Genomic DNA, 57,671 nt, shown 5'->3' on the forward strand with positions numbered 1-57,671 from the left:
CTCTTTATAAGACTGGTGCTACCGATAACGAAGTAAATGAAAAAGCCAAAGAGTTAAATTTATATGGTTGTGTATTCGTCCTTGATGAGTGCCACAACTTTTTTAAAGACAAAAAAGACGAAATTTTAGTTTGGTGGCTTACATATCATCGCCATTTATATCAAGATATTTATTTAATCACACAAGATTTAACGCTCGTAAATAATGAATACAAACGCATAGCCGAGAAATTTTATAGGGCTGTTGATAGCTCACGTAGGTTATTTTCAAAGAAATTTCGTTATGAAGTATATGCCAGCTTTAGGCTATATAAAAAAGATCAACTCGAGATTATTAATATTCCATTTCTTGAAGAAGTGTTTAATTTATATCATTCTGGCCAAAGCTCAAATAAAAAATCATTTGTTCGCTTCTATTTTCTTTTAGCTGTATTAGTTTTCATTTTTCTTTTACTTTATTTTTATTTTATTGTTATGTCAATGTTCGAAGTTGAAAAGCCTGTTGATGAAAATATCCCAACCGATGATAAAATTCACGTTCCAGCTTCTCAAACTCAATCCAGCTCTAGCCTATTTTATGACAACAAAAAGCCCAAAGATAATAATATTGAATTACCTGAAATTTACGTATATAACATTTCTTGCTTAAACAACAACTGCCATTTTGACGATGATTATCGCTTATATCCATTTTCATTAATCACTTACATATCTTCAACCCACAAGCCATTATATTTTTATTTCGAGCCAAAAACTAATGAGCTTGTTAAATACTATTACGTATTTGACAAGCCAGTTTTTGCAAATTTAATCCAAAAAAATAACAAAGGTGTTTCCGATGAAAAGTTTAATCAAATTCCTAATTCTTCCTTGTCTGCTATTAAATAGCCTTTTTTCTGCTGAAATTTATACTGATTTGCTAGATTTCGCACGTTTAACCAGCAAAGCTAATAATATAGCTATCGTAACCGATGAAAGCATACATCAAGGCGAATATTATTTTATATTTGAAGATGAAGTTAAGATCACTATTGCGATGTTTAGAAAAATGCTTGAAGCTAAAAATTTATACCTATATAAGAAAGATAACTTTTACTATGTAAGTTCTCAAAAATTGCCTGATTACGATCTTAGGCGTATTGATTTAAAAAATTATGTTGTAGATGATGTTAATAAAATTCTTAGCCAGTTTGATTTAAATGCTACCTATGCGGTTGCTTCAAATTCTGTTTTCTTTAGAGCCGATGATTATATTTTCGATCAAGTTAAAGACGCTATTGCTAAGGTAGATAAAAGCTTAGAGCAAGTAACATTTAAGCTTACAATTACCGAAACAAATTTAAAAGATATAAAAGATTTAGGCACAAATTTAAGTAGCTTGCTTAAGCCACTTAACCACGGCGATTTAGCCTATTACATAAATTTGATTACTTCCCCTTACATTACTAATTCAAACGTCATTAAAAACGATGATAGCGCATTTTTTGGCATACTAAATTTTCTTGATACAAACGGCATTACAAAAATTATATCTTCGCCAGTCTTGACGGCAAAAAATCATACTGAAGTTTATTTTAGTTCCGTTCAGAATATCCCTTATCTTGTTTCAAAAACTGATATATCAAACGTTAATTATCAAAAAACCGATAGCTATGAATATAAAGACATTGGTTTAAAGATAAATTTAAAACCTATTATTCTATCCGATCACATTGATTTTGACTTGCATCTAATCCTTGAAGATATTCTCTCTCAAAGTTCATCTTTAACGCCCATTGTTTCAAAGAAAGAGCTTAAAAGCTCATATTCTTTAAAGCGTGGCGACGTTCTTGTTCTTAGCGGCATCAACAAAAAAACTACTGCTAAGCAACGTAACGGCGTCCCTATCCTTAAAGATATTTGGCTTTTAAAGTATCTTTTTTCAGTAGAGCAAGACAGCGAAATAAACTCTGTTCTAACGCTCACAATTCAGATTATTTAATGTTTTAAGGGGTGTAGGGGATATCCCCTACAAAAGGCGAGTAGTAAGCTTTTTAGTTCGTCCAGCCTTTTCGAGCCGTGCAACAAACGAGCCAGCTGGACTATATAAGCCCCCCTTCGCCTAAGTGTGTTTTGGCGTAGCCAAAAAAGGCTGCCTTTGGGCGGACGTAGTCCGCCACAAAGCAGCCCTTGTCAAATTAATAAAAAACTTTCACCTTTAAGGAAAGCGACTATGCGAGCAGGGAATTTATATGGTGTTTCTCCCTATGATGTTGAGCTTTGTCAATCGAAGCTTGATAGTCAAAGGGAATATATGCGCTCTTTTTCTTTTGTCAATAGTTTAGGGCAGGTTAGAAATTTGCTTGATATTTCAATGTCAGCAAACTTTAGCCCTAAATATTACGCTGAAGTTTCTAATCGTGTTAATGTCTTTAGTTCATTTGCGATTGATAATTTTCAAGTGCCAGTATTTTTAACTATTACGTTAAATGGCTGTTTTAGGGGTGCTTTAAATGGTGATTACTCTAAATTTAAGCCTATTGATTATAAATATTTGCCTAGTGAAGTTAAATATAAGGCTAAAAATTTAGCCCCTTTGACTATCTCTGATTTGGTGGCCGTATTGAATTACCAATGGGTTTTGTTTCTTAAGCGTTATCATAAAGCATTTAAAAAAATAGATAGAAGTTATATAAGATGCTTTGAGCCACACAAAAAGGACGGCGTGCCACATGTTCACGCTTTATTTTATGTTCCAGCTTATACGTTGAATTTTATGAAAAGAATTTATATGAATATCTTTTATGCTCCGCAAAATTTAAAAACAAATGCCATTACAAGCGAGCAAGAGAAAAACGGCGAGCTTAACGGCTTTCAAACTTCAATAAATAATCCTAGTGGCTACGTTATGAAGTATATTCAAAAAACTTTCATAAATTTAAAAGAAACTCAGGATTTTGATGAGCTTTCTGCTTGGTATGTAAAGCATAAAGTAAGGCGATTTCTAAGCTCACGCACTAAAGTGCCTTTATGGGTTTATAGAAAGATAAATTTTATTAGTTCAATGCAGGATTTTTATCATTTAAACGATTTAACAAACGATCATAGAGTATTGATAGAGTGGAATAAAAAAGATGATTACATATATATAAATTTACCTTTTTACAAAGAAGAGATCATTTATTTAAATGGTAGGTTGGAGCATTATATAAGCGGTAGGCTAATGAATTTTTACGATAGGCTCATGGTCAATAACAGAGTTGATAAAGATGCAAGCGATGAAATAAAGAATTTTGGTAATACTCTAAAACAAAAGCAGGTTTTGAAAATTTGCGACGAGCTATTTAAAACCGAAAAAAGGGTTAGGCCAGTAAGTAAAATGCGAGATTATGAGCTAGTAAATTACTATCAAAGCTTGGGCGGTGATGTAAATGCCCAGCATTTAGCCTATGTTGAAAATATAATGCTCGATAGGGAGCTAGATAATTTCACACACTATCATAAAAAGCACGATCTTAATGCTCCTGATATTGATAGCTTTGTAGATAGATTTTTGATTTGTAATGAGTTTTAAAAATGTCTTTAAATGATCTTTTTGATAATTACATTAGCTATTACGAGCTTATCTTAAGTCCATCAACGCTAAGAAATGATATTGCTACCTACAACAAGCATTTTAAAAACTCTCTTGGCTTAAGAGATATAAAAGAGATAAATTTCATAGATATTCAAAAGTTTTGCAACGATCTAATAAAGCAAGAATACAAGATAAAGACAATTAAAAATATTGTTGCTAAACTTAAAGTTATCTTTAAATTAGGTATTAAGCTGGAGCTTATAAGTAAAAATCCTTGCGATTTTATAGAGCTTCCAAAATTTGACAATAAAAGATACTTTGATTATCCTATAGCTATTCAAAAACGCTTTATAAAAGCTATTTGTGAAAACACTGATGATAATTCTGATATATTCTTTTTCTTACTTCACGGCAGGCGTAAAAATGAAGTATTAAGCCTTAAATTTAGTGATATAAACTTTAAAACTAGAACATATACTATCCCCTTTAAGATCAATAAGGCTAAAAGAGATATGATATATAAGATGAGCGATGAGCTATATATTAGACTTTATAAAAGGTATATAGTAGCTAAAGAGCAAAAACGTCTAAATGATTATGTCTTTATTAATCCGATGACTGATGATAAATTTAAAGATTTACGTAAAAGTTGGGCTTCACTTCTTAAAAGAAATAATCTACCAAAGATAAGATTACACGATATAAGGCATTTAATAGGCACTTACTCAATTAATTATCTTAAAATTCCTATCGAGCAAGTATCTTTTACTTTGGGGCATACAAATATAATTACAACTCAAAAATACATAACTGCAAACATCAAAAAAACTCAAGAAACTATCGAAAATTTACTAAAATCAATTTCAGATTAAATTAAGCATTTTAAAAAGTGGCTCGTAGTGCCGATAAAATCGGTATTTGGTTGCGGAGGACGGATTTGAACCGCCGACCTTCGGGTTATGAGCCCGACGAGCTACCACTGCTCTACTCCGCGATAAGAGTTATTTGGGATTTTTAAAGGTGGATGGGGTAAGAGGATTCGAACCTCTGAATGACTGGACCAAAACCAGTTGCCTTACCGCTTGGCGATACCCCAATGTTTTTAAGAGTTGTAATTATATAGACTTTAATGCCATTTGTCAAGGTTTTTTGCAAAAAAAATTATTTTTATTGAAAATAAAATTTTCCAAACCAAAATTCAAAAGCAAAAAATGGTTTGGAAATGGTTTGTTTATTTTTGCTCTTTGTATTTTAAAACTTGAGCGTAAATTTCATCTTTTAGTTTTAATTTTTCTTTTTTCAAGGTATCAAGCTCAGAGGCTTGTGCAGCTTTGCTGTCTATTTTTTCATTTAGCTCGTCATGCTTTTTGCAAAGTGCGGCAAAATGAACATCTACTTTTTTCAACTCATTTATGAGATCAGTGTATTCGTGTAACATACGTAGCTCCTGTAAAAAATTTATAAATTCTAACAAGGCTTTGTAAATGTTTGGCTATCTAAATTTAGATCTATAAAAGCTTCTAGCATATAGTGGTTGAGTCAAATTTATATCACAAAATCAAATGCAAAAACTAAACGTATTTTAGTTCTTCTGGCTTGTGTTTGCTCTTTACTAGGCGTTTGGTTAGACGTATGCCATCAACTGTGCCGATGACTAAAAGCTTTGTGCCAGTGCCGATTAGAGTATCGCCATTTGGCATAGGGATAAATTTGTTATTTATGTCTCTAATGCCTACCACGTCAGCATTTGTGATATTTCTTAGGTGTGTCTCTTTTAGCCTTTTAAACCTGATCCAAGAGTAATCAGGCACAAGAATTTCTTCTATGTCGATAGGCGAGCTTTTTGTGTATAGAAATTGCTCGAGTAAATTTTCCATATCAGGTCTTACGCTCATGGCGCTTAGACGCTGTGCTACTAGGCGAGATGGGCTTACTACGTTATCAGCACCAAGTTTTTTTAGCCTTTGTGTGTCATCTTCGCTATCTGAGTTTGTGATGATGTGGTAAGGTTTTTTGCGGCCTATCTCTTTTTCATAAAGTCTAACAGATGCGATAAGCGCGATATTATCAGCGATGTTTGGACTAAGAGTGATTAGTCCTTTTGCGCTTGAAAGATGCGTTTTTAAAAAGGCGATTTGAGTGTGAGGCTGAGCTTTTATGAAGTATGGATACTTGTAAATTTGAGCTATTTCTGCGATATCTTCTCTGTCGTCGACCACTACAAATGGTATGTGATTTTCACGAAACTGAGCGCTAAGCTCGATCGTGTAGAGGTTGTGATAACAAATAACGAAGTGATTTTTTAGTCTTGCGATCTTGTAAAGCATGCGCCTTTCCTTTAAAATGTTAATTAACGTGCCTCTTTTTAGAACTTCTACAACGATACCGATTGATAGCGTAAAAATAATGAAGCCAACAAGGATAAATGTTATAGTAAAAATTCGCCCCTTTGGAGTTATAGGCGCAACTTCGGTAAAACCGACCGTCGTGAAGGTCATACCTGCTTGGTAAAAGGCATCTATGAGAGAGAAGTTATCTATAAAGATATAACCCAGTGTTCCAAAAAGTAACAGTAGTACGACTGAAATTAGTGGAAATCTAAAAGGTTTTAGTTGTTCGTAAAGCTCAGTATCTAGGCTTATTTCTGGTTTTGCGGAGTTTGACCAGTTGAGGAATTTTAAAAGTCTTGAGAGAAAAGACATAAATTCCTCTTCATTTTATCTCTTAGTTTGACTGTTTTTTCATAGTTCTTAGAGTAGAAGCAGCAACTTTTATTCTTCTTGTTGTGCCATCTTCTAGAGTAACACGGATAGTTCTAAGATTTGGTAAAAATCTTCTTTTAGTTTTATTGTTGGCGTGGCTCACGTTGTTGCCTACCATTGGTCCTTTGCCAGTTATCGCACATCTTTTTGACATTTTTTTTCCTTATAAACAAAAATTTCTGCTGATTTTATCTAAACAAAACCAAAGTATTGCTTAAAATGAACATTTATATTTATAAGTTTTGTTGATTTTTTATTTAATTAAGGCTAAAATAGCCCCAAAATAAAAAATCAGTAAAACAAAAATGATAACTAAAAATCAAATAGATGAAATTTCAAATTTTATCCATACAATACCCGATATTTTTTATGAGTGCCAAAAGCACTTGGATGAGGGCGACATCACTGCTGCTATGGAGCTTTTTAGTGGCAGTGAGACTTTTAAAGCGTACTTTGCAACTATTGTAAATTTAGGCGATTTTGGAGTTCAAAACCACACTAGAGATATCTATGCGATGGCTTATTCGCTAGGCATAGACAATCTAAAAATGATAATTTGTTCTTATTTTGTTTTTATCAAATCTCCAAAAAGATATAAAAATTTTGGTGTAAATTTATACTCGATGATGGAGTTTAATGCCAAATTTCTATCTGACTGGAGCAAACTTCTAAACTACCTTGGACTAAAAAATCAAAAAAATTTATTTCTAGCTGCCTACGCGCTCATTCTTCTTATATTTTGCGAGCTGATCTTTTTAAAGTATCCGCACTCGCTTAAACATATCGTTGGTTTTTCTGATATGAGCTTTGATAGGATCTTGCAGCGAAGGTTTGATATTTCGCTATTTGGAGTGCTTTTAAAGCTTGCAGGATGGGAGAGCGATAGGCTCACTAGAGAAGAGGTTTTGGTTTTAAAATACTTTAAAATTTTGCTCTCTTATGAGGCTAGCATTGCTAAATTTTTTGACTTTGGCATTGATAGGATCACCGATGTTAGCGTCCATGCTTCGGCTGATATGGTTGTAAATTTAAAAAAGGCTCTTAGAAAATGAAAGTAACTTTTGAGGGCTCTTTGGCCATTGTTAGACCATTTGGATTTTTGGAGGTTAATATCACCCCTTCAAGTATCAAAAAGGCCGATGTGGAGCAAATTTACGCAAGGCAGATAAGTGCTATTTTGCTTTCATTAAAAAATGTCACCTTTTTTAGCCCGCTTTGGCTAAATAGCACGTGCGAGCATCTCTCTGGCATAGCTAAGCAGATAGGCGCTGAGTTTGCAGTTTGTGACTATGACGATACTTTTTACGAGCTTGTGGCAAAGACTTCAAAAAATATTTTGAGATTTCCACTCTTTGAAAATGAAAAAGTTGCGACGCTATTTTTAAACGATACGCTAGTAGATAGTAGTGAAGCCATCGTGATTTATAACAAAAATGAGCAGTATAAAGACTACATCAACTCACTTTTGGAGCAAAAGTGCTACAAGTGTAAATTTGTAAAAAGCGTGGAAGAATTTAATGCCGCCAAGCAAGCTTACAAATACACCATCAGCACCCAAAATCACATCGTTTTAGGCAAAAAAGAGTTTAGCACCTTTGTAAGAGGCGATGTCGTCATTTACAAGACAGTAGGGCTCATAGATAGCTCTTTTGTGCAGAATTTTGACTATAAATTTCACGAAAGATTACAAAAGATAGGCTTTAAATTCTTTGTTTTTTGGTCTGATTCGGTCGGTGCTTTAAATACCATAGGTGCTAGTTTTTTGATAAAGCTATCTGAGCTGAGCCAAAAAAGTGGCGGTATATTGGCGATTTGCGGCTTAAATGAGAGCAACATCTCAGAGACACTTGCTTCAAATTTAAAAGCGGCAAAGATACTTTTATATAAAAAGATGGATGATTTTTTCAAAGATGACTCGACGCTTTATTTTAAAAAGCGCCTTATCGACATTGAGCCTACAAAGATGAATAAAAGCTTAGTTGAGTTTTTGCCACTTGTGATCTCAAGTGTCACAGACGTGCTCTCGCCTTTGATAGAGAGTGAAATTTTATGCCTTGATGCAAAGATTAGCAACTTTAACGTAGAGGGTGAAAATGACTATTTGCGGGCTTGCGTGCTCTTTTATGGCGACGTACAGATGAGAATTTTGCTCGGTGTTAAAAAGGACAAGCTTAGCAAAATTTGCTCTATTTTTTCAGATAATGGCGATCTGGAGTGTGGCTGTTTAAGCGGATTTTCTCAAATTTTTAGTATCATTGCAAGCAAAATTTTAGACATTTTCATCGAGAGAAATTTAAAGGTAAAGCTTAGCAACTTTAAATTTTACGAAAATGAGATGTTTTTTGACAGAGCAAGCAGTGGAATTTTTGCCACATTAAATGCAAAAGAGAGCCAAACTGGCATGATTTTTATAAGTAAATAAGGATTTAAAATGTACATTGCACCTAGTATTTTGTCGGCTGATTTCGGAAATTTGGCAGCTGAGATAAGAGCCATTTGCGAGGCTGGGTGCGATCTGGTGCATGTTGATGTTATGGATGGGCATTTTGTGCCAAATTTAACCATCGGACCAGTTGTGGTAAGTGCCGTTGCAAAGGCTGCTACAAAGCCACTTGACATACACCTAATGGTTGAAAATAACTCATTTTTTGCTGACCTTTTTTTGCCACTAAAGCCAAAATTTCTAACCTTTCACATCGAAGAAGAGAAGCATCCGATGAGGCTCATCGATCACATCAGAAAAAACGGCGTTAGCCCTGGCATCGTGCTAAATCCACACACGCCAGTTAGTGCGATCGAGCATATCATCGATGAAGTCGATATGGTGCTATTAATGAGCGTAAATCCTGGCTTTGGCGGTCAGAAATTTATGCCAGTTGTGCTTGAGAAAACAAGGGCGCTAAGAGAGCTAATAGAGCGCAAAAATGCCAAGTGCCTCATCGAAGTAGATGGCGGCGTAAACGGACTAAATGCGCCTGATCTTGAAGAGGCTGGGGCTGATATCTTGGTGGCTGGCAACTACATCTTCTCATCAAATTCATACGAACAAGCCATTCGCGCCATAAAGCTTGAGTTTTGAAACCAAAAAAACAGCGTTTAGAAAATAGCATTGAAATTTTAGCTAGGCAAAATTTAGGCTATCACGAGTTTATTTTAAGATTTAGCGATATTGAGGAAATTTCATCGCTCATCGACGTGCGTGACCTTGATATGTGGCGAACTCTTGGGCTTGATATCACTAGAAATGAAAGCAACGAGATCGAGCTTGGCACGAGATTTAGAGATATTAGCGAGCAGGAATTTTGCGTCGTGGATATCGAAACGACTGGCGGTACGACAAATGGTCAGATAATAGAAATTGGTGCTATAAAAATGAAAAATGGTGCTGAAATAGGGCGCTTTGAAAGCTTTATAGCAGCTTCTATGGTACCAGAAAATATCACAGAGCTAACTGGTATAAGAGCGAGCGATCTAGTCGGTGCGCCAAATTTGCTAAATGTGCTTGAGCGGTTTAAGATTTTTCTAGGAACTAGCGTTTTTATCGCGCACAACGTAAATTTTGACTACGGATTTATCTCTCATAGTCTAAATGAGATCGGCCTTGGCATACTGCTAAATAGAAAACTTTGTACCATCGATCTTAGCCGCCGCACCATCGCCTCGCAAAAATACGGCCTTGGCTCGCTAAAAGAGCTCCTTGGCATAAATAACACTCACCACAGAGCCCTAAATGACGCCATAGCAGCAGCTGAAATCTTTAAAGTCTGTCTCACACGCCTACCTTTTAGCATCCAAACGACAGAGGATCTCATAAGCTTTAGTAAAAATGCCCCAAGCGTAAAGCTAAAACCAGAGCCAGTTTTGAGGGCTTTGGAGTAGGGCAGTTTTAAATTTAAGCCACTTGGCTGGGAATTTAGAAATTTGATTTAGTTGAGGGCTTTTAAACGAGACTTTATGTCCTTGTGTAGTTTGCAATCATCGTGCTTTCAAAAACGCTGCAGTCTATCGCCCTGCAAGCGCTGATCTTTACAAAATTCCTAAAACAACGTTGCCATTGTAGATAAATTTCTCATGAATGCTAGTTTCTGTATGCACATAGCAAAAGCCGTCGCTACTGATGACACAGTTTGCTAGGCGGTTTTACTTTTGTAGCAAATTTGGAGCTTGTGCTAATGTGAAATTTTACTTTTACTAAAACTGCTGGCTAAATTTGGAGTTAAAGTTAGCTAGAAACTAAATTTAGTCTTTGGATTTATAGTTTATGATTTAAAGTAAAAATGGCTTCTAAACTTAAATTTAAAAGCCATTTGTTTTTAGCTCTCTTTTAAAAGCTTGCTTGCAAGCATATCAGCTTTTGCTTTGTCGGTGTCTTTTTTGACGGATTTATAAATTTTAGAGATGTAGTTTTCTAAAATTTCATGGCAAGAGATCACTTTTTCGCCATCTCGTCTAGCCACTTTTGTGTATTCGCCGTTATTTTGTAGCCCAAAAGCTAGGTCATTATCGCTTAGTTGAAGCTCCAAAATTTCAAGTAGTCTCTCTTGAAGTCTTGGCTCAAAGATAGGCGTCATAAGCTCCAAACGGCGCTCTAAATTTCGTGGCATCCAGTCAGCACTTGAGATGTAAATTTTTGGATCGGCGTGCTTGAAATATAAAATTCTAGCATGCTCTAGGTACTTGCCGATGATCGAGCGAACTCTGATATTTTCGCTTTTACCTTTTACGCCAGGCCTTAGTCCGCACACACCACGAACTATGAGATCGATCTTTACGCCTGCGTTTGAGGCACGGCTAAGCTCGTTTATCACGTCTTCGTCTATTAGGGCGTTCATCTTGGCGATAATCCTGCCCTCACTGCCTTTGCTAGCCTCCACTCTTATCTTTTCGACGATGCGCTCTTTTATCTGAAATGGCGACATGCTAAGGGCGTTTAGACGGCGGTTTTTGTTATATCCTGAAAGGATGTGAAAAAACGAGGTCGTGTCTTGGCTAAATTCCTCTTTGCTCGTAAATAGGCTCACGTCGGTGTAAATTTTAGCCGAGCTGCCGTTGTAGTTGCCAGTGCCAAAGTGCATGTAAAATTTAAGTTTATCACCGATCTGGCGGATCACTTGACTAACTTTTGCATGGACTTTAAAGCCTGTGATGCCATATATCACGTGCGCGCCAGCATCTTCTAGCGCCTTTGCCCAGTGAAGGTTATTTTCTTCATCAAACCTAGCTTTTAGCTCGACCATCACGGTTACTTGCTTGCCGTCACTTGCAGCGTCTATTAGGCTTTGAATGATAGGTGAGTTTTTATCTACCCTGTAAAGCGTCATGCGTATCGAGATCACCTTTGGATCTTTGCTAGCCTCTCTTATAAAGCTAACGACTGGATCAAAGCTCTCAAAAGGATGAACTAACAACACATCCTCTTTATCTATGGCGTCAAAAACTGAGATGCCGTTGCCAAATGGAGGCAGGGTTTTTGGGGCGTAGGGCGGGTTTGCTAGGTGGCTAAAGTTCTTGCTCCCAGCTATCTCCCAAAGAGAGCTAAGTGTGAGCGGGATGCTTGAAAAATAGATATCTTTGTGAAAAATTTTCATGTGAAAATTTAAAAACTCTAAGATATCAGCGTCTGCATCTTTATCTATTTGCATACGCACAAAAGCCCCTTTTCTACGAAGCTTTAGCCCTTGCTCAAGTATCATCATAAAGTCATCCGCCTCTTCTTCTTCGATGACGATATCAGCGTTTCTTGTCACTCTAAAAGCAGCCGAGCTAATAAGCTTATACCCTGGGAAAATTTCTTCTGCGTGGCGGTGCACGATCGTTTCTATTGGCACGAAAACATTGCTACTTGGCTGGGTAAATCTTGGCAAAACTCTTGAAATTCTTATCATGCCATATTTTAAAATTTCAGGATGCTCGATATCAGCAAGCTTAACGGCGAGCGAGAAGCTAAGGTTGTTTAGGTGAGGGAATGGATGGGTTGCATCAACAGCGATAGGCACGATGACTGGCAGGATGTTTGAGAAAAAGTATTCGTCGCATTTTTGCTTTAAACTATCGTCAAGCTCGTCATAGTTTTTGATAAAAAGACCCTCTTTGCTAAGCGCATCGACGGTGTTTTTGTAGTGAGCCTCGACTAAATTTTGCTCATCTTGCAGATACTTTCTGATCTCTCTTAGCTGATCAAGCGGGCTCATGCCGTCGCTGCTACTTGTCGTCACTCCAGCTGCAAAAAGCTGCTTTAGACCGGCCACTCTTATCATATAAAATTCATCAAGATTTGTCATATAAATGGCTATAAATTTTAGCTTTTCAAGTAAAGGTATATCCTTTTCACACTGAGCGAGCACCCTTGAGTTGAAGCGTAGCCAGCTTAATTCGCGGTTGATAAAAAGAGTTTCGTTTTCGCTCATCATTTTCTCCTTATAATTTTTGATTATTTTACGATATGTGCGGTTATAAAGTTCTTATTTTGTTAAAAATTTAGTTACAATAGTGCAAATTTTAAATGTAAAGGTTTCTTATGTCGGATTATATTATTTTAGTTGGCATTTTTATTGTGGCGGTTGTTGTCTTTGCGCTTATCAAAAAGGTCTCTTTTTAGCCTTTAAATTTCTCCCACCACAAGTAGGCAAAGATGAGCCCAAAGCCCTTGACCTTGCTCTCGTCAAAGGCAAATTTCATCATATCTTCTCGTTTTATAAAAACTAGCTCGATATCCTCGCCATCGACGCCACCGCCTGCATTTACCTTCATGCTCTCATCGATCTTTGCGTAAAACATCGTTTGCATGTTGCCGCCAAAGCCAAAAGCGCCATACGTCATCGTGATGCGCTCCATCTCTTTTAGCTCGTATCCGACCTCTTCGACTGCCTCTTCTCTAGCGGTCTGCTCTTCGCTTAGCCCCTTATCCATAAGTCCTGCGCAAAGCTCATAAGTAAAGCCTTGCTCGTTTGTTTTGATGCCTTCTTTTTCTTGCGAGTACCAAACGGCTGGGCGAAACTGCTTGACAAACAAAAATGCATCTTTTTGCTCGTGATATAAAAATATACTGACACTATTCATCACTTTGACGCAGTCCCAGTCCCTTTGCAAGCCATTTTGTTTAAATTTCATCTTAAATGGCTTTAGGTATTTTGACTCACCAAGAGGTAAAATTTCTAAATTTGTTATAGTAGTATCCATTTTGCAAGTCCTAAAAAGCTAAAAAATCCTATCGCGTCTGTAAAAGTTGTAAGAATGACCGCCGAGCCAACGGCAGGGTCTATATTAAAGCGCCTTAGCGTCAAAGGTATGATCGTGCCAAAAAAGCCAGCAAAGAATAAATTTGTAACCATACTAAGGCTAATAACCACGCCAAGCATGCCTTTGTCAAACCAAACAGCGGCGATGACGCCCATGATAGCGCCAAAGATGAGGCCATTTACGAGTGAGATCGTCACCTCTCGCTTTAAAACACTCTTTGCATCTTTAAATTCTATCTCGCCAAGCGCCAAACGACGAACCGTAACGGCAAGTGCTTGCGTGCCAGTGTTGCCACCCATTGAAGCAACTATTGGCATCAAAACGGCAAGTGCAACGTAAGCCGCGATCGTCTCATCAAAAAGTCCGATGATAGATGAGCTAAAAAGTGCTGTTAGTAAATTTACACCAAGCCAAACCGCACGGCCACGACCCGCTTTAAATAGCGTATCGTCCTCTTCTGACTCGTCATCAACGCCAGCTAGGTTATAAATTTGCTCTGTTGCGCTCTCTTGGATGTAGTCGTGGATATCATCATACGTGATACGACCTAGCAGTATGCCAGTGCTACTTGTAACTGCGATAACGTTTAGATCGTACTCTTGAAACATATCAGCGACATCTTGCATGAGATCCATATCGTTTGCCATGTGAGGCTTGTAGTGGTCGATCTGGGTTGATTCGATATTTTGTTTTAGCGTCTTTGTAAAGTCAAATAGAATGAGATCTTCAAGCGGGATAGCGTATTGCAAGACACTATTTTTATCGATGATGAAAAGCTGTGAGACGTTTTCTAGTTTGCCTTCTTGCTTCTCTTGTCTTAGTCTTGCGACTGCGCTGCCAAGCTTCTCTTCAAGATGAGCTGAAAATAGCTCTGTTTGCATGTGCGCACCAGCTCTATCTTCGTCATAGCTTCTAAGTCTTAAAATTTCGTTTTGATTTTCTTTATCTAGCTCGTTAAAAAGCTCTCTAGCCTTGTCCTCATCGATATCCTCGATATATTGAAGTAGGTCTGTCGCATCGTCACTCTCTAGCTCTTCAAGCGCTTCTACGATCTTTTCAGCTGGGAGCGTGTCGATCACGTCTTTTAGCATGTGATCAGGTAGTTCTATCGCCACATCACCCAAAATTTCAGGATCTAGCTTTTCAAGGTACTGAGCAAAAAGCTCTTCATCGTGTTTTTTAAGTGTTTTAAGATGCTGGGCTAGCTCGTAAGCAGAGAGCTCGCCGTCTTCTAAATTTTCATCTAAGTGCTGATCTATCAGCTCTTTTGCTTCTTCTAGTTCTTGGCTCAAGTTTTACCTTTAAAAATCTATTACGTTAGGGAAAAATTCCACCTTATGATACTCTTTGTCGTTGCTTAGAGCTTGTCTTATCAGCTCATCATTTCTATTTATGACTGCTTTAAATTTAGCCGACTCTTTCTTGTCTTCTATATTTTTTACGACCTTTATGGCGCTTTCTGGATTGATCGGCTTGCCACCTAGATAGAGGCCAAAGTGCAAGTGAGGGCCAGTGCTCATACCGCTTGTACCAACGTATGCTATTAGCGTGCCTTGTTTTACTCTAAGACCGCTTCTTATGCCCTTTGCAAAGCCATTTAGGTGGGCATAAAGTGTCTCGTAGCCGCCAGCGTGAGAGATGATGACGGTTCTGCCATAACCGCTCTTTTGACCGACAAATTTGACCGTGCCATCGCCTGCAGCCTTGATCGGTGTGCCTTTTGGAGCACCGTAATCAACTCCAAGGTGCGCTCTATATCTTTGAAGTATCGGATGCCATCTTTTTAGGGTGAAATTTGATGTGATCCTAGCGTTTGCAAGTGGGCGAACGAGCAAAAATTTATCATTTTTCTTGCCATTTTTATCATAAAATTTATCTTCAAATTTATACATCACGTAGCGTTTGTTTTTAGTCTCTATCATAGCTGCGTAAATTTCAGGCGTGCCAAAAGAGCGCCCCATGCGTAGTTTTTGGTTATAAACGATAGCGATCGTATCGCCTTTGTTTATCTTTTTAAAATCGATCCCGCTGCCGCTAAAAACCTCTTTAAAACCAAGCGCTAGCGTGCCAGAGCCAGTGTAGTCAAAGATATCTTCAGAGACCGATTTATCGACTTTTAGGGCTAAAACTTTATCTTCGCTTTGGTATAAGATCGGGATAAACTCAAGCTGAAATTTGCCCTTGTCATCTCTATAAATATGTATCTGAAGCTCGTCACTAACTGGGATGAGAGCTTGTTTAACCTCGCCGTTATCGTCTTTGTAAATTTGATATTTTGTGCCAGCGATGATCTCTTCTGTTAGCTCTTGATCTTCGCTTGCTAGGTTGTAGTAAAGTGAAAGTGGGATTTTATTTGTCTCAAGAAAATTTAAAAAGCTGCTGCCATTTGGCCAACTAAGCTCATCGACAGTTGGTTTTATGGCATATAAATTTATACATAATATTGCAAAAATCACAAATATACGAGGCATCGATATCCTTTTAAAAAGCTGGAGGGGATTTTAACTAAAACTTGCTTTAATTTTGCAAAAGATAAAGCATTTTAGGCTATAATCGCTCTAAAAATTTAAACTTAGGAGATATTTTTGAAACGTATAATCGTGATTTTATCGCTGTTTTTTGGCTTTGCTTTTGGGGCTGATTTTTCTTTAAACGAGTATAGAACTCCTCTTATTAGCGTCGAGAGTGACGGCACAGCAACGATAGTTGATAGTCCTGAAATTTTGATCGGATCAAGCGGCGTCGTGCTTCATAAATTTGACACTGATAGCTCTATCATCGCAAGAGTGAGCGTTGTCTCTAAAAATGCTGGCTTTGCGAAGGTTAGATTTGAGGTGTTTGACCTACTCGAGCAAAAGGCTCTTCCACTCCCTGGCATCGCACCTGCAAGTGGCGATATAGTCGTGCTAAACTACCTTTATAACCGCTCGCTAATCGTCGTGCCAAATAAAGAAATTTATGAAGAGGTTTTGGGCGCATTTCCTAATATGATATTTATCCATCCAGACCTTGTTGGAGCATACTTAAGCTACGAATACAAGCCAAATCCAAGCAGAGACGACTTTAGAAAGATGTGCGCTCAAAGTGCAGCTGGTCTTATCTTTGTAGCGATGGATGGCAGAAGCGTTTTTGCTGATTGCCAAAGCTTTAAGGTGCTAAAAGAGTTTAAAACTGGCGAAGTTGAGTATTACCAACTACCATTTTATACAAGAGTTAGCGACATAGATACTGTGTTTTGGAAGTTAAATAGCGAGCACATCAACAACTACGATGCTCACTACGAAAAACTTTTTGAAGAAGATAACTGATAAATGAGCCGTTTGTCCTTAAGCAAGAGCGATTTAAAGAGTGGTTTAAATTTGCTAGCTGCTCTTAAGGACAAAGAGCTCTTTCACTACGCAGCAAGCCTTAGTTTTCACACGATCTTATCGATCATACCTATACTTCTTATATCGTTTTCTATCTTTACAAAACTGCCTAGCTTTGAGGATTATTACGCCAAAATTCAAGACTTTGTCTTCTCAGCTCTTCTGCCAAGCAATCAAGAGATCATCTCAAACTATCTACAAAATTTCCTCCAAAATAGCGGAAATTTAGGCATAGTTGGCTTTGTGGCGATGATATTTACTTCGGCTATGTTTTTTAGTGATTATGAATACGTAGTCTTAAAAGTGACAAGAGCTAGCAAGGCTAGGGGATTTTGGTCGGCACTTAGCTCGTACTGGACGCTCATCACGCTTGCGCCACTCGGACTTGCTGGCAGTTTTTACCTCTCAAGCCTTGTGCAAGAGATGCTAAACTCGACTAAATTTACAAGCTGGATAAATTTCTTAAGCATAGTGCCATATCTCATCATTTGGGTGATATTTTGTGTCACATATCTCATCTCAGTAAATGACGAGATAAAATTTAAAAGCGCGTTTTTTAGCTCGTTTGCCGCCTCACTCGTTTGGTATCTTGGCAAGTCAGCCTTTGTCTATTACGTCCTTTACAACAAGACCTATTTAAGCGTCTATGGCTCATTTTCAGCCGTGCTTTTCTTCTTTGTCTGGATCTACATCTCGTGGATCATCTTTTTATATGGGCTTAAATTTTGCGCCTATCTCTCAAACAGCTCTAAATTTAAAGGATAAATTTATTGCCAGCTGGCTATTTTAAATTTACCAGCTAGCAGAGTATGTAATATTTTACGTGAAATTTTATGTATCTAGCGTTTAAATTCGCAAATTTCTATCTTGATATCAAGCTCTTTGCTAAATTTACTAACAGCCTTTTCAAGCTCGTCTTTATCAAAGCATATAAGATCAACATAAGAGTGCTTAGTGCCAGTAGCTGCGCCCATGCTCTCGCAAAAAGTACTACCTTCTAGCTCATCTTCTATCTTATTTTTACTATCAACGCCAAACTGCACGTCGCCGCCGTGATACAATACTAAAAAGCAGAAATTTATACCAAGCTCGTAGGCTTCATTATAGATATCGCTTTTGCCGTCATAGTACTCATTTAGTAGCGAGGTTAGGCTAGTATAGCCCATAAATACATCATCTCTTAGTGCATCTGAGCGGGGTTCAAGCTCATAAAAGCTAAACTGCTTTAGCGGTTCGCTTGATGCCTCTTTGCCAAATTTATCATCTATAAGATCGGCAAAGTCGGTAAGCGCGACACCTTTTTCTCTTGCTTCATCCACGATCTCAAAGTCGCCAAGCGTGTTTATCATTGCTGTCTCGCCAACAACGTTGTCGCAAAGTATAAAAGCTAGTGTGTAGGCTTTATTTTCATCTTCGCTTTTTAGCTTGCTTAAAGTCTCGTTGTATAGGCACATATCCACGCTTTTTTCTTCAAAATTTGCATAGACCATGACCTCGTTTGCATCAACACTCACGCCATACATCTGTATAGTTGCTACTTCGCGTGGTGCACGTGGTTTGCCAAGCGTGCAAGTAAGTTTTGCTTCAAGCTCTTTTGGCATGCGTGATTTGATAAATTTGAGCCAAAAAAGCCTATATTTCATCCCTTCTGGAGTGAGCACTAGATCGATCTTGTCATTAACAAGACCTATCATAAAGGTTGGATCGACTAAACATAAATTTAGTGCCTCTTCAGTCATTTTGCTCGCTGTTTCGTAGTTTTTATCCTCTAAATTACGCTTGATGACGTCTAAATTTTTACCAAGTTCGCTCCAAAATTTATCAACCCTGCTAGCAAAGCTAGAACTCTTTTTAGAAAACCACATTTTTATCCTTTTTGTTAAAATTTTCAATATTTCTTTGCGTATAAATTTTCATCGATGGAAACTCTAGCGCACTTAGTTTGTCATAACCAACTTCATTAAAAACACAGCCTGTGTCGATATCTGCGCTATTTTTATAAAATTTCACCTCTCTTACTGGCGTGTGGCCATAGACGTTAAAGATGCCACTAACTTGCATCTCGTCGCCTCTGCCTGAGAGCAGGTGCCTTTTAAACTCTTCGCTAGCATATTTGTCATTTCTTAGCTCCCACATATTGCCAACGGCTGAGTGAGAGACGACTAGATGCTCGCCATTTTGGGTTTTGTGCTCTTTAAATTCCAGATAAACTGGCCTGCTTTCTAAAAAATCCACATGCCTTTGCTTAAACTCTACGCTTTGTCCAAGATAAGATCTATATGTCGCTTCGCCGCCGTTTCCAAAAAACCAGCTCCTATCAAATGGCACTTTGTTGTTTAGAAATTCAAATTTATTGCTAAGCAGCCTTCGCTCGTGATTTCCCATTACCATTTTATAGTCATTTTGCATGATAAGCTCGACTACGTCGCAGCTAAAAAGCCCCCGATCTATCACGTCGCCAACAAAGCAAATCTGAGATTTTTCTTTGTTTGGAAACTGCTTGATAAGCTCTAAAAGAGTGTTAAAACAGCCGTGAACGTCGCCGATAATGTAAATTTGCTCGCTCAAATTTTCTCCTTTGTGCCAAATTTTAGTCTATTAAACTTAAAAATAAAGATTGTTAATTGCTGATAAATTTAGAAAGAAATTTTATTTATGAAATTTAAAGCAGTAGGGAGCCTAAGCCCCCTAAAATCATTGTGCGTAAAAGCCGCTAACTTTGCCTGTGAGGTCTATCATGATGTTTTTCATCTGAGTGTAGTGCTCAAGGATGATCTTGTGCGTCTCACGGCCGATACCTGAGTTTTTGTATCCGCCAAATGGGCTGCCTGCTGGGATTTGGTTGTAAGTGTTGATCCAGACCCTGCCAGTCTCCATAGACCTTGCAACGCGAAGTGCTTTTGTAATGTCTTGCGTGAAAATTCCGCCACCAAGGCCGTATTCGCTGTCATTTACCATTTTGATAAGCTCGGCTTCATCTTTAAATTTGATGACAACGCCAACTGGTCCAAAAATTTCTTCTTGAGCCACTCTCATATCATTTGTCACATCAACTAGCAGCGTTGGCTCGACAAATGCGCCCTTGTCGCAACCATTTGCGGTGTAGGCTTTGCCGCCGACTGCCACTTTTGCGCCTTCTTTTTTGCCGATCTCGACGTAGTTTAAAATTTGCTCAGCTTGTTTTTTATTGATTTGTGAGCCCATTTGAGTGCTAGGATCGAGCGGATCGCCAACTTTTATGGTGCTAAATTTCTTAACCGCAGCCTCTATAAATTTGTCATAAAAGCTCTCTTCTACGAAAATTCTCGATCCCGCGCAGCAAACTTGACCTTGGTTAAACAAAATGCCAAGCTGAAGGCCGTCAAGTGCCTTGTCTAAATTTGCGTCGCTAAAGAAGATATTTGCGCTCTTGCCACCAAGCTCCAGTGTGGCTGGGATGATACGGCGAGCCGCAGCTATGGCGATATCGCGGCCGATCTCGGTTGAGCCAGTAAATGCTAGCTTGTCAAGGCCTGGGTGGTTTTTGATCCACTCGCCGCTCTTGCTACCTCTGCCAGTTACTATATTTATCAAACCTTTTGGCAAAATTTTATCTATCAGCCTAAATAGCTCAAGCACGCTTAGGCTTGTCTCACTTGAAGGCTTAAACACGCTTGCGTCGCCTGCTGCGATCACTGGAGCTAGCTTCCAAGCTGCCATTAAAAATGGAAAATTCCAAGGCACGATCTGCCCCACGACGCCTATTGGCTCGCGCAAAACGATAGAGAGTTGTTTCTCGTCAAGCACATTAGCACTACCTTCTTCGCCCATGATAACGCCAGCAAAGTACCTAAAATGCTCGGCTGCAAAAGGGATATCGACATTTAGCGTCTCACGGATTGGCTTGCCGTTGTCCATGCTTTCAACTTTTGCGAGGTGCTCTTTGTGCTCATCGATGATATCAGCGATCTTGTTTAGCAGCTTTGCGCGCTCGCTAACTGTGGTGTGTTTAAATTTATTAAAAGCCTCACGTGCAGCGCGAACTGCGTCATTTACATCTTCTTCGGTAGCGTCAGCGATCTTTGTAAGGTGCTCGCCGTTTGCTGGATTTTTGGCATCAAGTGTAGCGCCATCTTTTGCGTCACGCCACTCACCATTTATGAAAAGCCCGTATTTTTCAAGTAGTTTCATACTTTTCTCCTTGATTAAGATTTTGTAAAAGGATTATAATATTAATAAAATTTATCAAAAATAAATTTTGGATATAAATTCTCTTTTTTAATAAATTTTATTATTTAAAGTAGGGTGATTTTAAATTTAACTCTGCCAAGAGAGCAAAAACGTAGTCTCGCCATCAAGTTCGCTTTGGCATTTTACGGAGATGTCATTTTTCTTGCAGCACTCTTTGACTAAATTTAGTCCTATGCCAAAGCCGCCTTGATCGTCGTTAAATCTCGTGTAGCGATCAAAAATTTTCATCTGCTGCTCTTTGCTTATGCCGCGTCCAGTGTTGCTTATGCTAAAGAAATTTGGCTCTAAAACGATGCTAACCTTTGAATTTGGCGCTGCGTATTTGGAGGCATTGCTAAGAAGGTTGTCTAAAATTTTACTCACATCCTCAAGGTCTGCGTTTATGAAGCTTGGCTTTAGGCTAGCCTCTATCTTAAGTCCGCGTTTGGCAAAAAATGGCGAGAAGTAGCTAAGTCTTTGCGTGGTTAGTAAATTTAGATCGATTAGCTCTTTTTTGCTTGGTTTATCTAGGTTAAAGCTTAGATGAACGAGCGCGTCATAGATGCTACCTAGGCTCTTTGCAGCAAGGCTGATGTTATTAAAGCGCTTTAAATTTCGCTCATTTAGGTTTTCAAGATCAGCCGTTTCTATGCTCATCGAGATGACGCTTAGGGGCGTGTTTATCTCGTGTGTTGAGTCTTTTATGAAGTGATTTAGCGTATCTATCTTTTCATAAAGTGGCTTTAGGCTCAGTTTTGCTAAGTAAAAGGCGATGAAAAGCAGTATAAAAAGGAAAAATATAGCATCCACAACGCATGAAATTACAAGGGATAAGATCTCTTTTTTGATGTCCTTGCCTACCAAAAATATCTCAGCGCTAGAAAGCTCATCTGTTATGTCGTTATCCATGCTTTGGATGTTTTCAAAGATCGTGACCTTGCCGTTTATCAAATTTATATTTTTTTCTTTATCTATATTTTCGCAGGCAAAGTCCTGATAAATTTTCGCTCCATTTTTTGAGATGATGCAGGCTTTTACCCCTTTTTCTTTTGTTAGGCTTGAAACCGAACTAAGACCATTTGTCCTTGCTTTCATATATATGCCCATCTTGATCTCTTTTAGGCTTTTTACCTCGTTTAAGATGAGTGCTTCTTTTTTATTTTGGTAGTCGTGTATAAAAAAATAGCTCAAAAATAGCACAGAGCTAACAAGATAGAGGGATAAAATTTTAAATAAAATTTGCGTCTTTTCAGACATAGATGTAGCCGTCTCCACGCTTGTTTAAAATGGCATCTTTGCCTAAAATTTGGCGTAAATTTTTGATATATACACGAAGGCTAAGCTCACTTGGCTCCTCGTCAAATTTCCAAATTTTATTAAAAATTTCATCTTTGGTTAAAATTTTGCCCTTGTTTTGCAAAAATAGGGCGAGCAGGTCGCTCTCTTTGCTCGAGATATTTACATTTTCGCCGTTTTTACTTAGAGTTTTGCTCTGTGGGTGAAAGCAAAGATCATCTAAAATTTTGATATCTTCGCCGTTTTGGTGTGAGAAATTTCTTTTTATGAGAGCTTGCATGCGGATAAGTAGCTCTTTTAGCTTAAATGGCTTTTTTAGATAGTCATCGCAGCCGCTTTTGTAGCCTTTTTCAAGGTCGTCTATGGTGTTTAGCGAGGTGGTAAATATGCTAGGTGTTGTGACGCCAAGCTCACGTAGCGATGAAAGTAGGGAGAAGCCGTCGCCTTGCGGGAGTTTGACGTCTAGTATAAGTAGGTCAAAATTTCGCTCGTATGCAAGATCTAGTGCGTCTTTGGCATTGTTTGTAGTGGTGACATCGTAACCATTTTCGCCCAGATACTCGCTTATTAGATCAAGTAAGGTTTCATCATCTTCAACGAGCAAAATTCTAACCATTAAGCACCTTTACATGCCTTTTTTCATTTCGTCTTTTTTCATGCCCATGTCGTCTTTTTTCATTTCGTCTTTCATGCCCATGTCGTCTTTTTTCATACCCATGTCATCTTTTTTCATTTCATCTTTCATACCCATGTCTTCTTTTTTCATCTCATCTTTTTTTATCATGGGTTTTTTAGCCATGTCATCTTTCATCATCTGCTCTTTCTTCATCATCTCGTCTTTACCCATGTCGTCTTTTTTCATCATTTCAGTAGCATTTGCAAGACCACCAAGCATAAACATAGCACCAAGTGCAACTAAGATTAACTTTTTCATAACGTCTCCTTTAAATGAAATATGATGAAATACTAGCCTCTTAGTGTGAAATAAGTGTGAATTTATGCAAATACAAAATAGATAACTGGAAGCGTGATAAATGAAAATAGCACGCCTATGGCGACTGACGAGATGGCTAATGAGCTATCAAGTCCAGCTTTTATGACCATTGCGCTTGCTAGGGCTGATGTTGGCATCGCACATTGAAAGAGACCAACGACCCAAGTTTTGCTCATCTGGATACCTGAGACTTTTAATATTATGAAAAATACGATAGCTGGCAAGATCATCTTGCACAAAAGCACGACGCTAACGCCTTTATATGAGCTTGTGATACTGCTAAAGTTAAGACCAACGCCGATCGCAAAAAGTGCGACTGGAGTGACGCTACCTTCAAACATCCTAAGTGGCGCAAAGATAAAATCTGGAAGTGGGACTTCTTTTAAGATAAGACCCATGATAAGCGCTATAAATGGTGGAAATTTTAAAATTTTCATTGTATTTTGAAACAATGAGACCTTCTCAGGCGCGGCAAAAGATAGGATGAGTGGTCCAAGGATCGAAAGTGGGATACCAGTGGCTATTTGATCGTAAAAGATGACCTCATTTACCATCTCGTCGCCAAAGAAGCCCTGAATGACAGGCATACCGACAAATAGGGTGTTACCAAAAAGGCTTAGCATGACCATACTGACGGTTGTTATTTTGGTAAATTTAAAAACCTTACCTATGACAAATGCCAAAGCAGCGCTAATGGCGGTTGAGGCAAAGCCGATTAAGATCGTGTTTATAAGCGAGGCATCGACATTTACGTGGTAAATTTTATCAAAGATTAGCGCAGGCATTGCAAAACAAAGGACAAAATCCACAAATGGGATCGAGTGCTTTTGCTCAACAATGCCGGCTTTTTTAGCAAAAAAACCAGTTGCGATTATGAAAAATATTGCAAAAAGTGGTGTGAAATTCATAGCAGTCTCTTTTAAGTTTGGAATTTACAGAAAATTGATTATATGCCCCAAAAGATTAAATTACAATAAACTTTTTTGGATTTTACTCTTAAATTTAAACCCTAGCATCAACCTTTTTGTAAAATTTATCTCTCTCATCTATCTTTTCTTTATTTTTTAGATCGTTTTCAAGGTAGCTGATATTATAAATTTCTCTTACAGATATGCTTTTGCCACTATTTAGGCTGATTAAAAATTTACTTTCAAATTTATTTGATAGGTTGATGATAGCGATCGCTCCAGCATCTTTTAGGCTTGTGATCTTGCCATTTTGCATGACGCCGATATCTTTGAAATTTAGGCTATTTAGCTGTGCATTATCCATCTTTTTCGCCTCTAAATTTACGCTAGTTTTTAGCTCGCTTGGCGTATTTAGTTTGCCAGTGTCATTGTAAAGATCATTTACGTCTAGTTCTCTGCCGCTATCAAATTTTAGTCTTATTGTGCCATCTTGATTTAGCTTCATAGATATGACGCTATCGCTATCTCGCAGTGCAGTGGCAGCTGTGGCTTCATTTGATGCAAAAGCCTTTTTTACCTTTTTTAAATTTGAGATACTAAAATCAAGCCCAGTTGCTTGCTTAAATTCATTTTCCATTGCGATCATCTTGGCTGATTTTGTATCTTCAAGCTTTGATATGTAAGCGTCCGCATTATCGTCAAATTTCTTTAAATTAGCGCTAAGATTTTCTATCGTCTTTTCATGTGCATCAAGCTCAGCGTTGTAGTCATTATAAAATTTCATAAAACTATCTTTTTGAAATTTTGTATATGAGAAATTTTCATCTTTTTTGTGCTCTTTGCTTGGCTCGACGATCGGGTTAAACTCGCTTAGTCTTGCGCTCTCATCAAAACCTATTTTTGTGTAAGCGAAATTTTTAAAAGAGCTATCCTTGCCAAAGATATTATTGTGCCTTAGATCGACCCAGCCGTCATTTTGAGCATATTTTTTAAAGAAATTATTTATATCATTTTTGCCTATCTTTTCATATCTATTTTCTGCAGCAAACAAGGTATTTGGATCTGAGGCATAGTAGGAGTGTCTGTGATCGATCTCTTTTGTATCTACGTAAAGATCGGGGCTATTTGTGATTATTGCTTTGTGGTTTAGCTCTTCTCTTGTTATTTGGTTGTGATTTATGACATTTGTGCTGATAAACTGCCTAAGATCAACTCTAGCCGTGACATCACTTAAATTTGCTATTTTTTCATTTCCGTCTTTGTCGTATCCTCTTACTTTTAGCTTGTCAAAGAGCATATCTTTTTGATCTAGTGTGCCGTCATTATTGCTATCAAAGCTAAAAAGTGCGCTATTATTTTCTAGCTTTCCAACGCCTAGCGTGTCGTTATCGCCATAAATGTCTAAAAAGACTTCCACTTCGCCATAATTTGTTTTTAGAGTGTTTGAGTGGGCGTAGTCGTTTAAATTTTTAAATTTTGTATTTTCTAAGTAGCCACTTTTTAAAACAGGTAGCATGCTAGCATCATCTGTGGCATTTATATTTTTAAAGTAGGCGTTTTTGTTAAAGCTGTTAGAAAGTTCGTCTGAGTAAATCTTATTGTTGCTGTTTATTAAATTTTGCGCGTAATCTTTTAAAATTTCTTCTGCTTTTTGTATTGCTAGATGTTTGTTGTATTCTTTGATATCAGCTTCAGTTATGTAGATGGTATCTGTTTTATTTGCTTCATAAAGCTCGTTAAACTGGCTTAAATTTACTTTTGAGCTATTTTGATCGCCATGATTTGAAAATCTTTTGGAGAGATTTTGCAAATCATCTAAATTTATAAAATCATATTTTTGCAGTGCAACATTCATCTAAAATCCTTTTAAAGATGTTGCACTTAATATCGGCTAAATTTATAAATTATTTAAATAAACTGATCTTGCCTCTATAAAAGAGGCAAATTTATTTATAGATAGAGCATCGTCCCAAGGCGGATCATATTTGAGCCACATTTTATCGCTAGTTCGAAGTCGCTACTCATGCCCATCGAGCAGATGCTTGCGCCTTTTGGTTTTAGACTCTCATAAATTTTATATGTTAGTTCAAAGCTTTTTTGCACCTCTTTTGGCTCATCCACATGCGCTCCGATGCTCATCACGCCTTTTAAATTTATATTTTTACACTCGTTTTGGATGCGCTCATAAATTTCAGTCGCATTTGCCACGCTCACACCTTGCTTTGTATCTTCATCAGCCGAGTTTATCTGAAGTAGCGTATCTAGCTTGTAGCTAAGCCTTTTATCGACCTCCACGGCTTTTTCGAAGCTATCGCAGCTTTGCCAAAGCACCGGCTTTAGGCTTATCATTTGATTGATTTTATTGTTTTGCAGACGTCCGATCATGTGCCATTTAATGTCAGTGAAATTTTGTAGTTCTAGCTCTTTTTTGGCTAGCTCTTGGACTCTGTTTTCGCCAAAATTTCTCTGCCCTTGTGCGTAAAGCTCCCTTACTTCAGTGCATGTGACATTTTTGCTAACGGCAACTAGCGTCACGTCTTTGCTTAAATTTTCGATCTTTTCAAGCAGCTCTTTTAAAACTATCATCATAAACCTCCGCTTAATCTCATAATGTCATTAAATGTCGCAAGCACCATGATGCCAAGCAGTAGCGCCCAGCCGCAGTAGGTGAGCACGACCAGCACCCTCTCATTTACCTCGCGTCTAAAAACAAGCTCATATAGGTTAAAAAGTATATGGCCGCCGTCGAGTGCTGGGATAGGGAATAAATTTAATACGCCTAAATTTACTGAGATGAGTGCCGTGATGAGAAGCAGCACGCTAAGGCTTATCTGAGCGGCTTTTGATGTGACATCGGCGATTTGCAGGATACCGCCAACCTCTTTTGGTGATATGTCTCCAATGATTAGCTTTTCAAAGCTTTTAAAGATGAGTTTTGAAGCCTCGATCGTCTCGCCAAAGGCAAATTTTAGGCTCTCTAAACCTGTGTGATAAATTTTTATCACTTCGCCGTTTGACTTAATGCCGATTAGCGGTTGCTGGATCTTTTCATTAAATATATTTATCGTCTCGCCTATCTTTGGTGTTAAATTTATGCTTAAAATTGAGCCGTTTCTATCTATTAAAATGGTACTAGGCTTGAGTTTTACATTTTTGCTGATCTCATCCCACTCATTTATTTTTACGCCATTTATCTCTAAAATTTTATCGTTTTTAACTAGTCCAGCACTCTCAGCAGCCGAGCCTTTAACTATATAGCCAATACTTGGCGCTTGTTTTTCAATTCCGATAAATCCAAGCAAAATGTATATGAAAAATGCCAAGATAAAGTTAAAAAATGGTCCTGCAAAGAGGATGTAAATGCGCTTTATAGGGCTTAGCACGTTGTAGCTGTCAGCATCGTAGTTTTTAGCCTTTGGGTCGGTGTCATCTTGCCCTTTTAGCTGCACGTATCCGCCAAGTGGAATAGCGCTTAGGCAGTAGTCGGTGCCGCCAACGTTTTTGGTGCAAATTTTCTCGCCAAAGCCGATGCTAAAGGTATTTACTTTGACGCCTAGCGATCTTGCTGCCAAAAAGTGACCAAGCTCGTGAAAAAATATGAGAAAACTAATGGCTAAAACGGTCACTAAAAAATAAAACGAATACGCATAAAGCCCAAGGCAAAGCAGGGCCAGCGTGAAGAAAATGCCTTTCAAAACTTACCTTTTTTTGAAAAAATTGATGAGATTTTAGCTAAAGTTTATAAATTTACTCTCAAATTTACATTGCCATTTAGGCGAAAATTTCCTTTAGCCAAGAGAGTATTTTGGCTCTATTTAGCCCTTTGCTAACGCTAAAATAAGTTTTATCTTTATCATCTAGGTCAAATTTCACATTAAAACGTGACTTTACCTGACCTATAAATGGCTTTAAATTTAAAATATCAGGGCAGGGCAAAACGTCGCTTGGTAGCTCTTGCAAAAAGCTCATGCCCTCATCGTTAAAATTTATTCTAGCTCTTGGCACAGCGTCGTTTCTAAGCTCTATCTCAAATGTGTGGTTGTTTATAAAAGGGGCAAAAAGTCGAATTTCTAAGTGAAATTTACCGGCTAGCTCATCATCGCTTAGTCCTTGATTGCTAAACCAGTAGCCAAAATTTACAGCATTTAGCGAGATATCAAAGTCATAAGGATCAGCATGGCTCACACCTATACGGCGCAAAAGCTCATATACGGGTAGCTTTGTTTGTAAGCTCTCATAGTAACTATAAAGCTTGGCAAGTAGCGGATGCGTGCGGCCAGCCTTCTCTTGCAAGCGTAAAATTTCAAATATGTATCTATGAGCAAACGAGCGGTGCGATACCGAGCGAGTGGCTTGCATATTTAGATAGTCTAAAATGTCAGGGCTTTTTGAAAAGCTCATCGCACTCCAAATGCCACGTAAAGTCTCTATGTCGTTATCAAACGTATCAAATTTATCTGCGTGCGTTTTATCGTATTCTAAAGCGCAGCTTAATAAAAATTCATTTAGCTCAGGGCTGATCACAGCGCCGATCTTTTCTAAATTTTTGGCATTATGATAAAAAGATGTATTAATGATCTTTTGATTTAGTTTTTTGGCTTGTTTTTGCAGTGCTGGCTCTAAATTTGCAGTGCGTTTTAAAATAATCTCTTGCAGGTCACAGCTCAAATTTAACTCTTTTTCATCGCTTTTACGTAGGCAAAAATGTACTCAAATCCAGAATAAAGCGTGAGCGCAACAGCTATCCAGAGTAAAAGCTCACCGCCAGGCCAGCTCATCAGTAAAAATCCAACCGCAAACATCTGCGAGACGGTTTTTACCTTGCCAGCCATCGAAGCCGCGACCTCGACGCCATCACTTGCCATCACTACACGAAAGCCAGTTATAAAAAACTCTCTTACCAAGATAAGATAAACAGCCCAAGCGCTCGCCCTGCCAAGCATCATAAGGCCTAAAAATGCCGCCAAGATCAGCATCTTATCAGCCAAAGGGTCAAGGATAGCGCCAAGCTTTGTCTTTTGATCCCAGCACCTTGCAATGTAGCCGTCAAAAAAGTCAGTAACCGAAGCGATCACAAAGATAAGGGCTGCGAAGTAGTTTATCCAGCTCATGTGGATCTGCGTAAAGATGCTAGGCGCATTTACGAGCATAAAAAACATAAGCGGAGCTAGCAGTATCCTAAAAAATGCCAGTGCATTTGGTAAATTTAAACTCACAAATATGCCTTTTTGCCTGTAAATTTCAAATTTCTCATTTAAAAGTCGTACCGCCATCTATTATAAATGTATGCCCAGTCACCCAGCTAGCCTTAGACGAGCATAAAAATAGACACGCTCCTGCTAGATCAGTCGGCTGTCCCATGCGGTTTAGAGGGCTAAGCTTTGCCGTCATATCGCGCACCTCTTCGTAGTTTGTAAAGGCTCTTAGTGCGTCTGTCTCGATAGGACCGCCACTTACGACATTGACACGGATATTTTTCTCGCCAAGCTCGGTCGCAGCGTATCTTGCCATCGCCTCAACGGCTGCTTTTGCCGTGCCGTGACCTGCGTAGTTTTCGATATAGACTAAATTTCCAGTAGAACTTAGGCTAATGATACTGCCACCACCCACCTTTTCCATGCGTTTTGCAGCCTCTTGCGCGCCCACGACAAAGGCATTTACGGTTGCTGTGAAGATATTATTTATACCTCTTGGTTTTAGCTTCATAAATTTAGTGTATCCGCCAGCTACTGCGCGGCCTGAGATGATAGCGTTTGAGATGAAAAAATCAACCCTGTCAAAGTCCTCATCTATCTTTAAAAATAGCTCCTTATAAGTCTCTGGCTCAAGGATGTTTAGCGCGTAGGCTCTAGCTTTTATCTTGTAAGTAGCCTCAAGCTCTTTTGCCTGCTCTTTGGCAAGCTCCTCGTTTGAGTTATAGGTAAAAGCGATATTTACGCCAGCTTTTGCAAATTCTTCGACTATGGCTCTGCCGATACCTCTAGTGCCGCCGCTGATGACTAGCGTTTTACCTTTAAATTCGTTTAGTGTGTCCTTCATTAAAATCCCTTTATTTCGTAATTTTTAATAACTTCTTCTATCTTTTTGAAATTTTCTTTGCTCGGTTTGCAAAGTGGCAAGCGGTACTCCAAAGTGTCGATGAGTCCAGCTAGATACATCGCCGCTTTGATCGGTATCGGGTTGCTCTCGCAAAAGAGCGTTTTATTGATCGTGTAGAGGTTGTCATTTATCAGTTTTGCTTTTTTATACTCTTCGCTCATCGCAAGGTGCGTAAGCTGTGAAATTTGATCTGGTAAGAGGTTTGCAGTGACTGAGATGACGCCCTTTCCGCCATTTGAGAGGATAGGGTAGTTTATGGCATCTTCGCCGCTGATGACTACTAAATCAGGCTCGTGAGCTAGTAGATCGACACATCTATCGATGCTACCTGTTGCTTCTTTGATGCCATAAATGTTTTGGCAATCTTTAAAAAGTCTAAAAACGGTCGCTGGCAAGATATCTACGCCAACTCTACCTGGGACGTTGTAAAGAAGCACCGGAATTTCTATGCTATTTGCGATGGCCTTGTAGTGCTCGTAAAGCCCCTCTTGAGTTGGTTTGTTGTAGTAAGGAGCGACTGATAGGATGCCATGAGCGCCGTGAGCTTGGGCAAATTTGGCGATATCTATGGCCTCGTGAGTGGCGTTGCTACCAGCTCCAGCGAGTACCTTGACATTTGTGCCTTTACATGCATCTACTGCGATCTCGATGCAAATTCTATGCTCATCATGTGTTAGTGTCGCGCTCTCGCCAGTAGTTCCCACTGGTACAACGACGTCTATGCCGTGTTTTATCTGTCTTTTTATCAGTTTTTCAAAACTGGCTTCGTCTAATTTTTGATTTTTAAATGGCGTAATTAGTGCTGTCATCGCACCTTGAAGCGAATTTTTCACGTCTATTCCTTTTTTAAGATTATTGTCGTGCTAGTTTTTTCATTGAAATATCTATTTGCTACCTCTTTTAAAAGCTTGGCATCTATCTTATCTATATTTTTCTCAAGCTCATAAAGTGGCTTTATATCGCCTCTAGCAAGGTATGAGCCGTATAAATTTGCCACCTTGCTCGCACTCTCAAATGAGTAGATAAAGTCAGTTTTTATCAAATTTTTAACTCTTAAAACGTCCTCTTTGTCGATCGGTTTTTTCTTTAGATCATCTATGATCTTTAAAATTTCGGTTTCAACCGCGCTCGCCTCGACGTCTGGGTTGCAAACTGCTAAAAATATAAATAAATTTTCATCAACGCAGCTCATATTGTAAGCATAAATTTGATTTACAAGCATGAGCTCATCGACTAGGCGCTGCTGTAAAACCGAGCTTTTGCCAGTGGCTAGATACTCGCTTATCGCATTTAGCCCCACTTGATCAGCATGCCTAAAGTCTGGGATCTTATAAGCGATCGCAAGCATTTGCGTTTGGCTATCTTTGTAGATGATAGCCCTTCTTGCGCCATCTTGCTCAGGCTCTTTGCAGTGAAGTTTTGGTATGGCTCTTTTGTTTTTTATGCCACTAAAGTTTTTCTTAGCTAGCTTAAATGCCTCGTCTTTACCGATGTCGCCACTTATCATCAAAATGGCGTTTTTTGGCTGATAATATGTAGCGTGAAATTCTTTTATATCAGATATCTTCCAGTTTTCGATATCTTTTATAAATCCTATCGGCGTCCAGTGGTATGGGTGGTAGATAAATGCGTTGTTGTAGAGCCTAAAGTAGAGGTATCCCATAGGGTTGTTGTCTGTTCGCCACCTGCGCTCCTCGTGCACCACCTCACGCTCAGGCTGAAATTCCTTATCTTTTAGGCTTAAATTTTTCATAAGCTCGGCAAAAAGGCCTAGCGTTTTGTCTAAATTTTCATTTGAGGCTTTTATGAAGTAGTGAGTGTAGTCAAAGCCCGTGCTTGCGTTATTTACGCCGCCAAAGCCCTTTACTATCTCATCAAACTCGCCTGCACGTAAATTTTTGGTTGATTTGAAATTTAGATGCTCTAGCATGTGGGCGATGCCACTTTTACCCATCACTTCGTTTCTGGAGCCAACTTTGTAAAAAACATCGACACTTATCACTTTTGAGCCAGGATTTATTGGCACGTGATAAATTTCAAGCCCGTTGTCTAGTTTAAATTTATTAAATTTTATCAATCTCTTGCCCTCTATTTTTTAACGTTTGCGCCGACTGCTTCGCTAATAGAAGCAAAGCCATCTCTTTTTAAAAGCTCTAAAATTTCTAAATTTATATCTCTTGCGATCATCGGCCCTTTAAAGATAAAGCTTGTAAAAATTTGCACCAAATTTGCCCCCATTTTTATGCGCTCATAAGCCTCTGCACCGCTATCTATGCCGCCACATGCGATAAGTGTCGTCTTGCCGTAAAGCTCGTCAGCCACGGCTTTAAATATATCTTTTGACTTTTGAGCGATCACCTTGCCGCTTAGTCCGCCAAAATCTTTTAAATTTGATGAGTGAGAGAGTGAGTAATCAACGCTTGTATTTGAAACAAGCACGCCACTAGCGCCGTTTTCTACCGCGCAGCTACAAAGTTTGATCGCATCTTCGTGGCTCATGTCCGGAGCTATTTTAAAGATGATCGGCTTTTTAGTAAGTGGCAAAATGACGCTAAAAAGCTCTTTTATGAAGCTCTCATCTTGAAGCGCTCTTAAATTTGGCGTGTTTGGCGATGAGACGTTTATGACAAATGTATCGCAAATTTCACTAAATTCTTTTACTAAAATTTCATAGTCTTTTATTGCGTCTTCGTTTGGTGTAACCTTGTTTTTACCGATGTTTGCCCAGATCGGTATGGTAAAAGGATATATCTTTTTTACTCTATTTTTGATAGCTTCACAGCCTTCGTTATTAAAGCCCATCGCATTTTGAATGCTCTCTTCGTCTATGAGCCTAAAAAGCCTTGGTTTGTCGTTGCCAGGCTGCGGTTTTGGTGTAAATGTGCCAAATTCTAAATGCCCAAAGCCAAGTGCGGTAAGCGCCTCAAACATCGTTGCGTTTTTATCAAAGCCGCCAGCTATGCCAACTGGGTTGTGGTAGGTGCTTGAGAATAAATTTTGTTTTAGCGCATTGTCATCGACCACGCATTTGTGCGCTAAAAAGCTTAGCGAGCCAGGGAAGATTTTATTTGCCCCAACCATCGCTACTTCAGCGATCTTGTGGGCAGTTTCAGGATCAAATTTAAAAAATATAGATTTTAAAGTATCGTAGTTTAAGCTCATTTTAACCTCTTTAAAATGCCTAAAAATTTACGCAAATCTTAGCAAAAATCGCCTTAAACTAAGGCTTTGCCCTTAAGTTTTGCATAAATTTCATTTCTCTTGCTAAGCTCCTCGTCGCTTCCAGTATCAACTATCTTGCCATCACTTAAAACCGCGATCTTATCGGCACTCTCGACCGTGCTTAAGCGGTGAGCGATGACAAAGATGATCTTTTTGTTTCTAAGGTTGTTTATGGCTTTTGTGATCTCTTTTTCACTCTCGTTATCAAGTGCAGAAGTGGCCTCGTCAAAGATGAGAATTTGTGGGTTTTGATAGAGCGCTCTAGCTATGGCAATACGCTGTCTTTGGCCACCTGAAAGGTTGGTGCCAAATTCGTTTAAGATATAGTGGATACCATCATCAAGTTTGCTTACAAACTCATAGGCATTTGCCATTTTTAGTGCGTTTACAACGGCCTCTTCGTTAAATTCTCTGCCGTAAGCTACGTTTTTGGCGATCGTATCGTTAAATATATATACACGCTGGGTCACAAGGCCGATATTTTGGCGAAGTGAGTGAATTTTGATATCTTTTAAATTTGTACCGTTTATCAAAATTTCGCCACCATTTACGTCGTAAAATCTCATAAGCAAATTCATAAGCGAGGTTTTTCCGCCACCACTTGAGCCAACAAGGGCTATAAATTCTGACTTATTTGCCTCTAAATTTATTCCTTTTAAGACCTCTTTATCGCCGTAGTTTAGGCGGACGTTGTTAAATTTGATAAGTTTTATCTCTTCATCTAGCTCTTTTTCGCCATCTTTTATCTGGCTTACCTTATCCATCAAGAAAAACGTTCTTTCGCTGGCTGCGATGGCGTCTTGCATTCTATTATAGATGTTTACGATGCGTTTTAGTGGGGTGTAGAGCATAAAAAGCGCTGTTAAAAATGAAAAAAATGCGCCCATATTTATATGTCCGTCGATGACGTCCTTGCCGCCTATGATGATGACGGCTGCAACGCCGATAGATCCTATAGTCTCCATTAGTGGGCTTACTAGTTGTTCGATCTTTACGGTTTTTAAATTTAGCCTAAAAAATTTATTATTTTCATCAACAAAGCGTGAATGCTCGTATTTTTGGGCGTTATTTGCCTTGATTATCTCAATATTTGTAAAAATTTCACTAAGCGCAGAGGTGATGTCTGAAGTTTTTTCTTGCGACTGCTTTGAAATTTTCTTCATCCTTTTAGCAAGGCGCGAGATCGGATAGATCGCCACTGGCATGACTACAAGGGCAAAAAACGCCAGCTTTGGGCTTTGATATATGACGACACAAAGTAGGCCGATGATCGTTATAAATTCCCTTATAAGCTCAGGGATCATGCTTGAGACTATCGACCTTATGCGGTCGATGTCGTTGATGGTTCTGCTTATTAGCTCACCTGTCCTAAAGGTATTAAAAAAGTCCATATCTAAATTTATGAGGTGTCCGACTAACTTTTCGCGAAATCTCCTAATCGTATCTTGTCCGATATATGCCGTGAAATAGGCCTGCATAAAGGTTCCTATATTTTTTATAACGTAGATTGCGATGATGGCACAAGGCAGTAGATAAAGCAGCTTTTCATTTTTTTCAACGAAAATTTTATTTAGCACAGGCTCAACTAGATAGGCACTTGCCGCCGTTCCGCCGCTTGCTAGAGCCATGCCAATGATGGCAAAGATAAAGTGTGGGATATAGTCTTTAAAGTAAGGACCAAAGCGCTTTAATACATCTTTTAAGCCAAAATTATTCATTATTTCTCTCCCAAACTGCGCCATTTGGCGTATCCATGATAGAGATATTCATCTTTTCTAACTCATCTCTTATCTCATCAGCCCTTGCAAAATTTCTCTCTTTTTTGGCTACCGCGCGTTCATCAAGAAGCCTTTTTATCTGCTCTTTTTGCTCGTCACTTACCCCAAACTGAAAATACTCTACATAGTTTGTGACAGCAATGCCTAAAATTTCGCCTATTAGCTCTAAATTTGCCACCACTTCGGCCTTGTAAGCTTTATCTTTTGGGTTGCTATCAAGTCTTTCATTTGCCGTTTTTACAAACTCATCGACGCTTGCAAGCGCTTTTGAAGCGTTTAGATCATCGCTTAGTGCCTCAAGTAGCTCGTTTTTAAAGCTCTCGTTTGCACTGCTAGCCTCGACGCCATCAACTCTTTTTTTGAGGCGGTAAATTTTATCAAGCCTCTTCTTTGAGGCCACTAGATCTTCATCTGAATAGTTAAAATGAGCCCTATAATGGCTCGTAAGCAAGTAATATCTAAGCACTTCACCATGAACGTTTTTTAGGGCGTCCTTTACGAAAAAGCTGTTGTTTAGGCTCTTGCTCATCTTTTCGTTATTTACTTTTATAAATCCGTTGTGCATCCAGTATTTGCTTAAATTCTTGTGATAAGCGCATCTGCACTGGCTAGCTTCATTTTCGTGGTGTGGAAAGAGTAGGTCGATGCCGCCAGCGTGGATGTCGATCTCAAATTTATCATTTTCTTTATTGCTTAAAAACTCCCTTATCATCGCTACGCACTCGGTGTGCCAGCCAGGGCGACCCTTGCCAAATGGGCTCTCGTACCATTTTTCGTCAAATTTCCAAAGCACAAAGTCTTTTTCATCTCTTTTCTCGCCAAAACTCGCCACTCTAGCGATTAGATCGGTGTTGTTATCCTTACCGCTAATGCTAAAATATCCACTATCCTTACTCGTATCAAAGTAAATTCCATCACTGGTTTTATACGCTGCCCCTTTTTGCATAAGCAGCTCGATGTAGCTAATGATCGCCTTCAAGCACTGCGTAGCCTTTGGTTTAAAGTCTGGATCAAGCACGTTTAAAGCGCTCATATCGCTCTCGTAGTGCGCTATATATTTGTTTGTTATCTCTTCTAGGCTTTGGCCAGTCTGCGCCATTTTATTTAAAATTTTATCGTCGATGTCGGTGTAGTTTCTTGCAAATTTGACCTTGTAGCCAAGCGCTTTTAATACCCTTCTTAAAAGATCAAAGCTAACGGCTGACTTTGCATGTCCCAAATGCGCGTCGTCATAGACTGTTGGGCCGCACAGATAGATGCTCGCTTCACCAACTTTAATCGGGCTAAATTCTACTTTTTCTCTTTTAGAAGTATCAAAAATTCGCATTAAATATATCCTTTAAAAATATTAAACCAAAATAGAGCAAAACCGCTGCAACAGCGATAGCGGCTATAAATTTAGGCTCGATTATAGCTAAAAATCTCTTAGCTCCAAAGGCTCTTATATATAAAATAAGCTGCAAAAATCCCCCAAGCGAGCTTGCAAATGCAAGGCCAGCAGCTCCAAATTTCTGCATTAAAATGACAGCTAGGATCAAATTTATCACAAGGCAGATGATAGAAATTTTGGCTGCCTCTTTTTGCTTCATTTTTGCGTAGAGCCAAAGTGAGAAAATTTTAGCCAGTCCAAATGGCGTAAGCCCCACCAAATAAGCACTTAGCACCTTGGCGCACTCAATGGTGTTTGCCCTTGTGAAATTTCCCCTTTCAAACAAGAGCCAGATGATAAACTCGCTTAGCACAACGCCTGCGATCGTCGCAGCTAGCAGGGCACAAAGGAGCAGATAAAAGCTCTTTTTCGTCCAAACTAGGGCGTTTGCTTCGTCTTTTTGCTTTAAAAGCCTAGTGATTTTAGGGAAAAGTGCCTGAGAGAGTGCGATCGCAAAGATGGCAAGCGGGAGCTGGAAGATTCTATTTGCATAAAAGAGGTAGCTTATCGAGCCACTTACCAAGAAGCTCGCTAGCCAAGTATCCATAAATGCGCTTATCTGCATCGCACTAGATCCTAGCAAGCCGTGGTAGAAATTTGTAAAAAATCCCTTTGTGGAGGCTCTTTTTCCTTTAAAATATCCGCTTAGACCACCCCAAAAAATTTTATTTAAGGCGTTAAATTTCATGGCTAGCAGATGCACTAAAACCTGCAAAATGCCGCCTGCAACAACGCCAAAGCTAAGATAAAGTGCAACTACGCTCTCACTCTTGCCACGAGCCAAAAGTAGTGAAGCGATCATGGCTAAATTTAAAAGCGCAGTCGAAAACGCAGTCGTGGCAAAATGCCCTTTATACTGAAGAAGCGCACCCATAAATGTGACGATATAAACAAGGGCTAGATAGTAGAAATTTATACGCACAAGCGGCACTGCGTCTGTGATATTTTGCTCGCTTAAACCGCTTGCGATGATCTTTATAAAATAGGGCGTAAATAAATTTACAAGAAGCGTTAATGCGCCTATAAAAAGTAGAAATTTGATGAAAATTTCAGCTTGAAAGATCGCCTTTTTCTTGCTATTTGTAAAATTTGGCAAAAATGCCTGTGTAAAAGCGCCCTCACCAAAGATACGGCGAAATAAATTTGGTATCTTAAAAGCTATAAAAAAGAGGTCGCTAAACATACCAGCACCAAGGATAGAAGCTGTAAGAAGGTCTCTTATAAGCCCTAAAATCCTTGAAGTCATGATGCCAACCGAGTTTGAAAAAAAGCCTTTTATAAACATCGCCCACCTAGTAAATTTAAAACGCAATAGTAACAAAAGATGCTTTAAAGCTTACATAACCCAAATTTAATAAAGTTTTAGAGATAATAAGAGCCAAAATTTTATGTGAAATGGATCAAATTTGAGCGAGAACGTGCAAGAAAACGAGAGATTTTTACCGCCAACGCAAATTCAAACTTCAACGCCTTATCTATCGCTTAAAGAGTTAAGCAAACAATATAGCGTGCCGGTAGAATTTATAGATTACAAACTCTCAAATATCTTAACTTACTACAAAAATAAAGATAACGTCGAGCCAGTTTTTGTCCCTGAAGAAAATTTAAGCTTTTTTGATGACAACACATTTTATCTTGACGAGACGCTAGAGATCGAGCAGGTCTATGACGTGGAGTTTTTTGACGTTAGGCTAAATGCCACGCCAAAGTTGCCAAAGATAGACATCGGCGTAAATTCAACCATCACAAAGGTCATCGCAAAGGTTAGGGCGAGCAAAGAGTGCGAATACGAACAACACTACGAAGATAAGCTTTATGAATACATCGCAAAACAGCTTATGAAAGCTCAAATTTTAATAGGCATAAGGATCGGCAAGCTAAAAGAGGAGCTAAAGCAAATCGCCTCAATAATTCACGTAAAAGGCGAGCTTGACAAGGACTACACGCTAAATTTAACCCAAGGCATCAACCCTAAAAAGGCGATCGATGCTAAGATCATCTACTACTACAAAGATAAGCTTGATGAGCTAAAAGACGAGGACAAAGTTGATTACGCTGATAGGGGATTTGTTTTTGGCGTGGCAAAAGATGAAGTGATAATGGAGGAGAAAAAGTCACACGAGGGTGCAAATGGTCGCGACGTAAGAGGCAAGCTCATAGAGGTGCCAAAGCCGCAAGAAGATAGTGGAAAAGAGATCAGCATAAGCGAAAACATAGAGCGTGTGGAAAATGATGAAAGTGTGAAATATATCGCTAAAAAAGCAGGCTACGTGGTCGAGAAAAACGGCTCTTTTGACATCGAAGAGCGCATAGAGATAAATGAAGCAAATTTTAAAACGACTGGCTCTATCCAAGCAGGCACCGACACAAACGTTACATTAGTAGTTCGTGAGACTGACACGATAAAAGATGCGATCGGCACTGGCATCATCGTAGAGGCTGACGAGATCGAAGTAAAAGGAAACGTCGGCGCAAATGCGATGGTCAAGGCAAACGAGGTAAATATAGGCGGTCAAACTCACCAAAAGGCTAAAATTTATGCCAAACACGCCAAAATTTCTATCCACATCGGAAAAGTCGAGGCTGAAAGCGTCGAGATAGATAGGCTTGAAGGTGGCACCGTCATAGCAAAAAGAGTGAAGATAAATAGCGTAGTTGGTGGCTCTATAACAGCTCAAAACATCCAGATAGACACGCTTGGCTCAAACTGCACCATCACAGCCTCGCACCTAATAGACGTTAGATACCTAAGAGGAACTGATAATAAATTTATCATTGACGCTAGCAAGATGCCTGAGAGTGCGGAGGCTACGCAAGATCAGTTAGGCAAGATAGAGAGTACCAAGTCAGAGCTAGCTACGCTTCTAAAAAACATAGAGAGCAAGAAAAACGTCATAAATGAGAACAAAGACTCGATCTATACGATAAAAGCCAAGATCGAGGAGCTCTCAAAGGCAAAGGTGATACCGCCAGTTACATTTATGAAAAAGCTAAAAGAGTACCAAGGGCTCGTTAATGAATACAACACCTTGCTTAGAATTTTCAAAGAGAAAAAAGAGCTACTTTCTAACCTAAAAGATGAGCTTGAGATCATGCAAAATGGCATATTTTCAGCCAAAGTGATAAACAGAGGCACATGGATCGAGCTAAATGAGATAAGATTTGTCATCGTTGATCCTCCGCAAAACGTCACCTACATATCAAAGCAAAATGAGACCGCCCACGTCATCACTTTGGATAAATTTGACAACGGCGGCGAGGTCGAATATAAGATCAAAAAGTCAAACAAACTTGAAGACTACGCGGATATAAATTTCATGGAACAAAAGGTTAAATGATGATAAAAGCAATCGAAGGCGTCGTTACAAAAAAAGAGCCTGCATTTGTGATACTTAAGACAAATAGCGGCGTAAGTTATGGAATTTTCATCTCGCTTTTTTGCTCAGCAAAACTTAGCAAAGGCGAAAAAACCGAGCTTGCTATAACGCAGATCATAAGAGAGGACACAAATTTACTCTACGGCTTTTTAGACGCAAACGAGCAAAAGATGTTTGAGATGCTTATCAAGCTAAATGGCATAGGGGCAAGTACAGCGATGGCGGTTTGCTCAAGCCTTAGCTCACAGGCATTTACAAACGCCATAATAAGCGGCGATGCGGATACTTTTAAGAGCGTGCCAGGCATCGGACCAAAGACTGCTAGGCGGATAATAGCCGAGCTAAGCGACGCTAAACTAATAAGCGACGAGAGCGTGCCAAGCTACCAAAATGAAGCACTTTTGGCGCTTGAGGCACTTGGCTTTAAGCGTGAGAAGATAGTGAAAATTTTGCCTGATTGCAAGAGTGAAAACACGAGCGATCTTATAAAAGAGGCACTTAAAAAACTAGGATAAGGATAAAAAAGATGAATTTAGGCGTGATATTTGGGGCAAAGAGTTTTGAGCATGAGATAAGCATAGTAAGCGCGATAGTTTTAAAAAACGTCCTAAAACAGGAGCTAAAATTTATATTTTGCGATGCAGGTAGGGACTTTTACTTGATAGAGCAAAAAGATATGAGAGCAAATTTCTTTAGCTCTGGCAAATACAAAAATTCAAAGAAACTATCTTTAGCAAAAGGTGGCTTTTACACGCACTCGCTTTTTGGCACAAACAAAGTTGAGTGCGATGTCATCATAAATTTGATCCACGGCATGGACGGCGAAGACGGCAAGATAGCGGCACTTTTTGACTTTTACGACATAAAATACATAGGTCCAAGGCTTGAAGCAAGCACACTTAGCTACAACAAAGAGCTTACTAAATTTCTAGCGCAAAAAGCTGGCGTAAAGGCGCTTGACTATGAGATGCTAACTCGCCAAAATGAGCCAAAATTTCACTATCCTATTATATTAAAGCCAGCAAGACTAGGCAGCAGCATCGGCGTGAGCGTCGTGCATGACGATAGCGAGCTTGCATACGCAAAAGACGTGGCGTTTGAATTTGATAAAGATGTTTTGGTAGAGCCTTTTATAAAAGGCGTCAAAGAGTATAACCTAGCAGGATGCAGGATCGATGGAAAGATCAAATTTTCTATCATCGAAGAGCCAAAAAAGAAAGAATTTCTTGACTACGAGCAAAAATATCTAAGTTTTTCAAATGAAAATAAGGTAAAAGAGGCGGAAATTTCTGAAGAGCTAAAGCAAAAGCTTAAATTTAACTTTTCTAAAATTTATGATTGTGGATTTGACGGAGCGATCATTAGATGCGACTTTTTCGTGATAGATGACGAGGTCTATCTAAACGAGATCAATCCAAACCCAGGAAGTCTTGCGAACTACCTATTTGAGGACTTTGAGAGCACACTAAATGGCCTTGCAAACTCACTTCCAAAAGAGCGTGATATAAAGATTGATTATAATTTTATAAACTCGATCACTTCGGTAAAAGGCAGCGGCAAGCTCTAGGCTATTTAGCGATATATAAAGTAGTTTGTGATATTTTACGTAAAATTTTACATAAAGAGCGACAATGGTAACTTTTACAAAAGATGAAATTTATACGGCAACCGAGGTGGTTAGAAATTTTAGCTCTGTCCTTTCTCGTGTGGGAGCTAGCGAGCTAAAGCGCGCTGTCATCGTCAAAAACAACAAATTTGAAGCTGTCCTTTTAAATATGGAAGAGTATGAGCGCCTTTGCGAGGCTGTAAGCGTGCTAGAGAGCATTTACGCTGCTAAAAAGAGAGAAAACGATGGCGAGTAGGGCAGTAAAATACGGCTCAGACGAGTACGAGATCAGCTACGAAGTAGTAAATCCAAAATGCAAAAAAGTAGTGCTTTTCTTGCACGGCTGGGGTGCTAATAAAGAGATAATGAAAAAGGCTTTTGGCTCATATCTAAGCGAGTTTTGCCACATCTATATCGATATGCCAGGCTTTGGCAAAAGCTCCATTTTTAAGCCTTTAAGAACAAGTGACTACGCAAAGATCGTTGCAAATTTCTGTGACGAGCTTGGCATAAAACCAGACATCATCGCAGGACACAGCTTTGGCGGCAAGGTCGCAACGCTTCTAAAACCACCATATCTAGTGCTTTTAAGCTCTGCTGGCATAGTTGTCAAAAAGCCATTTATCGTGCGAGTAAAGATAGCAATATTTAAAATTTTAAAGATATTTGGCTTTGGTAAATTTTATAAACTCTTTGCTACAAAAGATGTGAGCGGCATGAGTAGAGTGATGTATGAGACCCTAAAAAACGTTGTTGATGAGGATTTTACAAAGCATTTTGCTGACTTTGGGGGCAGGGCTTTTATCTTTTGGGGAGAAAATGACAAGGCAACACCCGTAACAAGCGGCGAGAGCATAGATAGACTTATTAAAAATAGCTCATTTTTCCCACTTAGCGGCGATCACTTTTTCTTTTTGCTTCACGCTAAATTTATAAGTGACGAGATAGAAAAAGGGATAAATTTTGAGCCAAATGAAGCAAAAAATGTCGTATTAGATGACGATGAGAGCGGGATCGAGGAGATAAGATGAGTATATTTTTAAGTCTAAGCACAGTTTTATTTATCTTTGCACTTGCTTTTTATGTGATCACTTGCTTCCAGTGGTTTTCTTATAGGCCCGAGCGTGTGCTCTTTCACTTCACAAAGCCTGCTTGGCACGTCTTTTTCTTTATAGTGCCTTTGGTGCTATTTTACACGACTGGCAAGTGGTTTTTCATCTATTTTTACTTTGCGCTTTTGCCAGCTCTTTATCTTTGGCATAAAAAGCTTGATAAAAAGCTAGTCTTTACTGCTAGGATCAAGCACTTTTTTGCCATCCTTGCTTGCGCTATCATCTTAAACTACGCTTTAAATTTCATCATCCACAAGGCATTTTTGGCTCCTATGCCACTTTTTGTCTTGGTCGTGAGCCTATTTTTTAGTGAAATTTTAGAAAAGATCAAATTTCAAGGCTTTAAAAATAAGGCGCTTAAAAAACTGGGCGCAAACAAAGAGCTAAAGATTATCTTGATCACCGCAAGCTATGGCAAAACGAGTATCAAAAATTTTCTCTTTGAAATTTTAAAAGATAGCTTTGTCTGCTACAAAACGCCTCGAAGTGTGAATACAATGGCTGGCATCATTAAAGATATCAATGAAAATTTAAGCGAGCAAACGCAAATTTACATCGCAGAAGCAGGCGCTAGACTAAAGGGCGACATCCTAGAGATCACTAAATTTCTAAATCCACAAATAGTAATCGTAGGCGAGATCGGCGCTCAGCACATTGAGTACTTTAAAACGCTTGATAATATCCGTGCAACTAAGCTTGAAGCACTGCAAAGCGAGCGCTTGCAAAGGGCATTTTTACATAGCTCGACAAATAAAGAGCCAAGCGAAAATTTAGAAATTTACGACGAAAGCCTAAAAGATATAAATGCAAATTTAGATGGAATTTCATTTATGCTTGATGGCAAAAACTACGCTTCGCCGCTACTTGGCAAATTTAATGCTACAAATTTAGCCGTCTGCATCAAGGTCGCTAGCTACCTAAAAATGAGCGATGAGGCGATAAATAGTGCGCTATCTAAGATGAAAAACGTCGAGCACCGCCTAAGCAAGATCGAGGCTGGTGGCAAGCTGATAATAGACGATAGCTTTAATGGAAATTTCTCAGGCATGAGCGCAAGCTACGAGCTTGTAAGTACTTACGCTGGCAGAAAAGTGCTGCTAACGCCTGGTATCGTCGAGAGCGATGCAGAGCAAAATGCAAATTTAGCCAAGGTGATAAATGAGATTTTTGACCTTGTCATCATCACAAGCTCGCTAAATGCCGAAGTCCTGCTAAAGCACATCGTAAAACCAAAGATCATCATCCTAAAGGACAAGAATAAAATGCAAGAAATTTTAGCCCAAAACACGCACGCTGGCGATCTTATACTATTTTCAAACGACGCACCGAGTTTTGTATGAAAAAGATAGTTTTTTTAGTTCTAATCTTAAGCTTAGCCTCTGGCTTTGACATCGACGACTACGACAGGGGCAACGAGGCCATAAACGCCGGAGACTACGCAACTGCGTATGAAATTTTTTATGATGGTTGCGAGCAAAAAGATGTGCTTTCTTGCGAGGCTTTGGGCGATATGTTTGTAAATGAAGAGATAAACGAGCAGATGGATAATGATCTAAAAAAGCACTCAAATATCGAGCTTGGAGTGAGTTATTTTATGAAAAGCTGCGACCTTGGCTATCAAAATGCTTGCGATGACGTACTAAGCCTAAAGGATGATCTAAACATCACTCTGCCTTCTGGCGTCTACGAAAACGCAAAGGCTAGATATGATGAGCTTTTTGAAGAGTTTAAAGAGCAAGAAGCGAATAAGACGGTAGAAGAAGAGGAGCCAAAAGCTAAGAAATAGTCAAATTTGACTTAGCGAGCAAGCTAAATTTCACATCAAATTTAAAATTTTAAATTTAAAAAGCTCAATGTCTTGCCGCCTTTTTGAAAGCGGCTAATACAAAAGAGGCATAAAGGCAAGCCACATCTTGCGTTATATAAGCAGGGGTTTTAAATTTTATACCGCGAGGTCAAGTAGTATTTAGGCTTGCTCGTCTATGGCTTTTAAAATTTTTTCTAAATTTTGCTTTCTCACGGCACTGCCAGTTGTGAAAAGATCGACAAACCACCAAATGGTTATGACAATGCCCAAGATACCAACTATAAAACTATTTACTCCGATTAGCCTAATGGCATTTTGCAGATCTTCGTTTGTGGCAGAGTTTGCAACTGCGTCAAGCATCGCACTAGTTATGATAATAAAAAGGATCATATGAGCTAGAAAAAGAGCTAGTTTTAGCACTCCAAGCCAAATTTGCCCCGTCATAAAGCGGTTTACGCCAAGCGCACCAAAGATGAAGCTCCCCACCCAAAAGACAAAGATAGGCGACTTTAAATTTAAGATCGGTATCTTTTGCGCCAGCTCATCAAGCCTTTTCTCATCAAGTGCGTCTAGTTTATTTTCTAGCATTTTTAGCAGGGCAAAGTCCTTTGGTAGCTTGTCTTGCAATAACGAAATGATAGAATTTGCGTTCATTTTCTCTCCCAATAATCTATACAATTTGATTTAAATTTACTCATTTGCCAGATCCTCAGCCACTTTGGCAGCAAGTTTTAGCTTGTCACTATCAAAGTGTGTGTAAATTCTTGAGGTATTTAGGCTTGCATGTCCAAGAGCTTCTTGCACAAGGACTAGGTCTTTTTGCTTTTTATAAAGCATCGTAGCAAAGGTGTGGCGCAGCATGTGAGCGCCATTTTTCTCTTTTCTGATGCCAGCTTTAAATAAAATTTGCTCCACTATGCGGCTAACATAAGCTTGCGTGAGCCTTGTGCCTTTTTTGTTTATAAAAAGATAGCCCTCTTTATTGATATAGTTTATCGCTATGGCGTTTAGATGAGCTTCGATTAGGTGGCGTTTTATCATTACGATGCGGTATTTGTTACCTTTGCCACGAATTCTAATGATAAAAAGATCGCCATCTTCGGTGATATCTTTTCTCTTTAAATTTAGCGCCTCGCTCACACGAATGCCAGTAAAGATAATGACCTTGATGATGAGCTTATTGCGGTTTGAGTTTTGCTTAAAGTCGCTCTCCTCGATCGCATCAAGAAATTTCTTGACCTCCTCTTCGCCCATAAACTCAGGCAGCTTTTGCCCTTTGTTGCCACTAACGCCGCCCCAGTTTTTTAAATTTATATCAAAAACATGAGCCTTGCCGTCTTCTTCATTTTGTTTATCTAAAAAGGCAAAGAAATTTATCACTGAAATTCTGTAGTTTTTCTTGCTCGCATCACTTAGTCCGCCAGTGGTACTTGCTAAAATTTCACTTAGTAGCTCTTCATCGATCTGTTTTAGGCTGCCAAGCTCATAAAATTTCATCGTCTCATATATCTTTTTTAGCGGATTAAAGTAGGTATTTATGCCAGTTAGTCCTGCATTTCTAGCGCTTTTTACCAACCCATCAAGCTGCTCTATATTTTTTATCTCACGGCTTAGGGCGAAATTTACACTTGCAAGCGCCTTTGGGTCTCTTAGCTCCTTGTTTGAAAGTGAGCTAAGTTTAAATTTGACATATCTTGTGAGCCAAAATATAAATGAGTTTTCAAAACTATCTTTGCAGTCAAGTGGGAATTTCATGCTTAAAGCGTTCTCTCTTTTATCACTCTGGCTGTCTCTATGGCGATCTCAAGCTCTTCGTTGGTTGGGATGATGAGCGTTTTTATCTTAGCGCCTTCTTCATCTATGCACCTTTCGCCTCGCTCGTTTGAGAAATTTAGCTCGTGGTTGATGTGAATGCCAAGATGCTTTAGATCATCACAAATTTTTTGCCTTGTATTTGGCGCATTTTCGCCGATACCGCCGGTAAATATGAGCGCATCAACACGCCCTAAAATGGCGTAGTATGAGCCGATGTACTTTTTCACTCGGTAGCAAAACATATCAAATGCAAGCTTTGCGCGCTCGTCGTTTTGCATCTTGGCTACGACCTCTCTCATATCGCTTGAGCCACAAATTCCAAAAAGTCCGCTCTTTTTGTTTAAGAAGTTATCGATCTCGTTCCACTTTAAAACGCCGATATTTAGCAGATAGATAACCACGGCTGGGTCCATATCGCCACTTCTTGTGCCCATTATGAGCCCTTCAAGCGGGCTAAGACCCATCGAAGTATCGATACTTTTGCCATTTTGCACCGCGCAGGCTGAGGCGCCGTTGCCTAAGTGAAGCGAGATAGCGTTAAATTTATCAAACTCTATGCCAAGCATTTTGGCTGCTTGCTTGCAGACATATCTGTGCGATGTGCCGTGAAAGCCGTATTTTCTGATGTGATAAGTCTTGCAAACATCGTAGGGTAGGGCATAGCGGTAGGCGTACTCTGGCATGCTTTGATGAAATACCGTGTCAAAAACGACCACGTGAGGCACGTTTTTGCTCTCTTTCATTGCATTTTTGATGCCAGCAAGGTGGCCTGGGTTGTGAAGTGGGGCAAGTGGGCTTATCTCCTCGATCTTTTTAATGACGCTCTCATCAACGATCATCGAGCTAAAAAAGCTCTCGCCACCATGAACTATCCTGTGTCCTATGCCGTCAAGCTCGCTTAGATCGTGCAGTGTATGCGATGTGGCAAATAGCTCGTTCATCGCCTCAAGTCCGTCATGGTGGTCTTTTATAAAGCGTTTTATCTCATAAACTTCACCATTTGCTTTTAGCACCGCCCTTGAGCTGTTGTTGCCGATTTGTTCGACTAGACCGCTTGCTAGGCTCGTTCTTGTCTGCATTTCAAAAAGTTGAAATTTTATCGAGCTACTACCTGAGTTTAAAACTAAAATTCTCATATCACTCTCCTGCTTGTATGGCGCTTATTAGGATGGTATTTACCACGTCTTCGACTAGGCAACCGCGGCTTAGATCATTTACTGGCTTTTTTAGCCCTTGAAGTATCGGCCCTACAGCTAGAGCGTTTGCACTTCGTTGAACTGCTTTGTAGCAGATGTTTCCGCAGTTTAAATTTGGAAATATAAAGACATTTGCCTGCCCTGCGACATCAGAATTTGGCATCTTTTTGCTAGCCACGCTTAGATCAACTGCCGCGTCAAACTGAATTGGCGCAGCTATTTTTAAATTTCCATCAAGCTCACTCGCCTTTTTGGCAGCCTCTTTTACAAACTCCACGTCAGCCCCGCTACCACTATCAGCAGTAGAGTAGCTCAGCATGGCTATCTTTGGTTTAAGCCCAAAGGCACTTGCCGTTTGAGCGCTGCTTAGCGTGATGCTGGCAAGTTCATCACTGCTTGGATTTGGCGTGACGGCGCAGTCTGCAAAGAGTAAAATTTCTTCTTCAAGCGCCATGAAAAATGCCCCGCTTACCACGCTTACATTTGGCTTTGTTTTTATGATCTGCAGAGCTGGGCGGATCGTATCAGCCGTGCTCATCGTAGCGCCACTTACCAAGGCATCTGCTATGCCTTCATGAATTAACATCGTGGCAAAGTAAATTTTATCTTTTGCAAGCGCGTTTGCCTTGGCTTCATCCACGCCTTTATGTTTTCTTAGCTCATAAATTTTCTTTGCAAATTCATCTGTTAGCTCGTTTTGTGCTGGGTTTAGCACCTTTGCTTTGCTTAAATTTAGCCCCAAAGTGGCTACCTTTTTTGAAATTTCGCTCTCAAGTCCAAGCAAGATGATATTTGCCGCACCTTTTTCTAGCACGATGTGAGCTGCTTTTAAAATTCTCTCATCATCACTTTCAGGCAAAACGACTGTCTTGTTTGCCACTTTAGCTCTTTTTAGAAGCAAGCTTTGAAATTTAAATGGCGTGATGATCTCGGCTTTGTAGCTTAAAATTTCATCAAATTTATCAGTTATTAGAAGCTTTGAGTTTAAATTTAGCGCCCTTAGCTCGCTTGCATTTTCGTCAAAAATAGGCGCGTTTAAATTTCTAGCTAGCTTTAAATTTAGCTCGCTCTTGCCAAAGAGGCTAAAGCCCTCACAGCCAACAACTATGACGAAGTCGCTTTTAGCCTTTAGCTCTTCAAATTTATCTATAAATTTTAAAAAAAACTCCTTTTCATTTAAATTTATTAGATTTTTTTTGTCATTTTCGTCTGGAGTTATCTTAAAGATCTCAACTTTTTTGAATTTTGTAGCTATAATTTCCTGCAAATATGCTAGATTTTTGTCTGAAAAAATGTAACAACTTTTCATTTTGTGACCTTTTTGGGAACTTAAATTGCTTAATCTTAGCACAAAGATACTTATTTTAAGGCATTTTATGAACTATAAAAAGATTTGGCTCGTCACATTTGCGGGCATTTTTTACACAGGTTGCACCCCAAGTGCAGATCCTCATATCAATATGAAACCTCCAGTTTATGTCGAGCAACTCCCTTCAAAAGATAGTGGTAGCGGTCAAAGCAACGCAGGTAGCCTCTTTGGCAAGGGCGAAAATCCTCTTTTTTCAGATAGAAAGGCGATGAATGTAAATGACATCGTCACCATCGTCATCTCAGAAAACGCAAGTCAAATTTCAAGCGGTAGCAAAAGCACCAACAAAGATAGCACCATTTCGCTTGGTGGTGGCGTTTTCACAGCTGGAGCCGCGCCACTTTCAACCGTGGCTGATAATCTAAACAAATACGGCGACATCGGCTTTAAAGCAGGTGGCGGCAATAAATTTACAGGTAGTGGCACGAGCAACAGAAGCGAGAAATTTACCGCGACCATCTCAGCTAGGATCATTAAAATCCTAAATAACGGCAACTACTTCATCGAAGGCAGCCGCGAGCTACTAATAAATGGCGAAAAGCAGATCATGCAAGTAAGTGGCGTCATCAGACCTTACGACATCTCGCAAAACAACGAAATCGACTCAAAATACATAGCTGATGCCAAAATTTTGTATAAAACTGAGGGCGAGCTAGACAAATCAACCAAAAAACCTTGGGGCACAAGGCTTATGGAGGCTATCTGGCCATTTTAATGCAAATTTAAAAGCCTAAATTTAACCCATTTAGGCTTTTGTAATTTTTACCTTAAATTTCACTCTTCTTAAAAATACTAAATTATTTTTAAAATTATTAAAAATTTAATTGATATTTACTTTCAGAAAAATAGAATTTTTGCCATATCATTTCTCAAAATAGGATAAATTCTCACTAAATATTATTTTTTAACATATTTTAAGATTATTGATTTCAAGGCATTTAAAATTTTATTTTAAAATTTATTTAAATATAACTACTAATATTATAAAATAATTTTACTCTTTTTAAAACAAAGATACTATACATATAAAACAAATTTCTAACGAAGGAGCTTATATGAATAATGACTTGCGTCAAAAGATAGATAGACGCTTAAGCGAACTTAGTGCATTGCCTAAGATGAAAAATGACACTAGTATTGCGCAGCTTTTAAAAGATAAGGGCTTTACTAGGCGTGATTTTATGAAGTGGGCTGGTGCGATGACAGCTTTTATGGCATTGCCAAGTGCGATGACGCCGATGGTTGCTCGCGCTGCTGAGCTAAGCGATAGGCTCCCAGTGATATGGCTTCACATGGCAGAATGCACTGGCTGTAGCGAGGGCTTGCTAAGAACTGACGCTCCAAGCATAGATAGCCTTATATTTGACTACATAAGCCTTGAATACCACGAAACTATCATGGCAGCTGCTGGCTGGCAAGCTGAAGAAAATTTAGAGCATGCGATCGAAAAATATAAGGGCAGATATATCCTGCTAGTTGAAGGTGGCGTCCCAACTGGAGCTACTGAGCACTTTTTAACAGTCGGGCCTCACGGCACAAGCGGCAAAACTCACGCTGTAAATGCCTCTGCTAACGCTGCTGCTATCTTTGCCATTGGCACCTGTTCTAGCTTTGGCGGTATCCAAGCAGCTAAGCCAAATCCAACAAATTCAGTCGGTCTTTCAAAGGTGACTGATAAGCCAGTCATAAACGTGCCAGGCTGTCCTCCAAGCGAGAAAAACATCGTTGGCAACGTGCTTCACTACTTGCTATTTGGCACTTTGCCTGCACTTGATGTTTATAACAGACCAAAATGGGCTTATGGCTTAAGAATTCACGATCTTTGCGAAAGACGTGGCCACTTTGACGCAGGCGAATTTGTCCAAAGCTTTGGTGATGAGGGCGCAAAAAATGGCTACTGCTTATATAAAGTAGGCTGTAAAGGTCCATATACATTTAATAACTGCTCACGCGAGAGATTTAACCAGCATACATCATGGCCAGTTCAAGCAGGTCACGGCTGTATAGGCTGCTCGGAGCCAGACTTCTGGGATACGATGGGACCTTTTGAAGAGCCGATGGCTGATAGGCTATTTGACACTGTTTTAGGGCTTGGCGCTGATAATGTAAGTGATAAAATAGGCATTGGAATTTTAGCTCTAGCTGGTATTGGTATAGCAGCTCACGCTGCACTAGCTTGTATGAGTAAAGATAAAGAATAAGGCGAAAAAATGAGTGAAAAAAGAATAGTAATAGACCCTATAACACGTATCGAAGGGCACTTAAGAATAGAAGTCGTAGTTGATGAAAACAACGTTGTCAAAGAGGCTTACTCTGGCTCAACTCTTTGGAGGGGCTTAGAGCAGATAGTAAAAAACAGAGACCCAAGAGATGCTGGCTTTTTTATGCAAAGAATTTGTGGCGTTTGCACATACTCACACTACCGAGCAGGCATAGTCGCAGTTGAGGACGCCCTTGGCATCAAGCCACCGCTAAATGCTGAGCTAACTAGAACGCTCATGAATGCAGCTTTATATCTTCACGATCACATCGTGCACTTTTATCAGCTTCACGGCATGGACTGGGCGGACGTCGTCTCTGCACTAAGCGCAGACGTGCATAAAGCTAGCGAAGAGGCGTTTAAATACACAAGCACGCCATTTGCAACGGGAGCTGACAAGCTAAAAGAGGTAAAAGAGAGGGTTGAAACCTTTGTTAAAAAGGGCAACCTTGGACCATTTGCCAACGCATACTGGGGACATAGCACATATAAATTTACTCCAGAGCAAAATTTAATCGTCCTCTCTCACTACCTTGAGTGCCTTAGGATCCAAAGAACAGCAGCTCAGATGATGGCTATCTTTGGCGCGAAAAACCCACATCCACAAAGCCTAACAGTTGGCGGCGTGACCTGCGTGATGGACCTTATGGATCCAGCTAGAATGGGCGAATATATGAGCAAATTTGCTGAGATCAAAGAATTTGTAGATAGAGCTTACTATCCAGACATTTTGATGGCGGCTAAGGCTTATGCAAACGAGCCAAGCGTTTTAAACGACGTTGGCGTATCAAATTTATTCTGCTACGATGAGTTTTTGATTGGCAAAAACGATCATCTATTTAAAGGTGGCATCATCTTAAATGGTGATATTAACAAGGTTTATGATATCGACGAAAATAAAATTACAGAAGAGGCGACAAGATCTTGGTATAAAAATGACAAAGCGCTTCACCCATATGACGGCGAGACAGAGGCAAACTACACTGGCCTTGTTGATGGCGAGAGCATAGACGGCGAGGGCAAGTTAGCTCACAGCAAGCTTTTTGACACAAAGGGCAAATATAGCTGGATCAAAGCACCAAGATATGATGGCATGCCTATGCAAGTAGGACCGATCGCAAGCATCGTCATAAACTACGCTAAAGGCAACGAGAGAGTTAAAAAGATAGTCGATGAGTTTTTAGCAAAGAGTGGCTTGCCACTAAGTGCAGTCTTTTCAACTCTAGGCAGAACCGCTGCTCGTATGCTTGAAGCAAAAGTGGTCGCAGAGCACACAATGGACGCATTTAATGCCTTGATCGAAAATTTAAAGGCAGATCAAGAGACCTGCACAAAATATGTAATAGATAATAAAAAAGAATATAAAGGAAATTTTCAAGGCAACGCTCCAAGAGGTGCCCTTAGCCACTGGTGCCGCATAAAAGATGGCGTCATCTCAAACTGGCAAGCAGTTGTGCCAAGCACTTGGAACGCCTCTCCAAAAGATGCCAAAGGTCAAATGGGAAGTTACGAGGCGTGCTTAGTTGGTTTAAAGATCGCTGATCTTTCAAAACCACTTGAGATAATACGAAAAATTCACTCTTACGACCCTTGCATCGCGTGTGCCGTGCATGTTATGGATACGAAGGGAAATGATTTGAGTACTTATAAGATAAATCCAAATTTGTAAGGAGAAAAGATGTCACATAAAAATCCTGACAGGATCAGCGAATACGAATTCTCCATCGGCGTTAGGCTGACACACTGGATTAGATTTATAGCTATCACGCTTTTGGTTGTGAGCGGCTACTACATCTCTTATGTCTTTATGAGTCCAGAGATAACAAGCGAGCCTACAAATTTCATGCAAGCAAAGTGGCGTTTGGCGCACCAGGTCGCTGGCTTTGTGCTAATAGCGGTATTTATCTTTAAATTCTATCTATTTGTCTTTGATAAACACAGCAAAAAAGAGTGGATGAGCGTGCTTGACTTTTTAAGTCCAAAAGTTTGGATAGCGCAGATAAAGTACTACATCTTTATGGGACCGCACCCGCACTTAAGGGGCGTTTATAACCCATTGCAGTTTGCCGCATACTTTTTCTTTTACGTCATCTTGGCACTCATCTGCCTAACTGGCCTAGTGCTTTACGCTCACGTTTATCACAATGGACTTGGCGGAGCGATATATGAGCCAGCGAGATACTTTGAAGAGCTTATGGGCGGACTAGCAAATGTTAGAACGATACATAGAATTTGCATGTGGATCATCATGATATTTGTGCCTATTCACGTTTATATGGCGATATTTAACGCCGTTAAAGGCAAAAATGGAGCGATGGACGCCATCGTTAGTGGCTATAAATTTGTAAAAGAACACTGATGAGAGTGCTTGTTCTTGGCATCGGCAACGTTATGTTTGCTGATGAGGGTATAGGTGTTCATTTTGTAAATTTGATGGCAAAAAACTATAAATTTACAAGCTCTAAAAACGAGCTTACTCTAATGGACGGGGGCACTTTAGCCCTCGCTCTAACTCACATTATAAGCGAATTTGACTATCTTATCGTCGTTGATTGCATTAGCGCAAATGGCGCAAGCGTGGGCGATGTTTATTTTTTTGACTTTCTAAACGTACCAAATTTTATCAGCTGGGACGGCTCGGCTCACGAGATCGAGATGCTCCAAACCCTTCATCTAATGGAGCTTGCGGGAGATAGGCCGACAACCAAAATCTTAGGCATCGTGCCTAGCCGCATAGAGTCATCAAATTTTAGCCTCTCAGATGAAGTGATAAAAGCTTCTAATATCCTAGAAAAAACGCTACTTGAACACTTAAAAGAGCTTGATTTTAAGTGCGAAAAGGTAGCAAATTTCACCCTAAACGACACCCTTGATGACTACGCCAAAAAAGGTTTAAAATGATACTTGCTTTTAAATTTGACTGCTTTAAAGACCCAGCCTTTTTGGCGCCATTTTTACGCTCATTAGCTAAAGATCTTAAGCACTATATAAGCTGTAAAAATGATCAAATTTGCCTAAAGGTAAGTGGATCAAGCGAGGAGCTTAGCGCCCTAGCAGACAGAGCTAGCGCCATTTTGCCTTATAGTCTTTATATAAAGCATAGCGATGTCGATGCAGCAGATGAGCTTGACGTGGCAGGTGAAATTCAAAAGATAAAATTTGGCACGCTTAGCCCATCTCAGGCAGTGGCATTTTTGAATAATGGCAAGGCTATTTTAAACGAAAGTGGCGTGCTATGTGTGAGTAAATTTGATGGTGAGATAACGCTTGATAATTTTAATGAAAAGCTTCAAACTTGCCTAAATTTACTGCAAAATGGCAAGAGCGTTTGCGTAGAGCAAGATGAAAATTTATATGAAATTTCTCTTGGGGTAAAATTTGGGGCAAATTTCTTGATGCCTGTAAATTTAAAACAGCTGCCTAAAATTTTCATCGCTGATGATAGGGCTCAGATCGCGCTTGCTAGCTTTGAAAAGCCACTTTTAGCCCTAAAAACGACAGCCGTTTACAGGCAAAATCACGAGGACGCACCGCTATTTTTTGACGTGATGGCGGCAAATGATCTATTTTTATACGCCGTTTGCGAGCAGCTAGAAAAGAGTGGGGCGAGCTTTTTAAATGTTAAGATAAAAGAGCAAAAAAATGCTCTTTCAAGGCTGGTCTTACTCGAAAATAGCGCACTTTTAAGCCCATTTTTCTACGCTAAAAACGAAAAATTTGAGCTTAAAAACGCTAGCGATATAGCTTTGGGACTAAAATTTAGCAAATTTAGTGATGATGAAATTTGCCTCCTTTCAAAATCAAGCAAAACCCAGCTTCTTTTTTTACCTAAATTTAGTAGCTTTGAAGAAATTTATGAGCTCATAAGAGCCGATGAAGGCGGCGAAAGGCTACTTGAAAACTTCAGCAAAGAGTGCGACTTGCCAAGTGGTAAATTTAGTTCAAACGCTAGCTTTTTCTCGCTATTTTGTATAGCTGGACGCTTGCTTGGCTTAAGCGATGAGTTTGAAAAAGCAGGGGAGAATTTGCTTCTTATGGCAGCTGATTTTAGCGGTCAAAAAGGCGTTAGGATCGATTATAAAATGAAAGATGACTTTGGTTTAGACGGGGTTAAGTTTGTAAAAAGTATTATTTCATTTATCCTTGCTGGCGCTGGAGAGAAGAATATCAGCTTTGGTTGCACCGAGTCTTTGGCGCACTTTTTGAGCGATTTTAGCTACGAAAAACGAGATAAATTTAAGATCAAAAATGTTACTTTAAGCGGGGATTTATTTTACAATAAGGTAGTTAGCAACTTGATAAAAAAGCACCTAAACCCAAATATAAAAACAAATTTTGACCCCGGATTTGGCATTGAGATCAAGCTTTAGATATGAGATCAAAGGTTTAGTTCAAGGCGTGGGCTTTAGGCCTTTTGTCTATACTTTGGCGCATAAATTTAAGCTTGTTGGCGAAATTTACAACGACGATGAGGGCGTGAAGCTAAATTTTAGCGGCGAAGAGGCTAGTTTTTTGGCTTTTGAAAAAGAGCTTTATGAGAAACTACCAGCCCTTGCTAGGATCGATGAGTTTAGTAAATTTAAGATAGATAAAATTTATGAAAAGCTTGAGATCATCGCCTCAAAAAGAGCGACCAAGCAAGCGCCCATCTTGCCTGATTTTGCCCTTTGTGACGACTGCTTGCGCGAGTTTTATGACCCCACAAATCCACGCTACAAATATCCATTTATAAACTGCACCAACTGCGGACCGAGATTTTCCATCATCAAAGCATTGCCTTATGACAGGGTAAATACGACGATGAATGAGTTTAAGATGTGCGAGTTTTGCGAGAGCGAGTATAAAGACCCGCTAAACCGCCGCTACCACGCAGAGCCGATCTCTTGCCCAAACTGCGGACCAAAGCTATATCTAAAAGATAAATTTGGCAAAGTCTTAGCTATTAAAAACGAAGCAGCCAAAGAGGCGGCTAGGCTCATAAACGAGGGCAAAATTTTAGCCATTAAAGGGCTTGGTGGCTTTCATCTAGTCTGCGACGCGACAAATGAAGCGGCAGTTTGCGAGCTAAGAGCCAGAAAGCACCGCCCAAGCAAGCCATTTGCTCTAATGAGTAAAAATTTACAAAACGCTAGAAAAATAGCTGAGATTTCAGAGGCGGAGGCAAAGCTTCTTAGCTCAAATTTAAAGCCTATCGTCTTACTTGAAGCAAAAAATGGCTCAAATATCGCAAAAAGCGTCGCTCCAAATTTAAACAAGCTTGGCGTCATGCTTGCATTTAGTGGCATACATCTTTTGCTATTTGAGTATCTCAAGCACGATATCATCGCAACTAGCGCAAACATCTCAGGCGAGGTTGTCATAAAAGATGATAGCGAGCTAAGAGAAAAACTAGGCGATGTCATAGACTTTTACCTTGATCACGACCGAGAAATTTACTCACCAAGTGACGATAGTATCGCATTTTGCGTTGGTGATGAGACAATTTTTACAAGAACAAGTCGTGGGCTAAATCCAAATTTCATCCATACAAATTTCAAGCAAAAAGGGACATTTTTAGCCCTTGGAGCGGAGCTAAAAAGCTCATTTTGCATCTACAAAGACGGCCTTTTGATGGTTAGCCCATATATCGGCGACCTAAAAAATGTGGCAACTTTTGATAGGTTTAAGGACATTTTTACCCTTTTTAAAACGACTTATGATCTTAAAATTGACAAGGTTATAGCCGATCTGCATCCAAATTTTTTAAATACAAAATGGGCAAAAGAGCAGGGCTTTGAGCTAGTTCATCTGCAGCATCACTACGCACATTTGCTAAGCGTGATCTTTGAAAATAATCTCTCCAATAAAGAGTATCTTGGCTTTTGCTTTGACGGCACTGGATACGGCGAGGACGGCAAAATTTGGGGTGGCGAGGTCTTTAGGCTGTGTGGCAAAAGCTACAAAAGAATTTATCACTTTGATGAATTTAGCCTATTTGGCGGTGAAAATAGCATAAAAAATATCTATCTCATCGCTTATTCTATTATTTTGAAGTATCAGCTTGAGGACGAAGGGCGTAAATTTTTAGTAAATTTTGATGAAAAAGTGCTTAGAAATTTCAAGATAATGGAGCAAAAGGGGCTAAATTTAGTAAAAACTAGCTCTGTTGGTAGGATATTTGACGCATTTGGTGCTATTATCTGCGGCATATCTCACTCGAGTTTTGAGGGCGAGAGTGGCATGAGGCTTGAGGCGCTTTATGATAAAAATTTAGATGTGTGTTATAAATTT

The 57,671-nt window shown here is 39.4% G+C and carries 54 protein-coding genes and 2 tRNA genes (1 of these 56 running past the window's edge); 24 read left to right on the top strand and 32 right to left on the bottom strand.

All coding sequences use genetic code 11. The features are described from left to right. The 4 genes from G6W42_RS05990 to G6W42_RS06005 all read left to right on the top strand — a co-directional run. On the top strand, positions 1–887 hold an 887-nt coding region (locus tag G6W42_RS05990), incomplete at its 5' end, for a zonular occludens toxin domain-containing protein (RefSeq protein ID WP_194173316.1). Further along, complete coding sequence (locus G6W42_RS05995; RefSeq protein WP_194173317.1) at positions 838–1,980, top strand: type II secretion system protein GspD; 1,143 nt, start codon at positions 838–840, stop codon at positions 1,978–1,980. The genes G6W42_RS05990 and G6W42_RS05995, both read left to right, overlap by 50 nt. 156 nt (positions 1,981–2,136) lie before the next feature. Continuing rightward, a complete protein-coding gene (locus tag G6W42_RS06000; RefSeq protein ID WP_194173318.1) occupies positions 2,137–3,552 on the top strand; it encodes a rolling circle replication-associated protein in 1,416 nt (471 codons plus the stop codon). 2 nt (positions 3,553–3,554) lie between these two features. Next, positions 3,555–4,427 (top strand): tyrosine-type recombinase/integrase, encoded by an 873-nt coding sequence (locus tag G6W42_RS06005; protein WP_194173319.1) that lies wholly within the window; start codon positions 3,555–3,557, stop codon positions 4,425–4,427. Positions 4,428–4,474: 47 nt separating this feature from the next. On the opposite strand, the gene G6W42_RS06010 is transcribed toward G6W42_RS06005, so the two are convergent. The 5 genes from G6W42_RS06010 to rpmB all read right to left on the bottom strand — a co-directional run bounded on the left by G6W42_RS06010 (position 4,475) and on the right by rpmB (position 6,471). Next, a tRNA-Met gene (locus G6W42_RS06010) sits at positions 4,475–4,549 on the bottom strand. Positions 4,550–4,576: 27 nt separating this feature from the next. After that, positions 4,577–4,651 (bottom strand) — tRNA-Gln (locus tag G6W42_RS06015). A gap of 135 nt (positions 4,652–4,786) precedes the next feature. Further along, complete coding sequence (locus tag G6W42_RS06020; RefSeq protein ID WP_103613945.1) at positions 4,787–4,993, bottom strand: DUF465 domain-containing protein; 207 nt, start codon at positions 4,991–4,993, stop codon at positions 4,787–4,789. Between the two features lie 133 nt (positions 4,994–5,126). Then, positions 5,127–6,257: a potassium channel family protein gene (locus tag G6W42_RS06025; protein WP_194173320.1), complete on the bottom strand. Its 1,131-nt coding sequence runs from the start codon at positions 6,255–6,257 to the stop codon at positions 5,127–5,129. 22 nt (positions 6,258–6,279) lie between these two features. Continuing rightward, positions 6,280–6,471 (bottom strand): 50S ribosomal protein L28, encoded by a 192-nt coding sequence (rpmB, locus tag G6W42_RS06030; RefSeq protein ID WP_002942221.1) that lies wholly within the window; start codon positions 6,469–6,471, stop codon positions 6,280–6,282. Positions 6,472–6,622: 151 nt separating this feature from the next. Between rpmB and G6W42_RS06035 the strand changes: the two genes are divergently transcribed. Genes G6W42_RS06035 through G6W42_RS06050 form a run of 4 tightly spaced genes read left to right on the top strand, consistent with a single transcriptional unit; the run spans position 6,623 to position 10,196 of the window. Further along, the gene (locus G6W42_RS06035) at positions 6,623–7,369 is read left to right on the top strand and encodes a hypothetical protein (protein WP_194173321.1); all 747 of its coding nucleotides are present in this window, start codon (positions 6,623–6,625) and stop codon (positions 7,367–7,369) included. Beyond that, positions 7,366–8,739 (top strand): hypothetical protein, encoded by a 1,374-nt coding sequence (locus G6W42_RS06040; RefSeq protein WP_194173322.1) that lies wholly within the window; start codon positions 7,366–7,368, stop codon positions 8,737–8,739. The genes G6W42_RS06035 and G6W42_RS06040 overlap by 4 nt, the downstream gene beginning before the upstream one ends. 9 nt (positions 8,740–8,748) lie before the next feature. Beyond that, complete coding sequence (rpe, locus tag G6W42_RS06045; protein WP_194173323.1) at positions 8,749–9,396, top strand: ribulose-phosphate 3-epimerase; 648 nt, start codon at positions 8,749–8,751, stop codon at positions 9,394–9,396. Next, on the top strand, positions 9,393–10,196 hold the full coding sequence (locus G6W42_RS06050) for a 3'-5' exonuclease (protein WP_194173324.1): 804 nt from the start codon (positions 9,393–9,395) through the stop codon (positions 10,194–10,196). Before rpe ends, G6W42_RS06050 begins: the two co-directional genes overlap by 4 nt. 434 nt (positions 10,197–10,630) lie before the next feature. Here G6W42_RS06050 and G6W42_RS06055 read toward each other — a convergent pair whose 3' ends face one another. The 4 genes from G6W42_RS06055 to G6W42_RS06070 all read right to left on the bottom strand — a co-directional run bounded on the left by G6W42_RS06055 (position 10,631) and on the right by G6W42_RS06070 (position 16,027). Next, the gene (locus tag G6W42_RS06055) at positions 10,631–12,748 is read right to left on the bottom strand and encodes an RNA degradosome polyphosphate kinase (protein ID WP_346010466.1); all 2,118 of its coding nucleotides are present in this window, start codon (positions 12,746–12,748) and stop codon (positions 10,631–10,633) included. Between the two features lie 163 nt (positions 12,749–12,911). Then, positions 12,912–13,496, bottom strand: coding sequence for an NUDIX domain-containing protein (locus G6W42_RS06060; RefSeq protein WP_087583198.1), 585 nt, complete (start codon positions 13,494–13,496; stop codon positions 12,912–12,914). Continuing rightward, entirely contained in the window at positions 13,481–14,848 is a 1,368-nt protein-coding gene (gene mgtE, locus G6W42_RS06065) for a magnesium transporter (RefSeq protein ID WP_149704066.1), read from the bottom strand. The genes G6W42_RS06060 and mgtE overlap by 16 nt, the downstream gene beginning before the upstream one ends. Positions 14,849–14,857: 9 nt before the next feature. Further along, on the bottom strand, positions 14,858–16,027 hold the full coding sequence (locus tag G6W42_RS06070; protein ID WP_021088210.1) for a peptidoglycan DD-metalloendopeptidase family protein: 1,170 nt from the start codon (positions 16,025–16,027) through the stop codon (positions 14,858–14,860). Between the two features lie 114 nt (positions 16,028–16,141). Here G6W42_RS06070 and G6W42_RS06075 point away from each other — a divergent pair, with 114 nt between their 5' ends. Continuing rightward, positions 16,142–16,864: a plasminogen-binding N-terminal domain-containing protein gene (locus tag G6W42_RS06075; protein ID WP_002942758.1), complete on the top strand. Its 723-nt coding sequence runs from the start codon at positions 16,142–16,144 to the stop codon at positions 16,862–16,864. 3 nt (positions 16,865–16,867) lie between these two features. After that, positions 16,868–17,689 carry a YihY family inner membrane protein gene (locus G6W42_RS06080; RefSeq protein WP_002942744.1) on the top strand — a complete coding sequence of 274 codons (822 nt, stop codon included), beginning with the start codon at positions 16,868–16,870 and terminating at the stop codon, positions 17,687–17,689. Positions 17,690–17,763: 74 nt separating this feature from the next. Here G6W42_RS06080 and G6W42_RS06085 read toward each other — a convergent pair whose 3' ends face one another. The 19 genes from G6W42_RS06085 to murJ form a co-directional block, all read right to left on the bottom strand. Further along, entirely contained in the window at positions 17,764–18,789 is a 1,026-nt protein-coding gene (locus G6W42_RS06085) for a hypothetical protein (RefSeq protein ID WP_194173326.1), read from the bottom strand. Next, the gene (locus tag G6W42_RS06090) at positions 18,776–19,492 is read right to left on the bottom strand and encodes a metallophosphoesterase (RefSeq protein ID WP_194173327.1); all 717 of its coding nucleotides are present in this window, start codon (positions 19,490–19,492) and stop codon (positions 18,776–18,778) included. The genes G6W42_RS06085 and G6W42_RS06090 overlap by 14 nt, the downstream gene beginning before the upstream one ends. Positions 19,493–19,618: 126 nt before the next feature. Next, complete coding sequence (locus G6W42_RS06095; RefSeq protein WP_194173328.1) at positions 19,619–21,094, bottom strand: aldehyde dehydrogenase family protein; 1,476 nt, start codon at positions 21,092–21,094, stop codon at positions 19,619–19,621. A gap of 126 nt (positions 21,095–21,220) precedes the next feature. Further along, positions 21,221–22,390 (bottom strand): sensor histidine kinase, encoded by a 1,170-nt coding sequence (locus G6W42_RS06100; RefSeq protein WP_194173329.1) that lies wholly within the window; start codon positions 22,388–22,390, stop codon positions 21,221–21,223. Next, complete coding sequence (locus G6W42_RS06105) at positions 22,383–23,045, bottom strand: response regulator transcription factor (RefSeq protein ID WP_194173330.1); 663 nt, start codon at positions 23,043–23,045, stop codon at positions 22,383–22,385. Before G6W42_RS06105 ends, G6W42_RS06100 begins: the two co-directional genes overlap by 8 nt. 9 nt (positions 23,046–23,054) lie before the next feature. Beyond that, positions 23,055–23,363, bottom strand: coding sequence for a hypothetical protein (locus G6W42_RS06110; protein ID WP_194173331.1), 309 nt, complete (start codon positions 23,361–23,363; stop codon positions 23,055–23,057). Between the two features lie 62 nt (positions 23,364–23,425). After that, positions 23,426–24,331 carry an AEC family transporter gene (locus G6W42_RS06115; protein ID WP_194173332.1) on the bottom strand — a complete coding sequence of 302 codons (906 nt, stop codon included), beginning with the start codon at positions 24,329–24,331 and terminating at the stop codon, positions 23,426–23,428. Between the two features lie 94 nt (positions 24,332–24,425). Continuing rightward, the gene (locus G6W42_RS06120) at positions 24,426–26,186 is read right to left on the bottom strand and encodes a response regulator (RefSeq protein ID WP_194173333.1); all 1,761 of its coding nucleotides are present in this window, start codon (positions 26,184–26,186) and stop codon (positions 24,426–24,428) included. Between the two features lie 95 nt (positions 26,187–26,281). After that, positions 26,282–26,920, bottom strand: a complete 639-nt coding sequence (locus G6W42_RS06125; protein ID WP_194173334.1) for a YggS family pyridoxal phosphate-dependent enzyme — start codon at positions 26,918–26,920, stop codon at positions 26,282–26,284. Next, a complete protein-coding gene (gene rseP, locus G6W42_RS06130) occupies positions 26,917–28,026 on the bottom strand; it encodes an RIP metalloprotease RseP (protein ID WP_194173335.1) in 1,110 nt (369 codons plus the stop codon). The genes G6W42_RS06125 and rseP overlap by 4 nt, the downstream gene beginning before the upstream one ends. A gap of 76 nt (positions 28,027–28,102) precedes the next feature. After that, positions 28,103–28,999 (bottom strand): hypothetical protein, encoded by an 897-nt coding sequence (locus G6W42_RS06135; RefSeq protein ID WP_194173336.1) that lies wholly within the window; start codon positions 28,997–28,999, stop codon positions 28,103–28,105. A gap of 2 nt (positions 29,000–29,001) precedes the next feature. Then, positions 29,002–29,547, bottom strand: a complete 546-nt coding sequence (pgsA, locus tag G6W42_RS06140) for a CDP-diacylglycerol--glycerol-3-phosphate 3-phosphatidyltransferase (protein ID WP_194173369.1) — start codon at positions 29,545–29,547, stop codon at positions 29,002–29,004. Between the two features lie 34 nt (positions 29,548–29,581). Next, positions 29,582–30,370 (bottom strand): enoyl-ACP reductase, encoded by a 789-nt coding sequence (locus G6W42_RS06145; protein ID WP_021089130.1) that lies wholly within the window; start codon positions 30,368–30,370, stop codon positions 29,582–29,584. Continuing rightward, positions 30,370–31,239, bottom strand: a complete 870-nt coding sequence (dapA, locus tag G6W42_RS06150; RefSeq protein WP_196779955.1) for a 4-hydroxy-tetrahydrodipicolinate synthase — start codon at positions 31,237–31,239, stop codon at positions 30,370–30,372. Before dapA ends, G6W42_RS06145 begins: the two co-directional genes overlap by 1 nt. A gap of 26 nt (positions 31,240–31,265) precedes the next feature. Continuing rightward, complete coding sequence (locus G6W42_RS06155; RefSeq protein WP_194173337.1) at positions 31,266–32,507, bottom strand: M16 family metallopeptidase; 1,242 nt, start codon at positions 32,505–32,507, stop codon at positions 31,266–31,268. A gap of 11 nt (positions 32,508–32,518) precedes the next feature. Next, positions 32,519–33,592 (bottom strand): quinone-dependent dihydroorotate dehydrogenase, encoded by a 1,074-nt coding sequence (locus G6W42_RS06160; protein ID WP_194173338.1) that lies wholly within the window; start codon positions 33,590–33,592, stop codon positions 32,519–32,521. Between the two features lie 53 nt (positions 33,593–33,645). Continuing rightward, positions 33,646–35,370 (bottom strand): ABC transporter ATP-binding protein, encoded by a 1,725-nt coding sequence (locus G6W42_RS06165; RefSeq protein ID WP_194173339.1) that lies wholly within the window; start codon positions 35,368–35,370, stop codon positions 33,646–33,648. Further along, positions 35,363–36,757 (bottom strand): cysteine--tRNA ligase, encoded by a 1,395-nt coding sequence (gene cysS / locus G6W42_RS06170; protein WP_194173340.1) that lies wholly within the window; start codon positions 36,755–36,757, stop codon positions 35,363–35,365. The genes G6W42_RS06165 and cysS overlap by 8 nt, the downstream gene beginning before the upstream one ends. Further along, the gene (murJ, locus tag G6W42_RS06175; protein WP_194173341.1) at positions 36,744–38,144 is read right to left on the bottom strand and encodes a murein biosynthesis integral membrane protein MurJ; all 1,401 of its coding nucleotides are present in this window, start codon (positions 38,142–38,144) and stop codon (positions 36,744–36,746) included. The genes cysS and murJ overlap by 14 nt, the downstream gene beginning before the upstream one ends. Before the next feature lie 121 nt (positions 38,145–38,265). Between murJ and G6W42_RS06180 the strand changes: the two genes are divergently transcribed. The 7 genes from G6W42_RS06180 (at position 38,266) to G6W42_RS06210 (ending at position 44,740) form a co-directional block, all read left to right on the top strand. Beyond that, positions 38,266–40,197, top strand: coding sequence for a flagellar assembly protein A (locus G6W42_RS06180; protein ID WP_194173342.1), 1,932 nt, complete (start codon positions 38,266–38,268; stop codon positions 40,195–40,197). Then, positions 40,197–40,751: a Holliday junction branch migration protein RuvA gene (gene ruvA / locus G6W42_RS06185; RefSeq protein ID WP_194173343.1), complete on the top strand. Its 555-nt coding sequence runs from the start codon at positions 40,197–40,199 to the stop codon at positions 40,749–40,751. Before G6W42_RS06180 ends, ruvA begins: the two co-directional genes overlap by 1 nt. 11 nt (positions 40,752–40,762) lie before the next feature. Continuing rightward, a complete protein-coding gene (locus G6W42_RS06190) occupies positions 40,763–41,803 on the top strand; it encodes a D-alanine--D-alanine ligase (RefSeq protein WP_194173344.1) in 1,041 nt (346 codons plus the stop codon). Between the two features lie 64 nt (positions 41,804–41,867). Beyond that, a complete protein-coding gene (locus G6W42_RS06195; protein ID WP_002942153.1) occupies positions 41,868–42,098 on the top strand; it encodes a type II toxin-antitoxin system Phd/YefM family antitoxin in 231 nt (76 codons plus the stop codon). Beyond that, positions 42,088–42,873 carry an alpha/beta fold hydrolase gene (locus G6W42_RS06200; protein ID WP_194173345.1) on the top strand — a complete coding sequence of 262 codons (786 nt, stop codon included), beginning with the start codon at positions 42,088–42,090 and terminating at the stop codon, positions 42,871–42,873. The genes G6W42_RS06195 and G6W42_RS06200 overlap by 11 nt, the downstream gene beginning before the upstream one ends. Then, a complete protein-coding gene (locus G6W42_RS06205) occupies positions 42,870–44,294 on the top strand; it encodes a Mur ligase family protein (RefSeq protein WP_194173346.1) in 1,425 nt (474 codons plus the stop codon). Before G6W42_RS06200 ends, G6W42_RS06205 begins: the two co-directional genes overlap by 4 nt. Continuing rightward, positions 44,291–44,740: a hypothetical protein gene (locus G6W42_RS06210; protein ID WP_194173347.1), complete on the top strand. Its 450-nt coding sequence runs from the start codon at positions 44,291–44,293 to the stop codon at positions 44,738–44,740. Before G6W42_RS06205 ends, G6W42_RS06210 begins: the two co-directional genes overlap by 4 nt. Before the next feature lie 180 nt (positions 44,741–44,920). Here G6W42_RS06210 and G6W42_RS06215 read toward each other — a convergent pair whose 3' ends face one another. From G6W42_RS06215 to pta, 4 genes are read right to left on the bottom strand one after another with little or no spacing between them, the layout of a single operon-like run. Next, positions 44,921–45,415, bottom strand: coding sequence for a TM2 domain-containing protein (locus G6W42_RS06215; protein WP_194173348.1), 495 nt, complete (start codon positions 45,413–45,415; stop codon positions 44,921–44,923). Between the two features lie 36 nt (positions 45,416–45,451). After that, the gene (locus tag G6W42_RS06220) at positions 45,452–46,516 is read right to left on the bottom strand and encodes a tyrosine-type recombinase/integrase (RefSeq protein WP_194173349.1); all 1,065 of its coding nucleotides are present in this window, start codon (positions 46,514–46,516) and stop codon (positions 45,452–45,454) included. 2 nt (positions 46,517–46,518) lie between these two features. Then, positions 46,519–47,712: an acetate kinase gene (locus G6W42_RS06225; protein ID WP_194173350.1), complete on the bottom strand. Its 1,194-nt coding sequence runs from the start codon at positions 47,710–47,712 to the stop codon at positions 46,519–46,521. 1 nt (position 47,713) lies between these two features. Beyond that, on the bottom strand, positions 47,714–49,081 hold the full coding sequence (gene pta, locus G6W42_RS06230; RefSeq protein WP_194173351.1) for a phosphate acetyltransferase: 1,368 nt from the start codon (positions 49,079–49,081) through the stop codon (positions 47,714–47,716). A gap of 67 nt (positions 49,082–49,148) precedes the next feature. Between pta and flgH the strand changes: the two genes are divergently transcribed. From flgH to hypF, 7 genes are all read left to right on the top strand, one after another. Next, entirely contained in the window at positions 49,149–49,856 is a 708-nt protein-coding gene (flgH, locus tag G6W42_RS06235; protein ID WP_002940928.1) for a flagellar basal body L-ring protein FlgH, read from the top strand. A 340-nt stretch (positions 49,857–50,196) separates the two neighbouring features. After that, positions 50,197–51,342, top strand: a complete 1,146-nt coding sequence (locus G6W42_RS06240) for a hydrogenase small subunit (RefSeq protein WP_103632429.1) — start codon at positions 50,197–50,199, stop codon at positions 51,340–51,342. Positions 51,343–51,351: 9 nt separating this feature from the next. Beyond that, a complete protein-coding gene (locus tag G6W42_RS06245; protein ID WP_194173352.1) occupies positions 51,352–53,070 on the top strand; it encodes a nickel-dependent hydrogenase large subunit in 1,719 nt (572 codons plus the stop codon). Between the two features lie 9 nt (positions 53,071–53,079). Then, on the top strand, positions 53,080–53,760 hold the full coding sequence (gene cybH / locus G6W42_RS06250; RefSeq protein WP_149704339.1) for a Ni/Fe-hydrogenase, b-type cytochrome subunit: 681 nt from the start codon (positions 53,080–53,082) through the stop codon (positions 53,758–53,760). Further along, complete coding sequence (locus tag G6W42_RS06255; RefSeq protein ID WP_021093168.1) at positions 53,760–54,302, top strand: HyaD/HybD family hydrogenase maturation endopeptidase; 543 nt, start codon at positions 53,760–53,762, stop codon at positions 54,300–54,302. The genes cybH and G6W42_RS06255 overlap by 1 nt, the downstream gene beginning before the upstream one ends. After that, on the top strand, positions 54,299–55,771 hold the full coding sequence (locus tag G6W42_RS06260; RefSeq protein WP_194173353.1) for a hypothetical protein: 1,473 nt from the start codon (positions 54,299–54,301) through the stop codon (positions 55,769–55,771). The genes G6W42_RS06255 and G6W42_RS06260 overlap by 4 nt, the downstream gene beginning before the upstream one ends. After that, positions 55,755–57,671, top strand: the 5' portion of a protein-coding gene (gene hypF / locus G6W42_RS06265; protein WP_194173354.1) for a carbamoyltransferase HypF. 309 nt of this gene lie beyond the right edge of the window; 1,917 of the gene's 2,226 nt are visible here — the first part of the coding sequence; the start codon lies at positions 55,755–55,757; the stop codon falls past the right edge of the window. The genes G6W42_RS06260 and hypF overlap by 17 nt, the downstream gene beginning before the upstream one ends.

This window comes from Campylobacter concisus (genome assembly GCF_015230015.1).
Taxonomy (GTDB): domain Bacteria; phylum Campylobacterota; class Campylobacteria; order Campylobacterales; family Campylobacteraceae; genus Campylobacter_A; species Campylobacter_A concisus_AF.

Coding starts and splice junctions, on each gene's coding strand:
- G6W42_RS05995 (WP_194173317.1), top strand. CDS start 838: ATGAAAAGTTTAATCAAATTCCTAATTCTTCCTTGTCTGCTATTAAAT.
- G6W42_RS06005 (WP_194173319.1), top strand. CDS start 3,555: ATGTCTTTAAATGATCTTTTTGATAATTACATTAGCTATTACGAGCTT.
- G6W42_RS06020 (WP_103613945.1), bottom strand. CDS start 4,993: ATGTTACACGAATACACTGATCTCATAAATGAGTTGAAAAAAGTAGAT.
- G6W42_RS06025 (WP_194173320.1), bottom strand. CDS start 6,257: ATGTCTTTTCTCTCAAGACTTTTAAAATTCCTCAACTGGTCAAACTCC.
- rpmB (WP_002942221.1), bottom strand. CDS start 6,471: ATGTCAAAAAGATGTGCGATAACTGGCAAAGGACCAATGGTAGGCAAC.
- G6W42_RS06035 (WP_194173321.1), top strand. CDS start 6,623: ATGATAACTAAAAATCAAATAGATGAAATTTCAAATTTTATCCATACA.
- G6W42_RS06040 (WP_194173322.1), top strand. CDS start 7,366: ATGAAAGTAACTTTTGAGGGCTCTTTGGCCATTGTTAGACCATTTGGA.
- rpe (WP_194173323.1), top strand. CDS start 8,749: ATGTACATTGCACCTAGTATTTTGTCGGCTGATTTCGGAAATTTGGCA.
- G6W42_RS06060 (WP_087583198.1), bottom strand. CDS start 13,496: ATGGATACTACTATAACAAATTTAGAAATTTTACCTCTTGGTGAGTCA.
- G6W42_RS06070 (WP_021088210.1), bottom strand. CDS start 16,027: ATGCCTCGTATATTTGTGATTTTTGCAATATTATGTATAAATTTATAT.
- G6W42_RS06080 (WP_002942744.1), top strand. CDS start 16,868: ATGAGCCGTTTGTCCTTAAGCAAGAGCGATTTAAAGAGTGGTTTAAAT.
- G6W42_RS06085 (WP_194173326.1), bottom strand. CDS start 18,789: ATGTGGTTTTCTAAAAAGAGTTCTAGCTTTGCTAGCAGGGTTGATAAA.
- G6W42_RS06095 (WP_194173328.1), bottom strand. CDS start 21,094: ATGAAACTACTTGAAAAATACGGGCTTTTCATAAATGGTGAGTGGCGT.
- G6W42_RS06100 (WP_194173329.1), bottom strand. CDS start 22,390: ATGTCTGAAAAGACGCAAATTTTATTTAAAATTTTATCCCTCTATCTT.
- G6W42_RS06105 (WP_194173330.1), bottom strand. CDS start 23,045: ATGGTTAGAATTTTGCTCGTTGAAGATGATGAAACCTTACTTGATCTA.
- G6W42_RS06110 (WP_194173331.1), bottom strand. CDS start 23,363: ATGAAAAAGTTAATCTTAGTTGCACTTGGTGCTATGTTTATGCTTGGT.
- G6W42_RS06115 (WP_194173332.1), bottom strand. CDS start 24,331: ATGAATTTCACACCACTTTTTGCAATATTTTTCATAATCGCAACTGGT.
- G6W42_RS06120 (WP_194173333.1), bottom strand. CDS start 26,186: ATGAATGTTGCACTGCAAAAATATGATTTTATAAATTTAGATGATTTG.
- G6W42_RS06125 (WP_194173334.1), bottom strand. CDS start 26,920: ATGATGATAGTTTTAAAAGAGCTGCTTGAAAAGATCGAAAATTTAAGC.
- G6W42_RS06145 (WP_021089130.1), bottom strand. CDS start 30,370: ATGAAGGACACACTAAACGAATTTAAAGGTAAAACGCTAGTCATCAGC.
- dapA (WP_196779955.1), bottom strand. CDS start 31,239: ATGACAGCACTAATTACGCCATTTAAAAATCAAAAATTAGACGAAGCC.
- G6W42_RS06160 (WP_194173338.1), bottom strand. CDS start 33,592: ATGAGCTTAAACTACGATACTTTAAAATCTATATTTTTTAAATTTGAT.
- G6W42_RS06165 (WP_194173339.1), bottom strand. CDS start 35,370: ATGAATAATTTTGGCTTAAAAGATGTATTAAAGCGCTTTGGTCCTTAC.
- cysS (WP_194173340.1), bottom strand. CDS start 36,757: ATGCGAATTTTTGATACTTCTAAAAGAGAAAAAGTAGAATTTAGCCCG.
- murJ (WP_194173341.1), bottom strand. CDS start 38,144: ATGTTTATAAAAGGCTTTTTTTCAAACTCGGTTGGCATCATGACTTCA.
- ruvA (WP_194173343.1), top strand. CDS start 40,197: ATGATAAAAGCAATCGAAGGCGTCGTTACAAAAAAAGAGCCTGCATTT.
- G6W42_RS06190 (WP_194173344.1), top strand. CDS start 40,763: ATGAATTTAGGCGTGATATTTGGGGCAAAGAGTTTTGAGCATGAGATA.
- G6W42_RS06195 (WP_002942153.1), top strand. CDS start 41,868: ATGGTAACTTTTACAAAAGATGAAATTTATACGGCAACCGAGGTGGTT.
- G6W42_RS06200 (WP_194173345.1), top strand. CDS start 42,088: ATGGCGAGTAGGGCAGTAAAATACGGCTCAGACGAGTACGAGATCAGC.
- G6W42_RS06205 (WP_194173346.1), top strand. CDS start 42,870: ATGAGTATATTTTTAAGTCTAAGCACAGTTTTATTTATCTTTGCACTT.
- G6W42_RS06210 (WP_194173347.1), top strand. CDS start 44,291: ATGAAAAAGATAGTTTTTTTAGTTCTAATCTTAAGCTTAGCCTCTGGC.
- G6W42_RS06215 (WP_194173348.1), bottom strand. CDS start 45,415: ATGAACGCAAATTCTATCATTTCGTTATTGCAAGACAAGCTACCAAAG.
- G6W42_RS06220 (WP_194173349.1), bottom strand. CDS start 46,516: ATGAAATTCCCACTTGACTGCAAAGATAGTTTTGAAAACTCATTTATA.
- G6W42_RS06225 (WP_194173350.1), bottom strand. CDS start 47,712: ATGAGAATTTTAGTTTTAAACTCAGGTAGTAGCTCGATAAAATTTCAA.
- pta (WP_194173351.1), bottom strand. CDS start 49,081: ATGAAAAGTTGTTACATTTTTTCAGACAAAAATCTAGCATATTTGCAG.
- flgH (WP_002940928.1), top strand. CDS start 49,149: ATGAACTATAAAAAGATTTGGCTCGTCACATTTGCGGGCATTTTTTAC.
- G6W42_RS06240 (WP_103632429.1), top strand. CDS start 50,197: ATGAATAATGACTTGCGTCAAAAGATAGATAGACGCTTAAGCGAACTT.
- G6W42_RS06245 (WP_194173352.1), top strand. CDS start 51,352: ATGAGTGAAAAAAGAATAGTAATAGACCCTATAACACGTATCGAAGGG.
- cybH (WP_149704339.1), top strand. CDS start 53,080: ATGTCACATAAAAATCCTGACAGGATCAGCGAATACGAATTCTCCATC.
- G6W42_RS06255 (WP_021093168.1), top strand. CDS start 53,760: ATGAGAGTGCTTGTTCTTGGCATCGGCAACGTTATGTTTGCTGATGAG.
- G6W42_RS06260 (WP_194173353.1), top strand. CDS start 54,299: ATGATACTTGCTTTTAAATTTGACTGCTTTAAAGACCCAGCCTTTTTG.